This is a genomic window from Benzoatithermus flavus (assembly GCF_037908215.1).
Classification (GTDB): domain Bacteria; phylum Pseudomonadota; class Alphaproteobacteria; order Geminicoccales; family Geminicoccaceae; genus Benzoatithermus; species Benzoatithermus flavus.
On the sequence record NZ_JBBLZC010000012.1, the window covers coordinates 110,139 to 157,901 of the forward strand.

Annotated in this window: 39 protein-coding genes, 1 tRNA gene and 2 pseudogenes (1 of these 42 cut by a window edge); 21 read left to right on the forward strand and 21 right to left on the reverse strand. The window is 69.0% G+C overall.

Annotation, left to right across the window (positions count from 1 at the left end; all coding sequences use genetic code 11):
- The 6 genes from U1T56_RS13400 to U1T56_RS13425 form a co-directional block, all read left to right on the forward strand.
- Positions 1-76, forward strand: partial view of a carnitinyl-CoA dehydratase gene (locus tag U1T56_RS13400; protein WP_418159989.1) — the end only. The gene continues 713 nt to the left of window position 1, outside the view; 76 of the gene's 789 nt are visible here — the last part of the coding sequence; its start codon lies off the left edge, out of view; its stop codon occupies positions 74-76.
- Between the two features lie 4 nt (positions 77-80).
- The gene (locus tag U1T56_RS13405) at positions 81-2,093 is read left to right on the forward strand and encodes a CocE/NonD family hydrolase (RefSeq protein WP_418159990.1); all 2,013 of its coding nucleotides are present in this window, start codon (positions 81-83) and stop codon (positions 2,091-2,093) included.
- Between the two features lie 23 nt (positions 2,094-2,116).
- On the forward strand, positions 2,117-2,950 hold the full coding sequence (locus U1T56_RS13410) for an alkaline phosphatase family protein (RefSeq protein ID WP_418159991.1): 834 nt from the start codon (positions 2,117-2,119) through the stop codon (positions 2,948-2,950).
- A 48-nt stretch (positions 2,951-2,998) separates the two neighbouring features.
- Positions 2,999-4,588 carry an ABC transporter substrate-binding protein gene (locus U1T56_RS13415; protein WP_418159992.1) on the forward strand — a complete coding sequence of 530 codons (1,590 nt, stop codon included), beginning with the start codon at positions 2,999-3,001 and terminating at the stop codon, positions 4,586-4,588.
- A gap of 13 nt (positions 4,589-4,601) precedes the next feature.
- Complete coding sequence (locus U1T56_RS13420) at positions 4,602-5,567, forward strand: alpha/beta hydrolase fold domain-containing protein (protein WP_418159993.1); 966 nt, start codon at positions 4,602-4,604, stop codon at positions 5,565-5,567.
- An 88-nt stretch (positions 5,568-5,655) separates the two neighbouring features.
- Positions 5,656-6,294 (forward strand): outer membrane protein, encoded by a 639-nt coding sequence (locus U1T56_RS13425; protein WP_418159994.1) that lies wholly within the window; start codon positions 5,656-5,658, stop codon positions 6,292-6,294.
- A gap of 104 nt (positions 6,295-6,398) precedes the next feature.
- Here U1T56_RS13425 and U1T56_RS13430 read toward each other — a convergent pair whose 3' ends face one another.
- From U1T56_RS13430 to U1T56_RS13455, 6 genes are all read right to left on the reverse strand, one after another.
- The gene (locus tag U1T56_RS13430) at positions 6,399-7,652 is read right to left on the reverse strand and encodes a phenylacetate--CoA ligase family protein (protein WP_418159995.1); all 1,254 of its coding nucleotides are present in this window, start codon (positions 7,650-7,652) and stop codon (positions 6,399-6,401) included.
- A gap of 283 nt (positions 7,653-7,935) precedes the next feature.
- Positions 7,936-8,790, reverse strand: coding sequence for a glycine betaine ABC transporter substrate-binding protein (locus tag U1T56_RS13435; RefSeq protein WP_418159996.1), 855 nt, complete (start codon positions 8,788-8,790; stop codon positions 7,936-7,938).
- A gap of 48 nt (positions 8,791-8,838) precedes the next feature.
- A complete protein-coding gene (locus U1T56_RS13440) occupies positions 8,839-9,681 on the reverse strand; it encodes an ABC transporter permease (protein WP_418159997.1) in 843 nt (280 codons plus the stop codon).
- Positions 9,618-10,922 carry a quaternary amine ABC transporter ATP-binding protein gene (locus U1T56_RS13445; RefSeq protein WP_418159998.1) on the reverse strand — a complete coding sequence of 435 codons (1,305 nt, stop codon included), beginning with the start codon at positions 10,920-10,922 and terminating at the stop codon, positions 9,618-9,620. Before U1T56_RS13445 ends, U1T56_RS13440 begins: the two co-directional genes overlap by 64 nt.
- A gap of 56 nt (positions 10,923-10,978) precedes the next feature.
- A complete protein-coding gene (locus U1T56_RS13450; protein WP_418159999.1) occupies positions 10,979-12,262 on the reverse strand; it encodes an aromatic ring-hydroxylating oxygenase subunit alpha in 1,284 nt (427 codons plus the stop codon).
- A gap of 517 nt (positions 12,263-12,779) precedes the next feature.
- The gene (locus tag U1T56_RS13455) at positions 12,780-13,541 is read right to left on the reverse strand and encodes a class II aldolase/adducin family protein (protein WP_418160000.1); all 762 of its coding nucleotides are present in this window, start codon (positions 13,539-13,541) and stop codon (positions 12,780-12,782) included.
- A gap of 78 nt (positions 13,542-13,619) precedes the next feature.
- Here U1T56_RS13455 and betC point away from each other — a divergent pair, with 78 nt between their 5' ends.
- From betC to U1T56_RS13485, 6 genes are all read left to right on the forward strand, one after another.
- A complete protein-coding gene (betC, locus tag U1T56_RS13460) occupies positions 13,620-15,146 on the forward strand; it encodes a choline-sulfatase (RefSeq protein WP_418160001.1) in 1,527 nt (508 codons plus the stop codon).
- Positions 15,143-16,855, forward strand: coding sequence for a glycosyltransferase family 4 protein (locus U1T56_RS13465; RefSeq protein WP_418160002.1), 1,713 nt, complete (start codon positions 15,143-15,145; stop codon positions 16,853-16,855). Before betC ends, U1T56_RS13465 begins: the two co-directional genes overlap by 4 nt.
- Before the next feature lie 26 nt (positions 16,856-16,881).
- Complete coding sequence (locus tag U1T56_RS13470; protein ID WP_418160003.1) at positions 16,882-17,916, forward strand: NAD-dependent epimerase/dehydratase family protein; 1,035 nt, start codon at positions 16,882-16,884, stop codon at positions 17,914-17,916.
- Positions 17,917-17,961: 45 nt separating this feature from the next.
- Positions 17,962-21,276, forward strand: coding sequence for an ATP-binding protein (locus tag U1T56_RS13475; RefSeq protein ID WP_418160004.1), 3,315 nt, complete (start codon positions 17,962-17,964; stop codon positions 21,274-21,276).
- 97 nt (positions 21,277-21,373) lie between these two features.
- Positions 21,374-22,369, forward strand: a complete 996-nt coding sequence (locus U1T56_RS13480; protein WP_418160005.1) for an alpha/beta fold hydrolase — start codon at positions 21,374-21,376, stop codon at positions 22,367-22,369.
- 64 nt (positions 22,370-22,433) lie between these two features.
- On the forward strand, positions 22,434-22,613 hold the full coding sequence (locus tag U1T56_RS13485; protein ID WP_418160006.1) for a hypothetical protein: 180 nt from the start codon (positions 22,434-22,436) through the stop codon (positions 22,611-22,613).
- Positions 22,614-22,631: 18 nt separating this feature from the next.
- Here the strand turns inward: U1T56_RS13485 and U1T56_RS13490 are convergent, their stop codons facing one another.
- The 4 genes from U1T56_RS13490 to U1T56_RS13505 are packed head-to-tail and all read right to left on the reverse strand — an operon-like array spanning position 22,632 to position 27,618.
- A complete protein-coding gene (locus tag U1T56_RS13490; RefSeq protein WP_418160007.1) occupies positions 22,632-24,281 on the reverse strand; it encodes an ABC transporter ATP-binding protein in 1,650 nt (549 codons plus the stop codon).
- 4 nt (positions 24,282-24,285) lie between these two features.
- Positions 24,286-25,107 carry an ABC transporter permease gene (locus tag U1T56_RS13495; protein ID WP_418160008.1) on the reverse strand — a complete coding sequence of 274 codons (822 nt, stop codon included), beginning with the start codon at positions 25,105-25,107 and terminating at the stop codon, positions 24,286-24,288.
- Positions 25,104-26,066 carry an ABC transporter permease gene (locus U1T56_RS13500; RefSeq protein WP_418160009.1) on the reverse strand — a complete coding sequence of 321 codons (963 nt, stop codon included), beginning with the start codon at positions 26,064-26,066 and terminating at the stop codon, positions 25,104-25,106. Before U1T56_RS13500 ends, U1T56_RS13495 begins: the two co-directional genes overlap by 4 nt.
- Positions 26,067-26,070: 4 nt before the next feature.
- Entirely contained in the window at positions 26,071-27,618 is a 1,548-nt protein-coding gene (locus U1T56_RS13505) for an ABC transporter substrate-binding protein (RefSeq protein ID WP_418160010.1), read from the reverse strand.
- Between the two features lie 266 nt (positions 27,619-27,884).
- Between U1T56_RS13505 and U1T56_RS13510 the strand changes: the two genes are divergently transcribed.
- The gene (locus U1T56_RS13510; RefSeq protein WP_418160011.1) at positions 27,885-28,646 is read left to right on the forward strand and encodes an SDR family oxidoreductase; all 762 of its coding nucleotides are present in this window, start codon (positions 27,885-27,887) and stop codon (positions 28,644-28,646) included.
- A 63-nt stretch (positions 28,647-28,709) separates the two neighbouring features.
- On the opposite strand, the gene U1T56_RS13515 is transcribed toward U1T56_RS13510, so the two are convergent.
- The 6 genes from U1T56_RS13515 to U1T56_RS13540 all read right to left on the reverse strand — a co-directional run bounded on the left by U1T56_RS13515 (position 28,710) and on the right by U1T56_RS13540 (position 34,637).
- Entirely contained in the window at positions 28,710-29,282 is a 573-nt protein-coding gene (locus U1T56_RS13515) for a peroxidase-related enzyme (protein WP_418160012.1), read from the reverse strand.
- 137 nt (positions 29,283-29,419) lie between these two features.
- Positions 29,420-29,755, reverse strand: a complete 336-nt coding sequence (locus U1T56_RS13520; protein ID WP_418160013.1) for a c-type cytochrome — start codon at positions 29,753-29,755, stop codon at positions 29,420-29,422.
- A gap of 83 nt (positions 29,756-29,838) precedes the next feature.
- Complete coding sequence (locus U1T56_RS13525) at positions 29,839-31,821, reverse strand: CHASE2 domain-containing protein (RefSeq protein WP_418160014.1); 1,983 nt, start codon at positions 31,819-31,821, stop codon at positions 29,839-29,841.
- A 40-nt stretch (positions 31,822-31,861) separates the two neighbouring features.
- Positions 31,862-32,485: a FecR family protein gene (locus U1T56_RS13530; RefSeq protein ID WP_418160015.1), complete on the reverse strand. Its 624-nt coding sequence runs from the start codon at positions 32,483-32,485 to the stop codon at positions 31,862-31,864.
- Between the two features lie 433 nt (positions 32,486-32,918).
- The gene (locus U1T56_RS13535; RefSeq protein WP_418160016.1) at positions 32,919-33,668 is read right to left on the reverse strand and encodes a response regulator transcription factor; all 750 of its coding nucleotides are present in this window, start codon (positions 33,666-33,668) and stop codon (positions 32,919-32,921) included.
- Positions 33,669-33,902: 234 nt separating this feature from the next.
- Complete coding sequence (locus U1T56_RS13540; RefSeq protein WP_418160017.1) at positions 33,903-34,637, reverse strand: LuxR C-terminal-related transcriptional regulator; 735 nt, start codon at positions 34,635-34,637, stop codon at positions 33,903-33,905.
- An 844-nt stretch (positions 34,638-35,481) separates the two neighbouring features.
- Between U1T56_RS13540 and U1T56_RS13545 the strand changes: the two are divergent.
- From U1T56_RS13545 to U1T56_RS13555, 3 genes and pseudogenes are all read left to right on the forward strand, one after another.
- Positions 35,482-35,568: pseudogene (locus U1T56_RS13545) on the forward strand (hypothetical protein); the annotation flags it as partial.
- Positions 35,569-35,589: 21 nt separating this feature from the next.
- Positions 35,590-35,870: pseudogene (locus U1T56_RS13550) on the forward strand (methionine adenosyltransferase domain-containing protein); the annotation flags it as partial.
- 32 nt (positions 35,871-35,902) lie between these two features.
- Positions 35,903-36,343 (forward strand): hypothetical protein, encoded by a 441-nt coding sequence (locus U1T56_RS13555; RefSeq protein WP_418160018.1) that lies wholly within the window; start codon positions 35,903-35,905, stop codon positions 36,341-36,343.
- Positions 36,344-36,517: 174 nt separating this feature from the next.
- Here U1T56_RS13555 and U1T56_RS13560 read toward each other — a convergent pair.
- The 4 genes from U1T56_RS13560 to U1T56_RS13575 all read right to left on the reverse strand — a co-directional run bounded on the left by U1T56_RS13560 (position 36,518) and on the right by U1T56_RS13575 (position 39,490).
- Positions 36,518-36,604, reverse strand: a tRNA-Leu gene (locus tag U1T56_RS13560).
- A gap of 47 nt (positions 36,605-36,651) precedes the next feature.
- Positions 36,652-37,401, reverse strand: coding sequence for a competence/damage-inducible protein A (locus tag U1T56_RS13565; RefSeq protein ID WP_418160019.1), 750 nt, complete (start codon positions 37,399-37,401; stop codon positions 36,652-36,654).
- A 70-nt stretch (positions 37,402-37,471) separates the two neighbouring features.
- Entirely contained in the window at positions 37,472-38,425 is a 954-nt protein-coding gene (locus tag U1T56_RS13570) for an SH3 domain-containing protein (protein ID WP_418160020.1), read from the reverse strand.
- Positions 38,426-39,490 (reverse strand): TAXI family TRAP transporter solute-binding subunit, encoded by a 1,065-nt coding sequence (locus tag U1T56_RS13575; RefSeq protein ID WP_418160021.1) that lies wholly within the window; start codon positions 39,488-39,490, stop codon positions 38,426-38,428.
- Positions 39,491-39,829: 339 nt separating this feature from the next.
- On the opposite strand from U1T56_RS13575, the gene U1T56_RS13580 reads away from it, so the two are divergent.
- Positions 39,830-40,135: a tRNA-specific adenosine deaminase gene (locus tag U1T56_RS13580; protein ID WP_418160022.1), complete on the forward strand. Its 306-nt coding sequence runs from the start codon at positions 39,830-39,832 to the stop codon at positions 40,133-40,135.
- A 184-nt stretch (positions 40,136-40,319) separates the two neighbouring features.
- On the opposite strand, the gene U1T56_RS13585 is transcribed toward U1T56_RS13580, so the two are convergent.
- Positions 40,320-40,571, reverse strand: a complete 252-nt coding sequence (locus U1T56_RS13585; protein WP_418160023.1) for a hypothetical protein — start codon at positions 40,569-40,571, stop codon at positions 40,320-40,322.
- Between the two features lie 308 nt (positions 40,572-40,879).
- Between U1T56_RS13585 and U1T56_RS13590 the strand changes: the two genes are divergently transcribed.
- From U1T56_RS13590 to U1T56_RS13605, 4 genes are all read left to right on the forward strand, one after another.
- Positions 40,880-42,193 (forward strand): hypothetical protein, encoded by a 1,314-nt coding sequence (locus U1T56_RS13590; protein ID WP_418160024.1) that lies wholly within the window; start codon positions 40,880-40,882, stop codon positions 42,191-42,193.
- A 389-nt stretch (positions 42,194-42,582) separates the two neighbouring features.
- Positions 42,583-43,839, forward strand: a complete 1,257-nt coding sequence (clpX, locus tag U1T56_RS13595) for an ATP-dependent Clp protease ATP-binding subunit ClpX (RefSeq protein WP_418160025.1) — start codon at positions 42,583-42,585, stop codon at positions 43,837-43,839.
- Between the two features lie 154 nt (positions 43,840-43,993).
- The gene (gene lon / locus U1T56_RS13600; RefSeq protein WP_418160026.1) at positions 43,994-46,402 is read left to right on the forward strand and encodes an endopeptidase La; all 2,409 of its coding nucleotides are present in this window, start codon (positions 43,994-43,996) and stop codon (positions 46,400-46,402) included.
- A 206-nt stretch (positions 46,403-46,608) separates the two neighbouring features.
- Positions 46,609-47,685, forward strand: a complete 1,077-nt coding sequence (locus tag U1T56_RS13605) for an IS5 family transposase (RefSeq protein ID WP_418160027.1) — start codon at positions 46,609-46,611, stop codon at positions 47,683-47,685.
- Positions 47,686-47,763: the final 78 nt, after the last annotated feature.

Sequence of the window (47,763 nt, forward strand, 5' to 3'; positions counted from 1 at the left end):
CTACGAGAGCGAGGACCAGCTCGAAGGGGCACGCGCCTTTGCCGAGAAGAGGAAGCCCGTCTGGAAGGGCCGCTGAACGCATGCGCACCGTCGAGAAGTTTCCCCGCTCCGTCCGCGAGCTCGAGAACGTCTGGATCGAGCTGAGCGACGGCTGCCGCCTCGCCGCCCGGATCTGGCTGCCCGAGGATGCCGAGACGAGCCCGGTGCCGGCGATCCTGGAATATCTCCCCTACCGCAAGCGCGACGGGACGGCGGCGCGCGATGCGCTCACCCACCCTTATCTCGCCGGCCACGGCTATGCCTGTGTCCGTGTCGACATGCGCGGCAACGGCGAGAGCGACGGGCTCATGGAGGACGAGTACCTGCCGCAGGAGCAGGACGACGCCCTTCAGGTCATCGCCTGGCTCGCGGCCCAACCCTGGTGCAGCGGGGCCGTCGGCATGATGGGGATCTCCTGGGGCGGCTTCAACGCGCTCCAGGTGGCGGCACGCCGGCCACCGGCCTTGAAGGCGATCGTCACCGTCTGTTCGACCGTCGACCGCTACGCCGACGACATTCATTACAAGGGTGGCTGCCTCCTGGGCGAGAACCTGGGCTGGGCCGCCACCATGCTGGCCTATTCCTCGCGGCCGCCCGATCCTCTCCTCGTCGGCGAGCGCTGGCGCGAGATGTGGCTGCACCGCCTCGAGAACGAGCCCGTCCTGATCGACACCTGGCTCCGCCATCAGACCCGCGACGCCTACTGGCGCCACGGCTCGGTGTGCGAGGACTACGGCGCGATCCAGGCGGCGACGCTCGCCGTCGGCGGCTGGAACGATTCCTACAAGAACGCCGTGCCGCAGCTCGTCCAGCACCTGCGCGTACCGGTGAAGGGGATCGTCGGCCCCTGGATCCACAAATACCCGCACTTTGCCGTGCCGGGGCCGCGAATCGGCTTCCTGCAGGAGATGCTGCGCTGGTGGGATCGCTGGCTGAAAGGAAGCGACACCGGTGTGGAGCGCGACCCGGCCTACCGCATCTATCTCATGGCGAGCGAGCTGCCGCAGGCCGAGCTCGCGTTCCGGCAGGGACGCTGGATCGGCGAGCCGGCCTGGCCGTCGCCCAACGTGTCGCTGCAGCGGCTCTGGCTCAACGACGATGGTCTCTGCCGAAAGCCCGGCGCGCTCGTGCCGCGCGCGGTCTGCTCGCCGCAGGATCTGGGTCTGACCGGCGGCGAGTTCTGCGCCATCTGGACCGGTCCGGAGCTGCCGCTCGACCAGCGTGCCGACGACGGCGGCTCCTTGTGCTTCGACAGCCGCCCGCTCCAGGAATCGGTTGCCATCGTGGGCGCACCCGTCGTCGAGCTCGAGATCGCGGCCGACCGGCGGGTGGCGTTCGTCGTCGTGCGCCTGTGCGACGTCTTCCCGGACGGAACCTCGGCCCGGATCACCTACGGTGTCCTCAATCTCTGCCAGCGGGAGAGCCGCGAGCGGCCGAGCCCGCTCGAGCCCGGTCGACGCTACCGGGTACGGGTCGAGCTCGACCACATCGCCTACGAGCTGCCGGCGGGCCATCGGCTGCGGGTCGCGATCTCCTCGACCTACTGGCCGCTCCTCTGGCCTTCGCCCGAGCCCGTGACGCTCACCGTCACGGCCGGTACCTCGCACCTCGAGCTGCCGGTGCGAAAAGCGCCCGGGAGCGAGCCCGAGGTCGTGTTCGCCGGACCCGAGGCCGCCCCGCCGCGGGCGGTGGAGCAGATCCGGCCACCCAGCCACGACCGGCGGGTCGAGCGCGATCTCGGCACCGGCGAGACCCGGCTCGTCGTCGACGACGACTTCGGCCTCGTGAAGGATCTCGGCCACGGCCTCGTCACCGGCGAGATCGCGCGCGAGACCTGGACGATCCGCGACGGCGATCCGCTCTCGGCCAGGGCCGAGATCCACTGGACCGAGACGCTCGAGCGCGACGGGTGGTCGGTGCGGACGGAGACCTTCTCGAGCCTGAGCTGCGACGAGACGAGCTTTCTCGTCAGGGCACGGATCGAGGCCTACGAGGGCGAGCGGCTGATCCATGCGCGCGACCACGAGGCCAGGATTCCGCGGGTGATGATCTGAGAACGGCGAGCAGGGGAAGCGGGATGCCGGAGAAGGTGGTGTTCGTCATCGTGGACGGGATGCGTCACGACACGGCGCTCTCGGTCTGCGGCTTCCTGGAAGGGCTCGTCGCCGGCGGCAAGGCGCGGCGCTTCACGCTGCGGGCGGCTCTGCCCAGCATCTCGCTCCCGCTCTACGAGACCCTGCACACCGGGCTGCCACCGGTCGAGCACGGCTTCACCAGCAACGAGCTCCTCGCTCCCTCGCGCTCGCCCAACGTCTTCGGCATCGCAAGAGAGCACGGGCTCAAGACGGCGGCCTGCGCGCACTACTACTTCTCGGTGCTCTACAACGGCGAACGCTACGATCCCTTGCGCGATCTCGAGTACGAGGACCCCGCGCGCCCGATTCCGATCGGCCGGTTCCATTCCGAGCGCGGCAAGACCCGCTTCAACATCGCCTATCCCGGCGACGGCGATCTCCTGACCCAGGCTGGCATCGTGCTGAAGAAGCACGCGCCCGACTATCTCCTGGTCCATAGCTGCACGGTCGATGCGATCGGTCACGCCTTCGGCGCCACATCGGCGGAGTACCGGCAGCAATGCGCCGTGATCGACAACGAGCTGGCGCAGAACGTCCCGCTGTGGCAGGCGCTGGGCTACCGGGTGATCGTCACCGCTGACCACGGCCAGACCGACGATGGCTGGCATGGCGGCCCGAGCGACGCCGAGACGCTCGTTCCTTGGTACGATATCGGCCATCCCGAGCCCGGCATCGCGCCCGGAATCGAGAATCAGCTCCGGGCGGCGCCCACTCTCCTGAGCTTGCTGGGCCTGCCGATCCCGCGCAGCATGCGGGAGCCGCCGCTGCCGGTGTGAGGAAGGCAACGATGGCCGACGATCACGATAAAAACGGGCGGTGAGAACATGACGAACGAGCTCGATGATCTGGCACGCCGAGCGATTCTGGGACACTTGAGCCGGCGCGACTTCATGGGCCGGGCCGCGGCGCTCGGCATCGCTGCTCCGGCGGCGATGTCGCTCCTCAGCCGGGCGGCTGCAGCGGCCGGGCCGCAGAAAGGCGGGCAGCTCAAGATCGGCATGGTAGGCGGGGCCGCCACCGACAGTCTCGACCCTGCCACTTTCTCCTCCCAAGTGCCCTACACCTTCGGCCGCTACTGGGGCGAGACGCTGACCGAGACCTCGCCCGTCGATGGCTCGGCCGTGCCGGTGCTGGCCGAATCCTGGTCGTCCTCGGACGACGCCAGGACCTGGCGGTTCAGGATCAGGAAGGGGGTCGCCTTTCACGACGGCCGGGCGATGACCGTGGACGACGTGGTGGCGACACTCGTCCGCCACAGCGGCGAGAAGGCCAAATCCGGCGCCTTGGGCATGATGCGCGGTATCGAGCGGATCGAGGCCTCGGGCGAGGAGGTCGTGATCCGGCTCAAGGAGGCCAATGTCGACCTGCCGCTGCTCTTGAGCGACTATCACCTGATCATCCAGCCGAACGGCGGCATCGACAAGCCCGATGCCGGCATCGGCACCGGTCCTTACAAGGTCGAGACCGCGCAGCACGGCGTGCGCTATCTCGCGAGCCGGGTGAAGGATCACTGGCGCGAGAATGTGGGCCACGTCGATTCGATCGAGCTCCTGGTCATCAACGATCTCACCGCCCGCACCTCGGCGCTGATGTCGGGCCAGGTTCATCTCATCAACCGGGTGGACCCCAAGACGGTGGACCTCCTGAAGCGCAGCCCCAATGTCGCGATCGAGAACGTCTCGGGGAAAGGTCATTACGTCTTCCTGATGCACTGCGACAAGGAACCGTTCTCGAACCCCGACCTCCGGCTCGCCATGAAGCTCGCCATGGATCGCGAGACCATGCTGAAGCAGGTCCTGCGCGGCTACGGCAAGATCGGCAACGATTTTCCGATCAACGAGGCCTACGAGCTCTTCCCCGACGACATCCCGCAGCGCCCCTACGATCCCGATCAGGCCAGGCATCACTATCAGAAGTCCGGCCACTCGGGTCCGATCCTGCTCCGCACCTCGGACGTGGCCTTTCCCGGCGCCAACGATGCCGCCGTCCTCTTCCAGCAGGCCTGCGCCAAGGCCGGCATCCCGGTCGAGATCAAACGCGAGCCCGGCGACGGCTACTGGTCCGAGGTCTGGAACAGGCAGCCCTTCTGTACCTCGTACTGGGGCGGACGTCCGACCCAGGACCAGATGTATGCGACGGCTTACGTCTCGACCGCCGACTGGAACGACACCAAGTGGTTCCGGCCCGCGTTCGACCGGCTCCTGGTCCAGGCGAGAGGCGAGCTCGACAAGGGCAAGCGCAAGGACATGTACCGGCAGCTCGCCCTCATGGTGCGCGACGATGGCGGGCTGATCCTGCCGATGTTCAACGACTATATCGACGCCCGCAGCGCGAAGGTGCAGGGCTTCGTCAAGGACCCGGCCGGCGAGCTGTCGAACGGCTTCGCCGGAATCAGGGTCTGGCTCACGGCCTGAGGAGGCGGCGTGCATGAAGCTCGACGTCCGCGGGCGGCTCGATCCCGAGATGGCGGCGGCGCTGGAGGCGAGCGCTGCCCACAGCCTGCCGCCCCAGATGCTGCCTGCGGACCCGATCACCGCCATGCGCGCGGCCTATGCTTACGAGCGGCGCTACTGGAACGAGGTGCCGGTCGAGCTCGCCTCGGTCGAGAATGGCGCCATCAAGGCCGCGGGCCTCGTCACGCCGCTTCGCCGCTATTGCCCCGAGGCAGCGGTAGCGGGCGGGCCCGTGCTGGTTTATCTCCACGGCGGCGGCTGGGTCGTGGGCTCGCTCGACACGCACGACCGGATCATGCGCCTGCTCGCCGCCCATGCCGGGCTCGCCGTCCTGGGCGTCGATTACGCGCTGGCACCCGAGCACAAGTTCCCGACCCAGCTCGATCAGGTCGATGCGGTCCTCGACCGGCTGCCGGAGGTCGTGGGCACGGAGCGTTTCGCGCTCGCCGGCGATTCGGCCGGTGCCCATCTCTCGCTGGCGCTCGCCATGCGCCGCCGCGACCGGAGCCGGCCGCTGCCCGGGGCGCTTCTCCTCTATTACGGCGCCTTCGGCCTTGCGGATTCACCCTCGCGCCGGCTCTGGGGCGGCGAGATCGACGGGCTCGACGAGGAGAGCTTGCGCTTTTATCGCGAGGCTTTCCTGCGCACGGCGGAGGACGCGCGCGATCCCTATTACGACCTCCTTTCCGGCGACATGCACGGGCTGCCGCCGGCCTTTCTCGTCGCCGTGACGCTCGATCCCCTGCACGACGACACGATGGCACTCGCCGTGATGCTGCAGGCGGCGGGGGTGCCCGTGGAGTTCGCGGCCTATGACGGCGTGCTCCATGGCTTCCTGCATCTGAGCCGCATGGTGCCGAAAGCGACGGATGCCTTGTGCCGAGGAGCCGCGTTCGTGCGCACACGGCTTACGACGGCTGCTGCGCTGCCGCCGGATTGACCGTGCGCCGGAGCTAACCTATGCACGTCGATCTCGGTTGCCTCGTCCGTCGGCCGATGGCGACGCGGATCTGTGCGAGGAGCGGTTGTTGAGATACGTCCTTCCGGCTGCGGCCGTCGTCCTGCTGCTTTCCGCCCCGGCCTGGGCCGAGGTGAACACCGGGGTCTATGTCGAGGGCCAGGTCGGCTACTCGTTCCCGGAATCGGTTGATGCCGGCGTCGGCGGGATCGACGGCGACATCGACCTCGAGGAGGCGCCCGTCTTCGGTGGCGCCATCGGCTATCGATTCACGTATGCCCGCCTCGAGCTCAACGGCTCGTATCGCAAGTACGACGTGGACAAGGTCCACGCCGAGGGCCTGAGGAGCGGTGGCGACGGTGAGGCCACCTCGGTCGTGGGCCTCGTCAATCTGTTCATCGATCCCGACCTCGGCCTGCCGGTGCATCCGTTCGTGGGCGGCGGCGTCGGTGCGGCCTATGTGGAGGTGGATACCGGCAACGATTCCCCGCTCGAGGTCGACGACGAGGCCGGTGCCTTCGCCTGGAACCTCTCGGCCGGCCTCACCTGGGACATCACCCCGAGCGTGGCGCTGAGTGCCAGCTACCGCTATCTCCGCCTCGCCGGCACCGACTTCTCGGCCGACCTAGCGGGTATCGACATCGGCGACGTCGATGTCGACGACGTGGTCTCGCACGAGGTGCTCCTCGGTCTGCGTTATACGTTCTGACGTCGCAGCAGGACCGCAACGCGCTTCCCGACGACCTCGTCGTCCACGTGGGCCAGGTGATCAACCTCCGGCCGCCGAGCAGGCGCGTGAGGCGCCGCAGCGCCCTAAGCAGGCAGCCGGCACTCGACCGTGCGGAACTTGCGACCGGGTGGCGGGTCCAGGCTGGGCTCGCGCCTGGGCTCGATCACCGCATCGCTGCCCACGATCGAGGCCAGCACCGTGCGGATGTCGCGCGCCACCTCCGCCTCGCGCTCCGGCGGGCTCTCGAAGCGCACGGTGAAGGTGGAGAGGTCGTGCTGGATCACCTGATAGCGCTGGAAGCCGGGTATCCGGCCGAGTGATACCGTGATGCGATAGGGCGAGACGGTCTGACCGTCGCGTAAGCGCACGGCATCGACGGCCCGGCCTTCCACCGCCTCGAGCCGTGCGAGACGCCGGCCGCAAGCACAGCGCCCTTCGGGGCCGCGCCGGGCCAGGTCGCCGGTGCGGTAGCGGATCAGCGGCATGCCGTAGAGCTCGAGGTTCGTGATCACGAGGCTGTGGCTGTCGCCGTGCCCGGTCGGCACGAGCTCGATCACGGCCGTGTCCTCGCTCAGGTGATAGCCGGCATGGTGCGGGCACTCCCACGCCATCGGTCCCATCTCGGTGAGCCCGTAGATGTCGAACACCGGCGCCTGGAACGCCTCGCCCAGGAGGCGTCGCGTGCCCGGATCGAGCGATTCGGCGGTGGTGATCACGGCATCGAGCCGCGGCAGCGTGGCTCCTTCGGCGCGTGCCGCCAGCACCATCTGCCGGAGCGGCGTCACGAGGCCGTAGAGCACGTGCGGGCGGAACGCGCGGAACTCGGCCAGCATCCGCTCCGGTGTCTCCTCGTCCGAGACGTAGCGCCAGCGCAGGAGCGGCCGCGAGCGCTTCGCGCGCTCGTCCGTGATCAGCATCATCCGGTGCCGGCCGAGCCGGTAGCCCGCCACCGTCAGCGCGCGCAGGAACAGGGCGTTGCGGATTTGCAGGAAACGCGCGTCGTAATAGGTCGTCATCGGGCGCCCGGTGGAACCCGTGGTGCGCGCGGCCGTGAGTTCCTCGAGGCGATAGGCGCTGCTGACGATCGTGCCCGGCTCCGCGGTCTGCAGGTCGGGCTTGGCCGTGATCGGCACGCGCGTCAGGTCCTCGAGCGTGCGGATCCGGCTCGGATCGATGCCGGCTTCGTCGAACAGACGGCGATAATGGGGCACGGTGGCATAAGCATGCGGGATCAGCCGACGCAGCTTCTCCTCCTGCAGTGCTCGCAGCCGGTCGCGGTCGAGCCATTGCGAGGCCAGGAGCGAGCGATAGGCCTGAAGCATGCGCAAGGGTTGCATCAGGCGGCCCCTCGCGCCATGGCGCGGCTCTCGGTCCTGCGATGCATCTCGGGCAAGGCTCGTCGGTTCATGCGGGGCTCACATCGTCGTCGTCCCATCTCGGCGCTCTACGTTTAGCCTGTCCGGGGGTCAAGCCAGGAGAAGCGAAGATCCGCCCGGCGCAGTGAGGTACTGCCGGCCGCCGGCATCCTGCATCATCGGCCGCACAGGAAACGGAGGCAAAGAAAAGGCCGGCGCGCTGCCGCACGCCGGCCCGGTCATGGAGAAGGTCGGCAGACCGCGCTCAGGGGCGCCAGGCTGCAACCTTCTCGGGGTTGGCGGCGATCCAGCGCTTCGCGGTCTCGGCCGGGTTGGCGCCGGGCTCCTCGTTCTCCACCATCATCGCCTGCTCGTCCTCGAGCGAGATCTTGAACTTGTCGAGGATCGCGTAGGCCTCGGGCATGTCCTTGTCGAGGCCCTTGCGCACGATCGTGTGCACGGCCTCCTCGCCGCCGAAGGTGCCTTTGGGGTCGGCCAGGTATTTCAGGTTGAACTTCGCGAACATCCAGTGCGGCGTCCAGCCGGTGACGACGATCTGCTCCTTGCGGGCGATCGCGTCCTTCAAGGCGCCCACCATGGTGGCGTCGCTGCCCTCGATCAGCTTGATCTTCTTGAGGCCGTAGTCCTTGAGCGCCTTGTCGGAGGCGCGCATCAGGCCCGCACCGGGATCGATGCCGATCACCTTGTTGCCGACGATGTCCCCCTTGGTTTTCAGATCCTCGATCGAGTTCAGCGGCGAATCGGCCGGCACCACCCAGCCGATCTTGGCCCCTTCGGCATTAGGGCCGAGATCGACCACGCTGTCCTTGAGCTTGGCATAGTAGGCGCCGTGGGTTGCCGGCAGCCAGCCCGCCACCATGGCATCGGCCTCGCCGGTCGCCACCGCCTGCCACATGGCAGCCGCCGCCAGCGGGGTCGTGGTCACCTCGTAGCCGGCATCCTCGAGCACCGCCTTGACGAGGTTGGTCGCGACCACGGTGTCGGACCACTCGACATAGGCGAGCTTGATCTTGCCCTTGGAGGCGGCATCGGCCTGAGCGGTCGCGAGCCCGGTCGCGAGCAGCGCCACCGCTGCCATCTTCATCAGCTTGGAGAGCATGCAGACTCCTTGATCTACCGTGTGCGAGGGGAAGGGGGGAGGCCGCGCCTACTCCGCCTGCAGCCGGCGCGACATGTTGTGGGTGATGCGATCGAGGATGATCGCGAGGATCACGATGGCGATGCCGGCCTCGAAGCCCTGGCCCGCCTCCAGCCGCTGGATCGCGCGCCAGACCTCGCCACCGAGCCCGCCCGCGCCGATCATGGCGGCGATCACCACCATCGACAGCGCCAGCATGATGGTCTGGTTGATGCCGGCCATGATCGTGGGCGCTGCCAGCGGGAGCTGAACCTTGGCCAGCTTCTGCCAGGGACTCGCCCCGAACGCGTCCGCGGCCTCGACCAGCTCGCCCGACACCTGCAGGATGCCCAAGGCCGTGAGCCGGATCGTGGGCGGCATCGCGAACACGATCGTGGCGAAGCAGGCCGAGACGGCGCCCAGGCCGAAGAACGGGATCGCCGGGATCAGGTACACGAAGGACGGCATGGTCTGCATCATGTCGAGGAAGGGCCGCAGCACCTTCCACAAGCGCGGGCTCAAGGCCGCCATGACACCGATCGGGATGCCGATCAGCAGCGCCAGCAGGGTCGAGACCGCGACCAGCACGACCGACTGCACGGTCGCATCCCACAGCTCGAGATTCCACAGGAAGCCCAGGCCCAGGGCGGTCAGGAGCGCCACCTGCCGGCTGGCGAGCCGCCAGGCGAGCAGTGTCAGCACCGCGATCGTCGCCCAGGGCGGCACGTTGGTCAGGAAGCTGGTGGAAGCTTCGATCCCGCCTGCCACCACATGGCTGAGACCCCGGGTCACCCCGGAGATCTCGACGGTCAGCCACGCGAGGGCGCGGTCGCAGATCTCGGCGAGAGGGAACTTGGGAACGGTCCAGTCCATGCGGCCTCTTTCCGATCGGCCGCACCGGCATCCGCGCCGGGCGGCGTTTGCTGATGGGCCAGGGCGGCGACCACGGCCCTGGCGGTGAGCACACCGAGAAGGACACGGTTGTCGTCGACGACCGGCACGGGCTCGCGACATCCCGCCAGTACCGTCAGCGCGGCCTGCAGGGATGCATCGCCGCGCACGACCGGCCCGTTGCGGACAGCGAGGTCGCCCAGCGTCGTGCGGTCCGGGTGCACGACCGCGTCCAGAAGGTCGCCCGCCACCGTCCCGACCAGGCGCCCGGCCTCGTCGACGACGCACAGCGTCTCGGCTGCGGCCGCAGGAAGCCGTGCCGGCAGATCGGCGATCCGCAAGCCCTCCCGGAAGGTCGGAGGCGCGGACTCGGCGATGCGCCCGGCGGTGAGCACGGAGAGGACGTTGATGTGCTCGACGAAGTCGGCGACGTAGTCGTTGGCAGGGGCCGCGAGGATCTCCTCGGCCGTGCCGATCTGGACGATCTCGCCGTCCTTCATGAGGACGATCCGGCCACCCAGGGCAATGGCCTCGTCGAGATCGTGGCTCACGAAGACGATCGTTTTCCTGAGCTGGTTCTGGAGCTGGACGAGCTCCTTTTGCATCTCGCGCCGGATCAGGGGATCGAGCGCGGAGAAGGCCTCGTCCATGAGGAGGATGGGAGCGTCGGTCGCGAGTGCTCGGGCGAGGCCCGCGCGCTGGCGCATGCCGCCGGAGAGCTGCGAGGGCAGGGCCTTCTCCCAGCCCTTCAGGCCCACCTGCTGGATCGCCTGCATGGCCCGGTCGCGGCGCTTGATGGGCTCCACACCCTGGATCTCGAGGCCGAACTCGACGTTCTCCTGGATGGTGCGGTGCGGGAACAGCGCGAAATGCTGGAACACCATGCCGAAGGTCTTGCGGCGGAACGCGCGCAGCTCGACCGGCTTCAGCGTGGTGACGTCGACGCCATCCACGAGCACGCGGCCGCGGGTCGGCTCGATCAGGCGGTTGAGGCAGCGCAGCATGGTGGACTTGCCGCTGCCGGAGAGACCCATGACGACCAGGATCTCGCCCTCGGCCACGTCGAAGCTGACGTCGCGCAGACCCAGCACGCAGCCCGTGGCGCGGTTGATGGCCTCGCGCGGCTCGCCGCGGTCGAGACGGTCGAGCACGGCCTGGGTCACGTTGCCGAACAGCTTGGTGACGCCCTCGACCTTGATCCGCTGCCGACGCTCGCCGCTCATGCCTGCGTTTCCTCCCTGAGGTTCATCGATTCCTCGACGGTTCTGCCGGCGATCGGTCACGCTGCGCGGCACCCCGGCTCGTCCGCGATGCCGAGATGCGCCGACAGCCGGCGCACGTACCAAGTGGTGAAGGCGTCGACCAGACTCTCGGTGAAGGGGGAGTACGGGCCCGGCCGATAGGCCTTGGAGCGCACGCCCGCCTGGGTGTAGCCGACGAGCTCACCGTCCTGCGCGTTGGTCGCGATCCAGACCTCGGTGAGCCGCTCGAGGTCGTAGTCGACACCCTCCACCGCGTCCCGGTGCACGAGCCACCAGGTCCGTACCAGCGTGCGTTCGGGCGAGAGCGGGATGGCGGAGAAGTGGACCGTGTGGTCGCTCATGAAGTGATGCCAGCTATTGGGCTGCGTCCAGAAATGGAGCCCGCCCAGCTTGGGCTCGGTGAACGAGCCCAGAAGCTTCCGGCACGCGATCTTCGTGCTCATGGTCTGCGATTCGCCGGCCCCCGACAGCACGAGGCGCTCGGTGCGGAACCCGGTCGGCCGGGTCACGAGGTCCTCGATCGGGCCCACGGGCAGGCCGCAGGCCGCCCAGCGGGCACGGAAGCTCTCCTTGGCCGCTTCGTAGGCAGCGATCTCGGCTGCCTGCTCGGGGCTGATATCCGCAGGATCGAAGCCGAAGCTCGGCGGAAAGAAGGAGAGGCCGAGCTCGGGGTGGTTGCTGCAATGGTAGCACTCACGATTGTTCTCCATCGTGAGCTTCCAGTTGCCCTCCTCGATCAGGTCCATCCTGTGCGCGACCTTGCAGTGCCGCAGATCGTGGGGAGCGATAAAGGGCGCCATGGTCGCGGCCATGGCGTCGAAGTCGGCGGGCGGCTCGTCGGCGAGGCAGACGAACAGGAGCCCTTCGAGGTTCCGGAGATGGACCGGGACGAGCCCGTGGCAGGACCGATCGAAGCTCTCGCCCATGTGCTCGGCGTGGAGCAAAGCACCGGTCAGGTCGTAGGCCCAGTGATGATAGCGGCAGACGATGTTGCCGACCGAGCCACGCTCCTCGTGCAGGAGCCGGGCGCCGCGGTGCCGGCAGAGATTGTGGAAGGCGCGCACCTCGTTGTCGTCGTCGCGGACGATGACGATCGACTGGCGGCCGATCCCCACGGTGACATAGTCGCCGGGCTCCGGCACGTCCGGCTCGACGCCCACGAAGATCCAGTGCCGATCGAAGATCGCCTCGAGGTCGAGATCGAAGACCGCCTGACTCGTGTAGAAGGGTGCTTCCAGGCTGTAGCCGGGACGGCGGCGGCGCACGAGATCGCGAATGTCCGGCAGGCTGACGTCGAGCATCGGCACGCTCCCAAGGGGCAGGTGGCCGGTGCCGGTCGAAGGCGACCCGCACTCGGGAAGACCTTCACGAGCATTGGATGAAGAGGTCAGCCGACGAGATAAAGAGATGACGTTATCGCCTGCCTGTCTTCGCAATCATCGACATCAACCATCGATGTCGGGCGACAATCGACGTTGGGATGTCCATTGCCCGTGGAGCGCCGGATGCCATCCGTGAAGCAGATTGCACCGGATTGGGGGAAGGCCGATGACGACTGTTGCTTCGGATCGACGGCCCCGGCCGCTCGGGGGCAGACTATGCATTCGTGATCGGGGTATTTGCGTATAATGGACGTCTATATGCGTGAATCGGACATCATGCATCCGCGAATGACGGCAGCGGTAGGTGCAGCGCTTTGACCGTTTGGCCGAGGCCCCGCCATCGTCGACCCTCAGCGCCTCCTCTGGCTGCGCCGCCGAAGGAAGAACCCGTGACGGTCAGGAGAGGAGGACCGTGCCCGTCCTCTCCTGCGCTGCATCAGGTCGCGTAGCTCGGGTCCTCGTTGTCGAGAATCGCCTTCAGCTCGTTGAAATGGGCCTCGGCGAAGCCTTCGTACTCGTCCCATTCGCGCGCCATCGCAGCTGCCATGTTGTCGGAGACGGGATGGAGCTTCCGGCCGGTAGAGTAGGCGAGGACGAGGTGCTGACAGGCCTTCTCGAGATAGTAGAGCTCGTCGAAGGCGTGCGCGACCGAGCGGCCGGTGACGATGACGCCATGGTTCTTCAGGAACGCGATCGGCTTGTCGCCGAGCGCTTTCGCGATCCGCTCCCCCTCGTCCTGGGTCAGGGCGAAGCCGCCATAGGCGTCGTCGTAGGCGATGCGGCCGAAGAAGCGCATCGAGTTCTGGTCGATCGGCAGGAGCCGGCTGTCCTCGAGGCTGGTCAGCGTCGTGGCGTAAGGCATGTGCGTGTGCAGCACGCAGCGGATCTCGGGCCGCAGCCGGTGGAGGGCGCTGTGGATGCACCAGGCCGTGGGGTCGGGCGCGTCGGGGCGCTGCATGACCCTGGGGTCGTCCACGTCGAGGAGGAGGAGGTCGCTCGCCTTGATGCGGGCGAAGTGGCGCCAGCGCGGGTTGATGAGGATGCGTTTGCCTTCGGGGTCGAGGGCGAGGCTGAAATGGTTCGCCACCGCCTCGTGCCAGCCGAATCTGGCCGTCAGGCGGAACGCGGCCGCGAGATCGATGCGCGCCTGCCGTTCGATGGTGTCGATGTCAAGCCTCGTGACCGTGGCCGCCGCCATTCTCGCCTCCTCTTTCGTCGTGTCGTCGGCCCGTGCAGGATAGGGCGGCAGCGAGCAAGAAGCAAAAGAGGACGACGCATGCGGCAACAGCCGGATATCGTGATGATCATGGCGGACCAGCTCACGGCGCTGGCCTTGCGCGCCTATGGCCACCCCATCGTCCGCTCGCCGCACATCGACCGCCTTGCGGCCGAGGGCGTCGTCTTCGAGAACGCCTACTGCAATTTCCCTTTATGCGCGCCGTCGCGCGCGGCGCTCATGAGCGGCCGGCTCGCGACCCGGATCGGGGCTTTCGACAATGCGGCCGAGTTCGCGGCCTCGATACCGACCTTCGCCCACGGACTCCGGGCCCTGGGCTATCGCACCTGCCTCTCGGGCAAGATGCACTTCGTGGGCCCGGATCAGCTCCACGGCTTCGAGGAGCGGCTCACCACCGACATCTACCCCGCCGACTTCGGCTGGACGCCGCACTGGGACGCGCCCGAGGAGCGGATTGACTGGTGGTATCACAACATGATGTCGGTGAAGCAGGCCGGCATCGCCGAGGCCACGAACCAGCTCGATTTCGACGACGAGGTGGGCTTCCAGGCCGAGCGCTGGCTGTCGGAGCGGGCGCGCGAGGGTGAAGGGCGGCGCCCCTTCTTTTTATGCGTCTCGTTCACCCACCCGCACGATCCTTACGCCATCCGCGAGGAATATTGGAACCGCTACCGCGAGAGCGAGATCGATCTGCCGCGGGTGCCGCCGCTGCCTTGGGAGACCATGGACCCGCACAGCCGGCGGCTGACCCAGGTCTCGGACATGGGTGCCGTGACGATCACCGAGGAGGACGTGCGCCGCGCCCGGCACGCCTATTACGGCGAGATCTCTTATGTCGACGATCACGTCGGCCGGCTGATGGCGGCGTTGCGGCGCTTCGGGCTCGCAAGGGACACGATCGTCCTCTTCACGGCCGACCACGGCGAGATGCTGGGCGAGCGGGGCTTATGGTACAAGATGCACTTCTTCGAGTGGGCGCTCCGGGTGCCGCTGATCGTGACCGCACCCGGCCGCTTCGCGCCCTCCAGGGTGGCGAGTCCGGTCTCGCTCGTGGACGTGATGCCGACCCTGCTCGATCTCGGAGGCGGGACGCCCGATCCCGTGCTCGCGGGCGACGGGGCGAGCCTGGTACCCTGGCTCGAGGGCAGACCCGTGGCGGACCGGCCGGTGCTCGCCGAGTACACGGCGGAAGGGGCGCTCGCCCCCATCCTCATGGTACGCGACGGCAAGCTGAAGCTGATCTGGAGCGAGGCCGACCCGCCGCTCCTCTTCGACCTCGCGCGCGATCCGCACGAGCTCACGAATCTCGCCGTCGATCCGGCGCACGCGGACGAGCTGGCGCGGCTGACGGCACTCGTCCACCGTCACTGGGAGCCGAAGGCGCTTCACGAGCAGGTGCTGCAGAGCCAGCGCACCCGGCGCTTCGCCTGGTCGGCCGTGATGACGGGCCAGTACACGAGCTGGGATTACCAACCCCATACCGACGCGAGCCGACAATACATGCGCAACCATCTCGACCTCAACGAGGTCGAGGCCGGGCGACGCTTCCCGCCGCCGCGACCGTGACGGCGCTCGGCAACGCCGCCCTCTACTTCCATCCCGGCGCCTACCTCACCGAGCGGGAGGACCTGAAGGGGCGGCACGCGGCCGGGGAAGGTTTCTTACGCGGCTTCTTGAGCTTTGCCGCGATCGACCGCGTCCATGCCTATGCGGACACGCCCGAGCACGGGCGGCTGTTCGCGACGATCGCGGCCGACCCGGCGCTCCCGCACCACGATCTGCCGCGGACCGTGCTCGGGCCCGGTTCGTGGTCTCGGCTCGGGGAAGCGGGAGCCGTGCACGTGCCGAGCCCCGAGCTCGACCGGTTCGCGTGGCTGCGGCGCCGCGGCGACCAGCGGGCGTTCTCGATCACCGGTGTGACCCACACCACGGCCTCCCGCGAGGCGATGCGGCTGATCGGCTCGCTCCTGACCTGGCCCGTGCAGAGCTGGGACGCGCTGGTGTGCACCTCGACCTGCGTGCGCCGGACCGTCGAGGATCTCCTGGCCGGACACGAGGCATACCTGCGCGAGCGGGTGGGCGCCGCCGCCGGCATCGTACGGCCGCAGCTTCCGGTGATCCCGCTGGGCGTGGACATGGCGCGCCTGGCGCCGCCGCCCGAGGAGGCAGCCCGGCTGCGCCGCGAATGGGGCATCCGGCTCGGCATTGCAGATGCCGACCTGGTCGTCCTGTTCGTCGGCCGGCTCAGCTTCCATGCCAAAGCCCATCCGCTGCCGATGCTCGTGGGCCTCGAGGAGGCGGTCCGTGCGCTGCGGCCCGAGGGCACGGTGCATCTGGTCCAGGCCGGCTACTTCGCGAACGAGGGGATCGAGCGGCGCTTTCTGGAGGCCGAGACGGCGCTGGCACCCACCGTCCGGCACCACCACGTGGACGGACGGACGGTCGAGGCGCGGCGCGGGATCTGGCACGTCGCCGACATCTTCTGTTCGCTTTCGGACAATATCCAGGAGACCTTCGGGCTCACCCCCGCCGAAGCGATGGCGGCAGGCCTGCCGGTGATCGCCTCGGATTGGGACGGCTATCGCGACACGGTCGTGCACGGGCAGACCGGCTTTCTGATCCCCACCACGCTGGTGCCGGCCGAGGCGGGGACGGCGGTGGCCGAGCTCCATGCCGACGGACGGCTGAGCTACGATCGCTATCTGCTCGAGACCTGCATGCTGGCTGCGGTCGACCCGGTCGCGACCAGAGAGGTGTTCGAGGCGCTGCTCGGCAGCCCGGAACGTCGGGCGGCGATGGGAGCGGCCGGGCGGCGGCGTGCGGCCGAGCGCTACGACTGGCGGGTGGTGATCCGTCAGTACCAGGAGCTGTGGGGGGAGCTCGCGGCCCGACGCGAGCACGAGACCGAGACCGCGCCGCGTCGAACGAACCCCGACGGGCGGACCGCACCCGCCGATCCGTGGCACCCGAATCCGCTCGAGCTGTTCTCGTGCTATGCCAGCTACCAGCTCGGGCCGGCCAGCCGCCTGCGGCGTTCGCGCCTGCGGCGCGAAGCAGTGCGAGAGGCCGCCCGGCTCGGGATGGTGAACGTCGAGGGTGCGTTGACCAGGGGCTCGCCGCTCGCCAGCGAAATCCTGTCCCGGATAGCAGCGGTCGAGCACGGGCTCACGCTGGATGCGGTGCTCGCGAGCCTGCCGACGGAGCGGCGGGTGGCGGCGCTCCGCGCGATCGGCTGGCTGCTCAAGATCGGCGCGCTCGAAGCCCGGCCGGGCTGAGACGGCCACAGGGAAGGAACGGCGGCATGGATCTGCGCGAGCTCGACGGTCGGCGTGTGCTCGTGACCGGCGGGACGGGCTTCGTCGGGCGGCATCTCGTGCGTACCCTGGCCGAAGGCAGCGACGCCGCGATCCGGCTCCTCGTGCGCTCGGCCATGACCCCGGAAGATCTGCCGGCGGCGGTCCGGGGCAGGGCCGGGCTCGTGCGGAGCGATCTCGGCGAGCCCGAAGGCCTGGCCGCGGCCTGCACAGGGGCCGACATCGTGCTCCACGCCGCCGCCGTCATGCCCGGCCAGCCGGGCGCCAGGCTGTCGCTCGAGGATTATCGCCGGGTGAACGTCACAGGGACGCTGACCTTGGCCTTGCTGGCGGCGGAGGCCGGAGCGAGGCGGTTCGTGTTCGTCTCGAGCACGGCCGCCATGGGCGCCCCGCCGGTGCCCGAGGTGGACGAGACGACGCCGTGCCGGCCGACCAGCCCTTACGAGGTGACCAAGCGCGCAGCGGAGGAAGGGCTGCTCGAGCTGGGCCAGCGCACCGGCCTCGAGGTCGTGATCGTGCGACCCTGCCTGATCGCGGGCGAGGGGCAGCGCGGCGGCGTACTCCTGAAGCTGTTCCGCCTGTGCAGGAAGGGCATGTTCCCGGTGTTCGGCGGCCGGCTCGACGTGCAGAAGCCGCTCGTCGACGTCGAGGACGTCGCACAGGCGCTGCTGCTCGCTGCGATCCGCGGCAGGGCGGGCGAGATTTACCTCGTCACCTCCGGTGTGCGGCATACTTTACGCGAGATGCTGGAGATCGCCGGCAGCCTCGTCGGCAACCCGCGGCCCTGGCGCGACATCCCCCTGCCGCTGGCCCGCGCGGCGGCGTTCCTCACCACACCGGTCGCGAAGGCGGTCGGCATCGAGCCGCCGCTCTCGCCCGAACGGCTCGATCTCTTCATGGCCGACCGGGCGATCGATATCGGCAAGGCGCGGCGCGAGCTCGGCTACGCGCCGCACTACCGCGATCTGCGCTCGATGCTGGCGCGCACCTATGCCTGGTACGGGATGAGCGGTCAGCTCTGAGATCGGGTAGAATGGGCGCTCCAACCACCGGGCGGGCAGGAGGTGATGGTGGACGTCGCGGCATGGCTGCGCGGGCTCGGGCTCGGGATTTACGAGGAGGCCTTCCGTGCGCAGGCGATCGATGCCGACGTGCTGCCGCTGCTGACGGCCGAGGACCTGAAAGAGATCGGTGTCGGCCCCGTCGGCCACCGCCGCAAGCTGCTCGCCGCGATCGCCGCTCTGCGGGACGGGACGACGCCGGCTTCCGATGCCGCGGCCGAGGCCGAACGGCGGCAGGTCACGGTCCTGTTCTGCGACCTCGTGGGCTCCACCCCGCTCGCCGCAGCGCTTGATCCCGAGGATCTGCGCGAGGTGATGAGCGCCTACCACGCGGCCGCCGTCGAGGCGGTCACGCCGCTCGGTGGGCACATCGCCAAGTTCCTGGGTGACGGGATCCTGGCCTATTGGGGCTGGCCGCGAGCGCTGGAGGATGCCGGCGAGCGCGCAGTCCGCGCCGGACTGGCCCTGGTCGAGGCCGTGGGTCGGCTGTGCGCCGGCAGCGGTCCGCCGCTGCAGGCGCGGGTCGGGATCGCGACCGGGCTGGTCGTCGCCGGCGACCTGATCGGCAGAAGCGCTGCACGCGCGGAGATCGTGGGCGAGACGCCGAACCTGGCGGCGAGGCTCCAGGCACTGGCCCTGCCCGGTGCGGTGGTGGTGGCGGAATCCACCCGGCGGCTGATCGGCGAGGGCTTCGCTTGCGAAGATCTGGGGGAACGGCGGCTCAAGGGCTTCCCTGCTCCGGTCCGGGCCTGGCGGGTGATCGGGGCTGTGGCGGAGCCGGGCACGGCCGAGAGCGCGACACCGCTCGTCGGTCGCGAGCGGGAGATGATGTGGCTGCTCGAGCGCTGGAGGCAGGCGCGAGGAGGGACGGGGCAGGCGGTCCTGCTCGTGGGCGAGGCCGGGATCGGCAAATCCCGCATCGCCGACGCGCTACAGGAGCGGATCGAGGGCGAAGCCTGCCTCGTGCGGCGCTACGCCTGCTCGCCCTTGCGCGAGACCAGTACGCTCCATCCGGTGCTGCCGGAGCTCGAGCGGGAAGCCGGCTTCGCCCGTTCGGACCCGCCGGAGGCACGGCTGCGGAAGCTCGCGGCCGCGCTCGGTCTCGAAGGCGCCGATCTCTCCGCCGTCACGGAGCTCCTGGGCATCGCAGCCGGCGCGGAGCTGCCCGACGAGACCGGGGCGGCACGACGCAAGGCGCGGGCGCTCGAGCTCCTGGCGAGCCATCTCCTGCGCGGCTCGCATGTCCGCCCGCTGCTGCTCGTGTTCGAGGACGTCTACTGGGCCGACCCGACCTCGCAGGCGCTCCTCGCACGGCTGGTACAGCGGGCCGTATCCTCGTCGGTCCTCCTGCTCGTGACCTCGCGGTCCGGGCGCGTGCCCGGCTGGAACGATCTCCCGCACGTGTCGATCCTGCCCCTGGACCGACTCGGCCGCGAGGATGGCGCGGCGCTGGCCGCCGTAATCGCGGACGGCAGGGAGCTGCCGCCCCTGGTGCTCGAGCGGATTCTGGACCGTGCCGACGGCGTGCCGCTGTTCATCGAGGAGCTGACGCGGGCCGTGGTCGAGATCGGTCCGGTGGAGATGGACGGTGCCGCCGGCTCGATGCCGGCGCCCGCCATTCCGGAGACGCTGCAGGACAGCCTGATGGCCCGGCTCGACCGGCTGGGACCGGCGAAGCAGGTGGCGCCGATGGCGGCGGTCATCGGGCAGAGCTTCCCGCTCGAGCTCCTGCGTGCGGTTCTGCCCTGGTCCCCGCACCGGCTGCAGGAGGCCCTGGCCGCTCTCGTCGCCGCCGGCCTCGTGCGCCGGCTCCCGGAAGAGGACCAGCCGGTCTATGCCTTCCGGCACGCTCTGATCCGCGAGGTCGCCTACGAGACGCTGCTCCGCGAGCGTCGGCGCCAGCTCCATGCGCGCGTCGCCGAGGCGCTGCGGCAGCGCTTCCCCGGAACCCCACCCGAGCTCCTCGCCCAGCATCTGGCTCGCGCCGGGGCGGTCCGCGAGGCGGCCTGGCAGTGGCTCGAGGCCGGCGAGCTGGCCTTGCGCCAGGCCGCGACGTCCGAGGCGATGGCCCGGCTCGAAGCCGGGCTCGACCTCGCCGCCGCCCTGCCGCCGGACGACCCCGACCGACGGCGGCTCGAGGCGCGGCTGCAGCTCGCCATCGGACAGGTGCTGAGCCTCGCTCGCGGTCGGGCGGCGCCCGAGGTCGGCCGTGCCTTCGAGCGGGCCTACGAGCTGTCGTGGCAAGAGGACGAGGCGGCTCCCGTCCCGACCGCAGCACTGCTCGGGCTCTATGGCTTCCATTTCCTCCGCGCCGAGCTCAACGAGGCCCGGATCGCGGCCGACGAGCTCCTGCGGCGGGCGGAGTGGCAGGGCGATGCCGAGCTTCTGGTCGCGGCGCGCGCCATCGGCGGCTCGATCACCTTCTTTCTGGGCCGGCTCGCGGAAGCCGAAGCTTCGCTCGGCGCGGCGCTCGCGGACGAGGCGGCCATGCGGCGCTCCGCCTTCGATACGGCCTACGGCTTCCAGATAAGGCTCTCGAGCCTCGCCTATCGCTGCTCGGCCCTTCTCGTTCTGGGCCATCCGGATCAGGCGAGGGCGCGAAGCCGTGCGATGCTGTGCGAGACGGCGATCCCGGACCGCGAGCCCGGTGCCCTCGCTGTCGTACTCTTCTCCGACGGCATGATGAGCCAGCTCCTCCGCGATTCCGAGGCGGTCCGGGATCGGGCGGAAGCGCTCCTCGCGCTGGCCCGCGAGCACGATCTCTCCTTGTGGCGCGCGGGCGCTGCGATCCTGCACGGCCGGTCGCTCGCGGATCGGGGCGAGCTCGCGGCCGGCATCCGCTCGATGCGCCAGGGCATCGCGGCCTGGCGGGCGACCGGGGCGGAGCATCTCGTTCCCTATTTTCAGGCCCTTCTCGCCGAGGCTTGCGCCAGGGCCGGGCGCCCGGCGGAAGGGCTGCGGCTCCTGGAAGACGCGCTCGCCCGGACGGAGCGCACGGGCGAACGCTGGTGCGAGGCGGAGCTCTTGCGTCTCAGGGGCGAGCTGCTCCTGCTGCGCGCACCCCGCCATCGTGCGGCAGCCGAGGCGAGCCTGCATCGCGCCCGCGCCATCGCCGCGCGGCAGCACGCGCGCTGGTGGGAGCTGCGGGCAGCCGTGAGCCTCGCCCGCCTCGTCGCCGGTCACGATGGGGTGAAAGCGCGGCGCCTGCTCGCCCCCGTCTTCGATCGCTTCACCGAAGGCTTCGCCACACCCGACCTGCGCGAGGCGAAGGCGATTCTGGAGCAGCCAGACCCGGCCGCGGTGCAACCGCGCCGCCACTGACCGTCCGTGCGGCGGAACAAAACGGCCATGCACCCCGTTGTGAGCCCCGCTGCTGCAACGCAGCAGGATCTTGCCCGCCGTTGTTCAGGAGACGACCATGGTCGCCCACGACTTCTCCAGCCAAGCCCGTTCGTACAAGGGGGTCTTGCTCGGCGCCGCCGCGGCCCTGGGTGCCGCCGCGCTCTGGAATTATGCCGGAGCGCGCAAGGCGGAGCGCCGGCACCCGCCGCGCGGCCGCTTCGTCGAGATCGACGGCGTGCGGCTGCACTATCTCGAGCGCGGGCGCGGCCGGCCGGTGGTGCTGCTGCACGGCAATCTGACCATGGCCGAGGAGATGGCGGCGAGCGGACTCTTCGACCGCGCCGCCGAGCGCTACCGCGTCGTCGCCTTCGACCGGCCGGGCTACGGCTACAGCGACCGCACCCGCGACCGGGTCTGGACGCCGGCGGCGCAGGCCGACCTGCTGCACGAGGCCTTCCGCCGGCTGGGGCTGGAGCGACCGATCGTGGTCGGCCATTCCTTCGGCACGATCGTCGCCTTCGAGCTGGCCCTGCGTCATCCGGAGGCCGTGAGCGCCCTGGTCCTGCTCTCGGGCTACTACTTCCCCACTGTGCGCGCCGAGGTTCCGCTGCTGGCACCTCCGGCGATTCCGGTCGTGGGCGATGTCATGCGCTACACGGTCTCGCCGCTCCTCGGCCGGCTGGCGTGGCCCGGCATCTTGCGCCTCCTGTTCGGGCCGGCTCCGGCCACACCGGGCTTCGAGGCGCTGGAAGGCATGATGCTGCGCCCGTCGCAGATCCGGGCGAGCGCTTCGGAGAGCGCTGCTCTGGTGCCCGCAGTGGCAGGGCTCCAGCACCACTATCGCGAGCTGCGCGTGCCGGTCGTGATCGCTGCCGGCGCCGACGATCACTTCGTCGGCACGGAGGACCAGTCGGTGCGGCTGCACCGGCTCCTGCCGCAGAGCGAGCTGCGCGTCGTTCCCGGCGCCGGTCACATGGTCCACCATACGGCACCCGAGGCGGTGCTGGCCGCGATCGATCTCGCGGCGGAGCGGGTCGGGGCGGCTGCCCGGCTGCGCATGGCGGCCGAGTAGCGGAACAAGGTCCGTGGCGGGCGCGTGGACCTGATCCCTGTCCGAAAGCTCGGAGGATTTCCCGATGGCGAACGACACGGAGCATCAGCGCAACAAGGCTGCGAGCGGCAGCAAGCAGAGCACCCCCTCCGGGGGCGGCGATGCGGTCCAGAGCGCGCAGGAATGGGGCGGCGGCTCGAAAGGGTCGAAGGGCCCGGTGACACAGGACGACGAGAGCAACCCGAGCTCGCGCGCCAGGAGCTGAAGCCTGGAGGCGTCGGCCTCAACGGTCGGCGCTCTCCATGACCCGCTCGCCGCGCGCTTTCCTGGCTTCGCGCTCGGCCAGCGTGCGGTCGAGCCAGCCCAGCTCCATCTCGGGCACGGAGGAGAGGAGGAGGTCGGTATAGGGATGGTGCGGCGGGGTGAGGACCTCCTCCTTCCGGCCCTGCTGCACGATCTTCCCCTGGTACATGACGACGATGTCGTCGGCGATCGCCTTCACGGTCGCGAGGTCGTGGGTGATGAAGAGGTAGGAGAGGCCGGTCTCGGCCTGAAGCCGCAGAAGGAGGCGCAGGACGCCATCGGCGACCTGGGCGTCGAGCGCGCTCGTCACCTCGTCGCAGATCATCACCTCGGGCTCGGCGGCGAGCGCCCGGGCGATGCACACGCGCTGTTTCTGGCCGCCGGAGAGCTCGGCGGGGTAACGGCCGGCGAAGCCGGCGGGCAGCTCCACCTCCTCGAGCAGCCGCAGGACCCGGCGTCTGCGCTCGGCACCGCGATGGCCGAAATAGAAGGTGAGGGGTCGGCCGATGATCTCTTCGATGGTCTGGCGCGGGTTCAGGGCCACATCCGGCATCTGGTAGACGAGCTGGATGCGGCGGAGCTGGTCCTTGCTGCGCTGGGCCAAAGCCCCCGGCAGCCGCTCGCCCGCGAGCCAGATCTCGCCCTTGAGCGGTGGCAGGAGGCCGGTGACGACGCGGGCGAGGGTCGATTTGCCCGAGCCCGATTCGCCGACGATGGCGACCGTGCGCCCGTGGTCGAGGCGCAGCGTGACGTCGTGCAGAACCCGGAGCAGGCCGTAGGCGGCATCGATGCCGCGCACCTCGAGCGAGGGGATCTTCCCGGAGGGCGGCTTCATCACACCCCCGACCCGGTGCACGTTCACCAGAGCCTTGGTGTAGGCCGCGCGGGGCGCGTGCAGGATCTGGGCGGTCGGCCCCTCCTCGACCAGCTTGCCGTCCTTCAGGACCATGATCCGGTCCGCGATCTGGGCCACGAGCGCCAGATCGTGGGTGATGTAGAGGGCGGCCATGCCCTCGCAGCGGATCGCATCCTTGATCGCGGCCAGCACCTCGATCTGGGTGGTGACGTCCAAGGCCGTGGTCGGCTCGTCGAAGACGATGATGTCGGGCTTCGGCACCATCGCCATCACGGTCATGGCGCGCTGGAGCTGGCCGCCCGAGACCTGGTGCGGGTAGCGCTGGCCGAAGCGCTCGGGGGCGGGCAGGCGCAGCTTGGCATAGAGCCGGCGCGCTTCGGCTCTGGCCTCGGCGATGCTGTAGCCGCCGTGCTGGACGGCGGCCTCGACGATCTGGTCTTCCAGCCGGTGCGCCGGGTTGAAGGCGGCGGCGGCGGACTGGGCGACGTAGGCGACGTTGACGCCGCGGATGGTGCGAAGAAGGCCGGGCGGCGCGCCCAGGAGCTCCTTGCCGCCGAGGCGGATCGAGCCGTGCACGAGCCGGCAGCCGTGACGGGCGTAACCCAGGCTCGCGAGGCCCAGGGTCGACTTGCCGGCACCGGACTCGCCGATCAGGCCCAGGACCTCGCCGCGCTTCAGGCGCAGCGAGATGCCCTTGACGATCTCGAACGGCTCGCCGCTCTCGCCCTGGCCGGTGATGTGGAGATCGTCGATCTCGAGCAGGTTGGTGGTCATGAGGTCAGGCCCTTCGCCGCACGGTCGAGGAGCGCTCGAGCTGCCAATCGACGACGAGATTGACGCCGATCGTGAGGATGGCGATCGCGGCCGCCGGGATCAGGGGCACGATCAGGCCGAAGCTGATGGCGTTCGCGTTGTCCCGCACCATGCCGCCCCAGTCGGCGGCAGGCGGCTGGATGCCGAGGCCCAGGAACGAAAGCGAGCTCAGGAACAGGAAGGCGAAGCAGAAGCGCAGGCCGAACTCGGCGATCAGAGGCGGCAACGTGTTGGGCAGGACCTCGCGGAAGATGATCCAGGGCAGCCGCTCGCCCCGAAGCCGCGCCACCTCGACATAGTCCATGACCGCGACGTCCATGGCGACCGCCCGGCTGAGCCGGAAGACGCGGGTGGAATCGAGGACGGCGATGACGAGGATGAGGGTGAGCAGGGAGGGCGGCAGCACGGCCAGGACCACGAGGGCGAAGATCAGGGTCGGGATCGCCATGATCGTGTCGATCAGGCGCGAGAGCACGAGATCGACCCAGCCACCAACCACGGCCGCGACGTAGCCCAGCGTCATGCCGAGCGCGAAGGAGAGAAGGGTGGCGGCGAGCGCCACGCCGATCGTGTTGCGCGCGGCCCAGAGCATCCGGCTCAGGATATCGCGGCCCAGGCTGTCGGTGCCGAGCGGGAAGGTGGTGGAGAACGGCTCCCACACGTCGCCCACGATCTCGGCCTCGCCGTGCGGGGCGAGCCAGGGGCCGAAGATGGCGGCGAACGCGAAGACGAGCACGATGAGAAGGCCCGCCTTGGCGGAAAGCGGCATGCGCGCGAACGTCTTCACTTCGGGTGCCGCAGGCGGGGGTTGGCGAGGATGGAGAGGATGTCGGCCGTCATGTTCAGGAGGATGTAGGTGGCGGCGAAGATCATCCCGCAGGTCTGGACCACCGGCACGTCGCGCTTGGCGACGTGGTCCACCATGAGCTGGCCCATGCCGGGATAGACGAACACGACCTCGACCACGACCACGCCCACGACGAGATAGGCGAGGTTGAGGACGACCACGTTGATGATGGGCGAGAGCGCGTTCGGAAGCGCATGGCGCACGGTGATGCGCCAGCGGGAAAGGCCCTTGAGCTCGGCCATCTCGATGTAGGGGCTTGCCATGACGTTGACGATCGCGGCCCGGGTCATGCGCATCATGTGCGCGATGACGACGAGCGAGAGGGTTGCCACCGGCAGGGCCACCGCGCCCAGCTTCTCCGGGAGCGCCATGCCGGGATAGATACTGGCGAGCGAGGGGGCCACAAGGAGCTTCACGGCGAAGATGTAGATCAGAAGATAGCCGATGAAGAACTCGGGCATCGAGATCGCGGCCAGTGTCACGATCGAGATCGTCTTGTCGATCCAGGTCTCGCGGAAGCGCGCAGCAAGGATGCCGAGGCTCACGGCCACCGGCACGGCGACGAACGCTGCGACCCCGGCGAGGAACAGCGTGTTCGTGAGCCTTCCTGCGATCATTTCGGCGATCGGCTGCTTGTTGGCGAGCGACATGCCGAAGTCACCGCGCAAGAATCCGAACAGCCAGTCGAGGTAGCGGATATGGGCCGGGCGATCGAGGCCGAGCTCCGCCCGGATGTTGGCGACGGCCTCGGGCGTGGCCGACTGGCCCAGGATCGCCTGGGCCAGATCGCCGGGCAGGAGCTGGGTGCCGATGAAGATCAGCACCGAGACCACGAGGAGCGTGCCCAGGCCCAGCGCCAGGCGCTGGGCCACGAGCTTCAGGAGCGGATGAGCACGCACGGCTTCAGGTGAAGTAAAGCTGCTCGCCGCAACGCAGGCCCGCCAGCACCGGGGTCTGGACCAATCCCGCCACGTCCTTTCGGGCGCCGAACAGCATATTGTTGAACATCGGGATCACTTCACCGCCGTCCTCGTGCACCATCATCTGGAGGTCGTGGTACATCTGCTTGCGCTTGGCGGTGTCGAGCTCGCCGCGCGCCTGGAGCAGGAGCTGGTCGAATTTGGGTCGCTTCCAGAACGACTCGTTCCAGGCCGCATCCGACTTGTAGGCCACTGAGAGCATGAGATCGGCCGTCGGCCGGCCGCCCCAGTAGGAGGCGCAGAACGGCTTCACCATCCAGACGTTGGACCAGTAGCCGTCGGCGGGCTCGCGCACGAGGTCGAGCGTGATCCCGCACTTCGCGAGATGTTCCTTATAGAGCGTCGCCGCGTCCACGGCCCCCGTGAAGGCTGCATCCGACACGCTGAGCCGGATCGGCCCCGAGACGCCCGCCTTCTTGAAGTGGAACTTCGCCTTGTCCGGGTCGTAGGCGCGCTGCGGGATGTCGGCGGCGTGGAACGGGTCGAAGGACGGCACGGGGTGATCGTTGCCGACCTGGCCGTAGCCGCGCAGGATCTTCTTGACGACGTCTTCGCGATCGATGCCGTACTTCAGCGCCAGGCGCAGGTCGTTGTTCGTGAACGGGTCCGTGTCGCAGCGCATCGGGAAGCAGTAATGCCCGGCACTCGGCATGTTGTAGACCTGCATGCCGGGTGCGCGCTCGAGCAGGCCCACAGTCTTGGGATCGAGCCGGTTGATGAAATGGACCGAGCCGGTCTGGAGCGCGCTCGTGCGCGCGGTGAGATCGTTGAGCGCCAGGGTTTCGATCGAATCGGCCCAGGCGCGGCCCTCCTTCCAGTAGTTGGGGTTGCGCTTCGCGAGCGTGCGCACGCCGGGCTCGAAGGTCTCGACGATGTAGCCGCCCGTGCCCACGGGCTTCGTCCAGTCCGCTCCCTCGGGTACGATCAGGAGGTGATAGTCCGCGAGCACGTAAGGCAGGTCGGCATAGGAGCTGTCCAGCACGAACGTGACCTCGTTGGGCCCCGTCGCCTTCACGTCCTTGATGACGGTGAGATAGCCCGTGGCCCCCGACTTCGAGCCTTCGCCGCGGTGATGATTGATCGAGTAGACCACATCGGCGGCGGTGAGCTCCTTGCCGTTGTGGAAGGTGACACCCTTCCGGAGCTTGAACACCCACCGCGTTGCATCGGCGTTGGGCTCCCAGCTCTCCGCGAGCTCGGGCACCGGCCGGACCTTCTCGTCGAGCTCGACCAGGCAGTTGCCCCACTGGAAGCCCACGATCTGCATGTACCACGCCGTGTAGGTCGCGGGATCCAGGCTGTCCGTAGCGCCGGCGCTGTCGATGCCGAGCTTCAGATGCCCACCCTTCTTGGGCGTGGCCGCCCGCAAGCTTCCCGGCATGCTGCCGGCGAGGCCCGCCCCTAGGAGGAGCGCTCCGGCGCCCTGCACGAACCCACGCCGGTCGGCGGATGGACCACCTTGCTGCCTCATGTCCCTCACCCCCTGCTGATCGCGTTTTTGTTGCGTGGTCGCAGTCTGGCGGACCGCGCGGGAGGGATCAATCGTGCTGTGAGGCTTCGGCGCGCAGCCGGCGACGACCGGATCCCGCCCTGCTTCCGGGACGGCTGGCTCGCCGAGTGCCATGCCGACCGGCTCGAGATCAAGACTGGCGCGACCGGGTCCGGAAGCTCTAGACCTCACGGGCGAGCCCGGGGCAGGCGCTCCGGCTCGTCCGAACGAGGAGAAAGGGGGAGGACATGACAGCAGGTGCAGGCAAGGTGGCGCTGGTCACGGGTGCCGGCAGCGGCATCGGCCGGGCGGTGACGCTGGCGATGATGGCGGAAGGCTATGCGGTGACGCTGGTCGGCCGCCGCAAGGAGCAGCTCGAGGCCACGGCGAAGGCCGGCGAGGCCACAGGAGCGCGCACGCTCGTGGCCCCCGCCGACATCGCCGATCCGGCGCAGGTGCGGGCGGTGTTCGCGAAGGTCGAGGAGACGTTCGGTCGGCTCGACGTGCTGTTCAACAATGCCGGCATCAGCGCTATCTCCGCTCCCGTCGACGAGGTGCCGTTCGAGCAGTGGCAGGCCGTCGTGGACGTCAACCTCACCGGCGCCTTTCTGTGCGCCCAAGAAGCGTTCCGGCTGATGAAGCGCCAGAGCCCGCGCGGCGGGCGGATCATCAACAACGGCTCGATCTCGGCGCACGCGCCGCGGCCGAATTCCGCCCCCTACACCGCGACGAAGCACGCCATCACCGGCCTCACCAAGTCGATCTCGCTCGACGGCCGCAACTTCGACATCGCCTGCGGTCAGATCGACATCGGCAACGCCGCCACCGAGATGACCGCGCGCATGACCGAAGGCGTGCCGCAGGCCGACGGGCGGATCGCACCCGAGCCACGCATGGACGTCGAGCACGTGGCGAAGGCGGTCCTGTTCATGGCGAGCCTGCCGCTCGAATCGAACGTGCAGTTCATGACGGTGATGGCGACGAAGATGCCGTTCATCGGGCGGGGCTGAGAAGCGCAGGGGCGGCACGGAAGCGGAGCGGCTCCCGCCGCCCGATACCGCGCGAGGAGGCGTTCAGCCGCGCCCCAAGCCGTAGAACGCGCCGTTCGGGCGCAGGTCGATGGCGTTGGCGAGGCGATTGGACATGGCGAAGAAGGCCGCGATGGCGGCGATGTCCCAGACATCTTCCCGGCCGAAGCCGTGCGCCTCGAGCGCTCGGACGTCCTCCTCCTCGATCGTGTGGGAATGGAGCGCTACCTTCATCGCGAAATCCAGCATCGCCCGCTGGCGCGGCGTGATGTCGGCCTTGCGGTAGTTGATCGCGATCTGATCGGCGAGGAAAGGATTCTTGGCGCGGATGCGCAGGATCGCGCCGTGGGCCACGACGCAGTACTGGCACTGGTTGGCGCTGCTGGTCGCGACCACGATCATCTCGCGCTCGGCCTTGCTGAGGCCGCCCGGCTTCTCCATGAGCGCGTCGTGATAGGCGAAGAAGGCCCGGAACTCGTCCGGCCGGCGTGCCAGCGCCAGGAACACGTTCGGGACGAAACCCGATTTCTCCTGCACCGCCAGGATGCGCTCGCGGATGTCGCCGGGCAGCTCCGAAAGCGTCGGCACGGGAAAGCGGCTGATCCGGGATGGTTCCATGGGGGTCTCCGAGCGTTCCGGGGTGGAAGCCAGCTTAGCACCCGTATCCGCCGCTGAGGATGGCGCTCGCTGGTTCCGCCGGCCATCGCCGGATCGCTGCCGAGCCGGACGCGGCTTTCTTGCCCGAGCCGTCGGGCTCAGCCATCGGGTCGCCCCTTGAGGCTCAGAATGTAGGCGATCAGGTCCGCCTTGTCCTCGGCGCTCGGCTGCAGGTTCGGCATGTCGCGATGCGGCGTCTGGAAGAAGGCGCGCAGCGCCAGCTCCGTCACGGCGGGATCGTCGGCCACGGCCTGGAAGGTGGGCGCATCGACCGTGGACGGCTCGCGCACGCCGCGGTCGATCTCGTGGCAGGCGATGCACCAGCGCACGGCGATGGCCCGTCCCCGCTCCGGATCGCCCGGCAGGTCCTGTGCCGGGGTCGCTGTCGATCCCAGCATCGCGAGGCCGAGCGCAAGGCCGATGGTCCGGCTCATTCCTCGATCCTCCCCCGCTGCGCCGTTCCCGGCCCTCATCCTAGGCTGCGCATGGGCAGGTGGGAATGACCGAGAGAAGGCGTTCAGCGGACGAGTCGCCAGCCGTCGACGATGCCTTCGCGGCCCTTGAGCCGCAGGCTGGGCAGCGGCTCGAGGCGGGCGAGAAGGCTCGGCTCGAGATGGGATCGTGCAGCCTCGAGCGCGGCGTTCGAGACGATCAGCGCCGTCTCCGCCTGCCGGGTGAGCGCCTCGAGACGGCTCGCCACGTTGACCGTGTCGCCCACCACCGTGAACTGGAACTGGGTGGCGCCACCGATGTCGCCCATCAGTACCGGGCCGTGATGAATGCCGATGGCGGCCGTGAGCCGGACCTCGCCGGCGTCGGCCGCGACCGGCACGGCCAGGGCATCGAGGAGGGCGAAGGCGGCGAGGAGCGCGTCGGCTGCTGCCGTGGGTGCCGGGTCGGGCACGCCGAAACAGGCGAGCGCACCGTCGCCGATGAACTTGTCGACCATGCCGCGATGCGCGAACACCGCCTCCTCCACCTTGGTGTGGAACGCGCGCAGGAGATTCATGGCCGTGGCCGGGCTCATGGCTTCGGCCAGCCGGGTGAAACCCACGAGGTCCACGAACATGACGGCGGCCTCCTGCGTGCGGTCGAGTGCTGCCGGCGCATCGCTCGCCGCAAGGCGCTCCACCACCGGAGGCGCGAAGTAGCGGGCGAGATTCGCCCGTTGCCGTTCCAGGCGGCGCCGGCGTCGACGCTCCTCGGCCAGCCGGATCGCCTCCACACCCGCGCCGGAGGCGAGCGCTGCGGCACTCGGGGTCAGGGCCGCGAGCCACAGCTCGGCACTCACGAACGCGCCCTGGAGTATGACCCACCAGCTCAGGAGCACGAGGAGGATCGCCCCCAGCGAGACCAGGGGCGACCGACGGCCGGCGAGGAAGGCGGCAGCGAGCGAGAGGCCCGCGATGGCGGCCGTGTCGAGGCCGCGGACGGCCTCGGTCCGGAGCAGCGCCCGTCCGTGCAGGATGTCGTCGATGGCGACGGCGAGGAACTCCGCACCCGGCAGGCGCGCCGTGAAGGGCGTGGCGAAGCGGTCGCCGGCACCGGCGGCCGAGGCGCCGAGGACGACGATGCGATCCGCGAGCGCTTCTCGCGCCACCCGTCCTTCCAGGAGGTCGACGAGCGAATAGGTCGGGATCGTACCTTGCGGCCCCAGATGGTCGACGAGATGCCGCCAGCTCTCGTCGAGCGGCAGATGCCATTCGCCGATGCGTACGCCGTGCTCGGCATCGAGCGCCACCTGCTCGCGGCCGAGGCCGAGAAAGGTCCGCACCGCCTCGACCGGCAGCGAGGGGTAGAGCTCGCTGCCATAGGCCACGGCGGGGAGCTCCGCCCTGAGCGAGCCATCGCTGTCGAGCACCAGGCTGACATGGCCGCTCGATGCCGCGGCCACGGCGAGCACCGGTGCCGGCACGAGCAGTCCTGCCGGAGCCAGCGCCGCCGGCTCGTCGCCGCCGGGCCCGATCGTCGTGCGGACGCGATAGGCGGTCGCCTCCATCCAAGGCGGGACAGCGATCAGGTTGGCCTGTCGCGGATCGGTGACGAAGGCATAGGGCATGATCACCCGGCCGGCGGCGGCGATGGCGGCCGCGAGCTCGCGATCGGGGCCGCCGTCGGCGAGCAGCGCCTCGATCCGCCGGCGCACGTCCGCCACCTCCGGCGGCAGAGCCGCGAGCGCCGCCTCGAGCAGCGGCCGCAACGTCGTCGGAAGCGGTTCCTGCGGTTCCGCGAACAAGAGGTCGAGGACGATGACCCGCGCCCCTGCCTCGGCGAGGCGCCGGACGGCGGCGGCGATGGCCCGGCGCGGCGCCGGCCACGCGCCGAGACGCGCCACGCTGGCATCGTCGATCATCACGAGCACGGTCTCGCCGCCGGGAGGAAGCGGCCCGCGCAGCCGGAAACGCCAGTCGAGTGTCTGCAGCTCGAGCGAGCGCAGCACGTCGGTCTCGGCCAGCCGCACCTCGACGACGGTGAGGAGCGCTGCGACGGCCAGGGCCATCAGCAGCCGCTGCTGCCAGGACGGCGGCTCGCGTCGTCGTTCAGAACGAGGTGCGGGCGATGGCATCCTTCCGCCGTGCCTCACCCCAGCGTGCCGCGGGCTTCGGCGGCGCGTCCGGCGCTACGTCGGTGCCTTCGCCGGGGCGGAGCAGGACCACGCCGCCGGCGAGGCCGCGCACCTCGACCTCGCCCGTGATCGCGAGCACGCCGGTACCCCGCTCGTCGGCCTCGACCAGCCATTCGGTGGAGCGCACCGAGGCCAGTGCCGTTCGGGTATCCACCTCGATCCACCGGCTGGGCAGGGAGCGCTCGCCGAACAGGCGCAGGATGCCGTGCAGAAGGCCCAGCGCCACCTGCAGGCGGCCGGCCGAACGGTCGGCGAGGTAAGCGCGCAGGGCGACCTCGCTGCCGCCTCCGATCGCGATGGCGAGCCCGTCGCGGCAGGTGACGAGCAGACGGGTATCCGGTCCGGTGCGGACGATGTCGTCGACGAGGACCGGATCACCCATGGTCAAGGGCTGGATCCTGTCGTGCCGGATAGCCCAGGCATCGCCACGCTGGGCGGTGACCTCGCCGATCGACGCCCCAGCCGCGCCGACACGGATCGCCCCTGTCAGGAGGGCTATGCCGCAACCGATCGCCTGGCGCCGGATCAGCGAGATCATCCTCCTCCTGCCATGCGGGAATCCCGGCCCGGACCGTCTCACCGTCGCACAGCTCGGCCGGAGCGACAAGCCTCCGGCTTTTATTGCGCAACAGAACCGGATGAACGCAACGTCGGGCAGGAGGACGGCCGCTTGCCCATCCGACCAGGGCAGCGTCAGGGGTGAGCCGATGGCCTGCTGGCCTGTCGGTCCGGCGAGGACCGCCAGAATGCGGGCGACGAAGGAGCACCGAGCGACGCCGACGGCAGCCTGAACGCGCAAGCCTTCCTCCAGTCCACCGAAGCGAGGCAAACCCATTTCGTCGGGCCGACCAGGCGAAGGCTTGAGCGGTGCGCCTGCGGCGACCCCGAGCCCGTCGTCCGGACGGCCGACCCGGATCAGATCATCGAGAAGGGCTGGCGCGGCAATGCCAGCAGGCGTTAGAACAGATCCACTAGCCGTTCGGCAGCTTATCGGCCAGGAGCATCGCCACCTGGGTGCGGTTCGAGGCGTTCAGCTTCTGCATGATCCGCCGCACCTCGGCCTTGACGATGCTTTCCGGGATGACGAGCTCGTTGGCGATCGCCTTGTTGGATCGGCCGGTGCGGAGCAGATCCAGGATCGCGAGCTGGCGCGGGCTCAAGGTGGCCAGCACCGCCGGCTCCCCCTGATCAGCCCGCGCGGCTGCGGGGTCGGCTCCGGCCCGGACCACTGTCGCTTCGCTTTCCTGAGCGTGCATGAATGCCTCGGCCGGCGCGAAAGTGCCGCCGGCGGCAACGAGGCGCAGCGCTTTGATCATCACCGCCGGCTCGAGCCGGATCGGGATGTAGCCGCGAATGCCGTTCTCGATCGCCGTCACGATCTCTGCGGCGATCTCGCGCTCGGCGAGCAACGCTATCGGTGTGGTGGGCAGATGCGCCCGGATCGCGGCCACCGCCTCGGTGACGGCGGCATCCGTCACGTGGGCCCCGGCGATGTTGAGGAGGACGAGCATCGGGTCGGCGTCGCGCGTGATGCCGGCGGCGAGCGCAGGATCGGCGAGCGGCAGGACCCGCAGGTCGCGCGCATGGGCCTCGAGGGCGCAGGCGATGCCTTCGCACCGCAGCGGCAGGGGATCGATGAAGAGGATGACCTTTTTCGGCCGGCGTCGCTGGGGCTTGTGCCGCCCGGCGCTCGGTCGCTCGAGGTCGTCAGGCGCGGGCAAGGCGAGCCGGCCTCTTCAGACGGCCATCGACCCGACCGACGGCGGGCGAGCCGGTGGCATCGCGGTGCCGGGCCGCCCTTTCCCGGACGGCGACACCGTCTCGATCCTCGAGACATGGGTGCGAAGGGTCGTTTTCATCATCGTCTTCCGGAATGGTTTGGCAAAGAACCGGACACGGACGAGCCATCGAGGGAAAGCGCACGGCACCCATCACGGCCGCGTCCGGCGCAGGCGCTAGCTCGCTTTGCGGATCGGCGCCACGGCGACGCTGCTGTGCTCATCCGCCACCGTGTCCTGCTCCTCGCCGCTCTCGTGGACGAAGATGCCGAGCTGACGGGCCCGCAGCGCCGCCTCCGTACGATTGCTCGCCTTCAGCCGGCGCATGATGTGCCAGACGTGCACCTTCACGGTGCTTTCCTCGACGTGCAGCTCGCGGGCGATCTCCTTGTTGGCCTTGCCCTGGGCGAGGAGCTCGAGCACGGCGAGCTGTCGCGGCGGCCACTGCTCGCTGTCCCGGCGCGGCTCGGGCTTATGCCCGCTGACGGCCAGGCGGAGCCGCTCGCGGTACACGCGCAGCAGGGCGGAGGCCGGAAAGAACGTGCCGCCGGCGAGCACGATGCCGATCGCCTCGATCGCGACCTCGGGCTCGAAGCTGGTCGGGATGAAACCCCTGGCGCCGTGGCGGAAGGCGACGACGACCTCCTCGATGTCTTCGCGATCCGACATGACGACCAGGGCCGCATCGGGCAGCGCACGGTGCAGCTGCTCGATCTGCCCGCGGTTCTTGGCTGTGTCGATCGAGCAGCCACCGACGTTGAGGAGCACGCAGGCGAGATCGTGCAGGATCGCGGAGCCGCGGGTCAAGAGGTCGGTGGCGCTGTCGAAAGGGAATGCCGGCTCGCGGCCGCGCTGGCGCAGGAAGTCGAGCGTGCTGCTGCGGCGCAGCGACAGGTCGTCGATGACTGCCACGCCGATACGTGGCCCGCTCGACCGAGGGAATGGTGTCGTGACCTCGACGGCCCGGATGTGGAGATGCGGATTCTGTTCATAGGGTGGTAGAAATGTACTCCGAGGGTCATCTTCCATCCGCTTCAACATGCCAATCTTCTCCACAACTGATCGATGCAAGCACGTCGGGACAGGAGCAGACGCCCGTTCCCAAGAGTTTAATCAATCATGACCCGGCCACACAGGTTTTTTTATCAATCCTGGATCGCGCCAGTGAATGTCATCGGCGCGATTCATAAAAATACTTGGTTGCGAGAAAGTCAAGTTCAATGGGCGCCTTTCTCCTCTAAGAGGAACAACAACTTGAATTGATAAGAATTAGCGAGACTATTTTTAGCCGAGAAGTTGATTGGTCGTTCCGGTCGGCTTCTGGCGGTTGGTCGGGATTATTTTCATGTATCCGCCGACGGCGGCGATGCCGATCACGAACGCGGAAAAGGGTGGTGCCGCGAGGATGCGATGAGCCTGGGCTGGTGATCGCAGGGATGGACTTGCACGGAGCACGCTGCCCCGCAGGATCGGGTCCCAAGCCGTGGTGTAGTTTCAGCGGCGCGACCACCGCAATCTCCGGCTTGGCCGGATCTGGTCAGGCGGCCACGGCGGGCAGGCTGACGAGGGCATCATCGCTGAGCGGGGCGAAGCTTTGGACCAGCCGTTCGGCGCTCTTCTCCATCGGCCCGCGAAAGACGATCATGCCGTCGGTCTTCCTCGGTTCTCCGCTAGCACGAGGAAGGCTGCGCCTCGGCCAGGGCTCGGCCAAGTTACGCGTCGGCCCTCCTCGGTGCCAGCCGAAGAAGGGTTTTTCATGTCCACATCTCCCGCGTACGGCCGCCGGGCCGTGGACGGGCTCGCGACGGCCGAGGCGGTCGCAGACGGCCACCCCGACGAGATCTGCGACCAGATCAGCGACGCCGTCGTCGACACCTACGGCGGCTCCGCCCGGCACGGCGGCGGCGCGTTCTCGGGCGAGGACCCGACCAAGGTCGATCGCTCGGCCGCCTGCGGCGCGCGGCAGCTCGCGCAGCATCTCGTCGCCGCGGGCTGGGCCAGGGCGTGCGCGCGGCGGCGCTGCTGCGGCCTGCCTCGATCATCGAGCGGCTGGGGTTGCGCCGACCGATCTACCGCAAGACGGCCACCTTCGGTCCTTTCGGGCGCGCCGACGTGCCCTGGGAGAACGAGGCGCTGGTAGGCTGACCGACCCTCCGGGCACGAAAGGGAGACGCAACATGGACCTCAAGCGACGCGGGTTCCTGACCGGCATGGGCGGCCTGATCACGAGCGCGTTCGTCGGCCGCGCCAAGGCGCACATCCGCGCCCGACGCGGCCCGCTGCTGGTGGCACCGGCGAAGGCCGAGGAGACGCTGTTCGCCTATCCTCCTGCTCGCGACCTGCACTGCGGGCGGTACACGACGTCCTTGCGTGAGGGTATGATCTCTGCTCGGGTCGAGGTGCTCATGGGAAGGCCAGACAGCTTCCAGCGCAGCGGCGACGTGGTCGGCTACGAGTATACCAACCGGCTGATGTCCGGCTGGGGTTGGGACCGCGCCGACCACTACGCCATCTTCCAGGAGGACCGCCTCGTGCGGTGGGGGCGGGCAGGGTCCGCCCAAGCCAGGGATCAATACCGGCACCCTTCATCGTCGTCCCGCTGCAAGAGGCTAACTTGAATGCTGTCGCCGGTAGGGGCATCGGGCCTCGACTAGGAGCGCCCTTAGCTCGGCGGCTACTGCCTGACGCTGTTCGTGCTCGCGGCCGAGGGTTGAGCGATGCGACATTCGTCGGCATGGTAGCCAAATGATAGCTATGCCGCCCGAGCTTGGCGCAGTCGACCCGCTGAGTGCTGGTGCCCGCTGCCGGACTCGAACCGGCACGCCCTTGCGGGCTACGGATTTTAAGTCCGTTGCGTCTACCTGTTCCGCCAAGCGGGCAGCGGCGGCACTCTAGCCGTCATGGCCATCAAGGCAAGCGCGAGGCGTCAGAACAGCTGCAGGACCTCGATGCGACGCTCGCGGGCGAGGGTGAGGAGCTCTTCGGCTGCGGCCCGGATCGCGGTCTCGTCCGTGCCGCGAAAGACGAGGCTCGTGCCGAAGCGCCCCTGCTGCATGAAAGGGTAGCTGCCGATCTCGATCGAGGGATGGCGGCTCTGGATCTCGCCCAGCGGCTTCGCGATCTCGCCTTCGGGACAGAGCACCGTCACCGTGCGCGAGCGCACCGGCGCGCCGCCTTCGAGCCTGGGCTTGAGGCCCGCGAACATCGCCTGGAGAATCGAGGGCACGCCCGGCAGCACGTAGACGTTCTCGATCCGAAAGCCCGGGGCCACGCTCACGGGATTGTCGATGAGCTCGGCGCCTTCCGGCATGTCGGCCATCTTGAGCCGCGCCTCGTTCAGCTTCTCGGGCGGGTAGTAGGCGCGCAGGCGCCGCTCGGCCTCGGGATGGCGACGATGGGCCCGCTGGAACGCCGTCGCGATCGCGGCCGAGGTGATGTCATCGTGGGTGGGGCCGATGCCGCCGGTCGTGAACACGTGGTCGTAGCGCGCGCGACAGGCGTTGACCGCCTCGACGATGGCGTCCTCCTCGTCGGCCACCACCCGTGCCTCCCTGAGCCGCACCCCGATCTCGCCGAGCTCCTGCGCGAGGAAGGCGAGATTCGCATCCTGGGTGCGGCCCGAGAGGATCTCGTTGCCGATGATGATCACCGCCGCCGTGACCGTCCGCCCGCTCATGTCCGCTCCCGCTTCCTGCTCGCACGCACACCGGATCGATACGCCCTCGGCACGAACGGCGCCAGCAGGCTCAGCGGCTCGCCTCGGCACGGCTCAGAAAGCGGCTGTGGATCCAGCCCGTGAGCCCGCTCTGCTCGCGAACCTCGAGCCACCGGCCGAAGCGGCGGCTCGTGGCCTGCACCGCCGCGCCGGGCTCGACGATGGCCAGCACCTTGCCATCGTTGTCGGGTACTGCGCGCAGCTTGACGTGTTCGGTCACGGTGATGCTGCCATCTCCTGCCGGCAGCCCCGGCTCGGGCGAGCGTGGATCCGAGCCGGCGCCGCTTCCCGTTCGGCCCGGGGACGAGAGCGACTCCATTGCTGGCGGAGTCGGTGCGGCCGCCGTCAGCTCGGCCGGCAGAAGACCGGCAGGCTCGCGATCCGAGAGCATGATGGATCGCGAGCCCGCTGTGGCGGGCAGGGACTTGGCGCCGGGGCGGGTCGGATCGGCGGCTCGGCTCAATTGCTCCTTGATCGAGATCAGCGTGTCGCGCAGCGATGCGCGGAACGCCGCCTGCCCGGGTCCGGACGGTGGAAGATCGGCCGGCGACGGCTCGACGGCAGGCAGGTCCGGGGACGAAGCGAGAGCTGCCGACGGGACGGGCGTGCTCTCGGCCTGCTGCCGCTCGAGCGCAGCCGCTGCTCCCTCGAGCGGCACGGCCGATGCAGTGGCGGGCGAGGGCGGCAGGGGCAGGATCATCTCGGCGGCGCGGCGCTCGGGCAGCAGCGTCGAGAAGACCCCGATACCTGCCGCGAGCCCTGCCACGCCTGCGAGAATGCAGCCGAGCATCATGGTCCGCCGCCAGAGCTGCCGCTCCAGCTCCTCGGTTCGGCCCGCCAGCCATCGGACCTCGTCGCGCTGCCATTCCTGCAGCCAGCGTTCCTCGTCTCCGTCGCTCGGGACCGGCACCGCATCGGGCGCGTCGCGGGCGAATGGAAAGCCGCGCGATCGCTCCTCGTCCACCAGGAGAGGCACGTCCGTCACTCACATCAGCTTCGCATCGGCCGCAGGCGGCATCTGCTGGCGGAGCTGCTGCCGGACGAGGCACAGCTTCTGCCGGATCGGGTTCGGATCGTCGCAAACGGGCCCGGTCTTCGGGAGGGCGGAGATCAGAAAGTCCTCGGGGCCCGTGAGTCCGGCCTCGGCGCATGCCGAGCGCTGCCAGCTCACCGGATGGGCGTCGAGGTCGACCTCCTGCCATTTCGGGTGGCCGCGTCCGGCGCCACGCAGCCAGTCCAGGTTGCTCGCGATCATCCGGGCCACCTTGCCGACCGTGGCGCAGGCCATCCGGTGGTAGGACGTGGGCCGGGCGTAGTCGTAGGTCATGAGGACCGCCCGGACCGCCACGGTCGGCACCTCGGCTTTCTGCCAGGGATAGGTCCCGGCCGGGATCGTCGCGGGCTGGTAGAGGTGCCGCACCTCCGGGTCCGTGATCGGAACCAGATGGAAGCCATCCGCTTCCGTGACATCGCTCGCGAACAGCTTGGCCGGCCGTCCGGCGACGTAGAACATCGCATCGATCCGACCCTCGCGCATGGCGGTGAGCGCCTCGTCCGTGTCGATCCGGACCTCGTCCTCCGCATCCACGCCGGCCGATGCCAGCATGAGCGTCGCGGTGAGCAGGGTGCCGCTGTCGGGAGCGCCCACCGCGACCCGCTTGCCGGTGAGGTCCGCGAGCCGATCGATGCCGGGACGGGCGAGAAGATGCACCTCCTCGGTATAGAGCGGGAAGACCATCCGCATGGCGGCGGCGGTCCGCTTCAGGTCCTTGTCGTCGGCGAAGGTGGCGATGAAGTCGAGCACGTCCGACTGGACGATCGCGAACGGCGTGCTGGGGCGCTTCAGGACGGCCTCGACGTTCTCGAGCGAGCCTGCCGAGGGCTGGACGGCGAGCTTGAGGCCGAAATGCTCCGCTACCCGGGCGATGTCCTGACCGAAGCGGATATAGGTCCCGGTCGGCTTGCCGGTCATGATGGCCGCTTCGGCGGCCAGAACGGGTCCGGCGCCGAGGCTCAGCAGAAACGCGAGAGTCAGCACGAGCTGCCGCATGAGGTCGCCCTCCCACCCCTGGATTCTTCCGTTCTCGTGGCCCGTTTCGTATGCCTCCGTCCGGCCGTCGGGCCGACCGGAACGGTGACCGTGGAGTTTACAACTTATCGGACCGCACGGAAGGGCCAATTTCCCTAGGACGCGAACGATCGTTGGGGGAGCAGTCCTACATCGGGTCCGTCCGGGCAGGGGGTGTACCGGCCTCATCACAGCGGATCGGCTCGCGAGGCCCGGCAAAGGGTCGATGGCTCGATGGATGGGGGTAGGAAGGCCAGGAGAAAGGCATGGCGGGCAACGAGGACTATTTCTGGTGCTCACCGTGCACAACGCCTCCTGCGCATGGCCGTCGATCTGGCCGTCGCGAACGTCCGGGATCATGGCGGGCGGCCATTCGGGGCGGTCGTCGTGAGGGACGGGCGGATCATCGCCATCGGTGTGAACGGAACGAGACCCACGCGACGCAGGACCCGGCTCGATGGCTGCGTGATCCATGCCAGCGGCTGCCCTGCCCGATGTGCCTCGCCGCCAATGTACCTCGCCGGGGTGAGCGAGGCGTGGTTCGTCTGTGCCAGCGAGGATGCCGAGCGCTTCGGCCCGCCGGCGGCGGCAGTCTGTGCCGGGCTCGCCAAGCCGCTCGCGGAGTAGGCGATGCGCATCCGCTACCTGCCGGTGGATCGGCCACGGCCGATCCGTACGAGGCGTGGCGGGAGCGCAAGGGCTCTCGGACCCGTCGGAGTCCCTGCGCCGAGACGGTCGGTGTCGGCGGGGGCCTGGCCGGGCCGAAATGCCGGGCGGTCCTTGTCCCGGCACCTCGGTCCGGGCTCGGTCCTCAGCGGTGATGACGACCGTCGTCCTTCCCGCCGCGGCCTTTGCCGCCTTTTCTGCCCTTGCCGCCGCGATCATCGTGCTTGGCATCGTCGGCGCCCTGGCGGGCGAGAACGATGATGCCGTCGGCGGTCCGGACGGCCTTGCCGATCTGCGCCACGATGGTGGCGTGGGCCGGGGGCACGGACAGGAAGGTGGCCGTGGCGAGAACGACGCCCATGGCGATGAGCGCTGCCTCGAGATTGATGGTTGACATGATCCTCGTCCTCCCGTGACGTGCGATGTGGTACAACGATGTGGCCGCGAGCTTGCAGGGACCGTGCCACGGGCGGGGAACGGCGACGATGCCGGAGATCGGGCGGGCCGGACCTGGCTCCGGAGGAGGGTGCGATATGGCCTGGGGCATCTCACCCTCGTCGCCGCGTGATTTCACCCGGTCGACGACCGCCCTGGGAGGAGGCTGCAGTAGCTGCTGGCCGTGGGACCGGCGAGCGTGCGTGATGGTCCCGGTCTCGACGGTTCTCGTTCGGATGCGGTCGGCTCGTGCCGGTCGGGGGAGCGTGCGTGAGGTCTCGCTGGCTGGCGGCGGTGGCCGCCTTCGCATGGATCGTGCTCGTCGCGGTGCCGGTGCCGGCCGCCGATGCGGCGCCCACCGCCCGGCGTCAGGTCGGTGCCACGGACGGCCTGTGGTACTGGCAGCTGCCGGACACGCCGAACGGGCTCGTGCCGGTTCAGGCCTGGTCGGGAGCGGGGAGCGCGCCGGATGGCGCCATCTATGTCGCCGGCATGGACCACGTGACCAACGCGGCCCTCTACCGGCTGGGTCCGGAGGGCGGCTCGGCCGGGGCGCCCGGGCTCACGCTCGCCTATGTCGGCGACGCCCGGGCGGCCTCGCAGGCGGTCGGCAATCTGCGACCGGGCGAGGGGATCGAGAAGTTCCACACCCACCCGACCTGGCTGGATGGCCGGGTCTACCTGCCGAACCTCAACCACTCGACGCTCGATGCGGGCTATCTCGAGAAGCGCGGCTTTCACTGGTATGCCTACGACGAGAGCGACCGGCGGCTGCTCGATCTGAGCGCGGATCGGCCGGGCGGCGCGGCCGTGGCTCATGGCGGGCTCGTCAGCATCGCGGTCGACCGGGGGCGCGGCGTCATCTACGGCGCCATGGTACCGACCGGCGACATCTACGCCTACGACGTCCGCCGCAACACGACGCGGCGGCTCGGACGGCCGGACTACCGACGGCCTTACGTCTATGCCGGGCGGGCAATGTGGACCGATGCGCGGGGCCGGCTCTACTTCACGGCCGGCGCTGCCCAACCCTGGAACGGCGCTCCCTACGATCCGGCGATCTTCGACCACGTCCACGCCTATGATCCGGCAGCGGGTCGGTTCGTCGAGCTCACGGATTGGCGGCTGCACGAGCAGCGCGCCATCGACACGGCGCAGTGCTTCCCGGTCGCGGGCGAATGCTACCTCGCCGACGGGGTGGGCCGGATCTACCGCTTCCTCGAGCGCGATCCCGAGACCGGCCGGCCCGGCTGGCAGGAGCTCGGCAAGATCTGGGACCGGCCGGCCGACAAGGTCGAGGCCACCTGGGTGCTCCAGGTCAACCGCGCCCGCACCAAGGCCTATCTCATGAACAAGTCGGGGGCTGTGGTCGAGTTCGACCTCGGCCAGGGGCGGGTGACGCGCCGGGCGAACCTGTTCCGGCTGGAGCCGCGCTTCGCCAATATGTGGCTCTACGGCTACGATGCCTGGGACGCGCACGGGCGGTTCTATTTCGCGGCTTTCGGCAAGCCCGCGGCACCGACCCGGGTGAGCCTGGTCGCGATCGACCCGGAGCGCTTCTTCCGCGCGGCGGCTCGACGCTAGCGCGGCCTCCTGCACGGCTGCCGACCCGACCCGGCGTGTTCGCCGGGAAGTCTGGCGCGGACGAAGCTTCGATCCCATATGGGCGGTTGTTCGGATACGGGCCGGTGATGGTGGCCGATCGGTTGCAGCTGCGCGTAGGATGTCGGCCGTATCCGCCCGTCGCACCCGAAACGGTGCGCTGTCTGCTGGATCGGGTGGCCGGCGCGACCTGTCGTCGCGCGAGCTTACCCGGGAGGTCGCCTGAAGGCGCGCGTGGTTGCGCCCGTCGTCACCGGCCGGATTGGGGAAACGAGAAGGGCACATGCGCGCGGCAGCACGTGAAGGCGGTTGTCTCGCCTTCTGGGCGTCGCTACCATGCCCGCTCAGAGTTGTGTGGGAACCGAGCGTCGATGTCGAAATCCAACGGCGATTCCAAGAACACCCTGTACTGCTCTTTCTGCGGGAAGAGCCAGCACGAGGTCAGGAAGCTGATCGCCGGGCCGACCGTGTTCATCTGCGACGAGTGCGTCGAGCTCTGCATGGATATCATCCGTGAGGAGAACAAGAGCGCCGTCGCCAAGAGCCGCGCCGGTGTCCCGACTCCTGCGGAGATCAAGTCGGTCCTGGACGATTACGTGATCGGCCAGGACCATGCCAAGCGCGTGCTCTCGGTCGCCGTCCACAATCACTACAAGCGGCTCGCTCACGGCGGGAAGGGCGGCGATGTCGAGCTTGCGAAGTCGAACATCCTGCTGATCGGGCCCACGGGCTGCGGCAAGACGCTCCTCGCCCAGACCCTCGCCCGCACCCTCGACGTGCCGTTCACCATGGCGGACGCCACGACGCTCACCGAGGCCGGCTATGTCGGCGAGGACGTCGAGAACATCATCCTGAAGCTGCTCCAGGCTGCCGACTACAACGTCGAGCGGGCGCAGCGCGGCATCGTCTACATCGACGAGGTCGACAAGATCAGCAGGAAGTCCGAGAACCCGTCGATCACGCGCGACGTCTCGGGCGAGGGTGTGCAGCAGGCGCTCTTGAAGATCATCGAGGGCACGGTGGCCTCCGTGCCGCCGCAGGGCGGCAGGAAGCATCCGCAGCAGGAGTTCCTGCAGGTCGACACGACCAACATCCTCTTCATCTGCGGCGGCGCCTTCGCCGGGCTCGAGAAGATCATCGCCCAGCGCGGTCGCCAGCGCTCGATGGGCTTCGGCGCGGAAGTGGCCGGCCCCGACGATCGCAAGACCGGCGAGCTCCTGAAGGAGGTTGAGCCCGACGATCTCCTGAAGTTCGGACTCATTCCCGAGTTCATCGGCCGTCTGCCGGTGATCGCGACCCTGCACGACCTCGACGTGAACGCCCTGGTCAAGATTCTGAAGGAGCCCAAGAACGCCCTGGTCAAGCAGTATCAGAAGCTGTTCGACATGGAGGGCGTCAAGCTCGCCTTCACCGAGGACGCGCTCAGAGGGATCGCCGAGAAGGCGATCAAGCGCAAGACCGGAGCGCGGGGCCTGCGCTCGATCATGGAGAGCATCCTGCTCGACACCATGTTCGAGCTGCCGTCGCTCAACGGGGTCACCGAGTGCGTGATCAACAAGGAGGTGGCGGAAGGCCGGGCGGCGCCGCTCAAGATCTATGCCGACCGCAAGGGGGACGCGGCTTCCTGAGCCGGCCGGAGGCCTCACGGGAAAGGGAGAGATGGTGGCCGTGAAGAGCCGGGCTGTCGCGCTTGAAACCCGGCAGCGTACAGGCCACCTGATGGGGCAAGTATCCGTGGTCCGTGGGGATGTCCCGCACAGCCCCACGGCGTAGCGAGGTTAAATGAGCGATTTCCCGCAGAGCACCGTCTTTCCCGTCCTGCCGCTCCGGGACATCGTCGTCTTTCCGCACATGATCGTGCCCCTCTTCGTCGGGCGTGAAAAATCGATCCACGCTCTCGAGGAGGTGATGAAGGACGACAAGCAGATCCTGCTCGTGGCGCAGAAGAACGCGAGCCAGGACGATCCCGGCCGTGACGACATCTACCGGGTGGGCACGGTCTCGAGCGTTCTCCAGCTCCTGAAGCTGCCCGACGGCACCGTCAAGGTGCTGGTCGAGGGCAACGCGCGTGCCCGCATCAAGGGCTTCGTCGACAACCCGCGCTTCTTTCAGGTCCAGGCCGAGATCCTGCCCGAGACCGAGGGCGAGGCGCGCGAGACCGAGGCCCTGGTCCGCGCCGTGGTGGGCCAGTTCGAGCAGTACGTGAAGCTCAACAAGAAAGTTCCGCCCGAAGTCCTGGTCTCGCTCTCGCAGATCGACGACCCGGCGAAGCTGGCCGATACGGTCGCGGCCCATCTCTCCTTGAAGATCGCCGACAAGCAGGAGCTGCTCGAGACCGGCAGCCTGGCCGAGCGCCTCGAGAAGCTCTACGGCTTCATGGAGGGCGAGATCTCGGTCCTTCAGGTCGAGAAGCGCATCAGGAGCCGCGTGAAGCGTCAGATGGAGAAGACGCAACGCGAATACTACCTGAACGAGCAGATGAAGGCCATCCAGAAGGAGCTCGGCGAGCTCGAGGATGGCAAGGACGAGGCGTCCGAACTCGAAGCGCGGATCAAGAAGACCAAGCTCTCGAAGGAGGCGCGCGAGAAAGCCAAGGCCGAGCTCAAGAAGCTCCGAACCATGAGCCCGATGTCGGCCGAGGCCACGGTCGTGCGCAACTATCTCGACTGGCTCTTGAGCCTGCCGTGGAAGAAGCGGACGAAGGTCAGCAAGGACATCAAGCTCGCCCAGGCGATCCTCGATGCCGACCATTACGGCCTCGAGAAGGTCAAGGAGCGGATCATCGAGTATCTCGCCGTGCAGCAGCGCGTCGAGAAGATGAAGGGGCCGATCCTGTGCCTCGTCGGCCCTCCGGGTGTGGGCAAGACCTCGCTCGGCAAGTCGCTTGCGAAGGCCACGGGTAGGAACTTCATCCGCTTCTCGCTCGGCGGCGTGCGTGACGAGGCCGAGATCCGCGGCCACCGGCGGACCTATATCGGCTCGATGCCGGGCAAGATCATCCAGTCCATGAAGAAGGCGAAGTCGTCGAACCCGCTCTTCATGCTGGACGAGATCGACAAGATGGGCCAGGACTTTCGGGGCGATCCGTCCTCGGCTCTGCTCGAGGTCCTCGATCCCGAGCAGAACCAGAACTTCAACGACCACTATCTCGAGGTCGATTACGACCTCAGCGACGTGATGTTCGTCTGCACGGCCAACACGCTGCGCATGCCGCAGCCTCTGCTCGACCGTATGGAGATCATCCGGCTCGCGGGCTACACGGAGGACGAGAAGGTCGAGATCGCCAAGCGGCACCTGATCCCGAAGCAGAGGAAGGAGCACGGGCTGAAAGAGGCCGAGTGGACGATCGAGGACACGGCGCTGATCGACCTGATCCGTTACTACACGCGCGAGGCCGGTGTGCGCTCGCTCGAGCGCGAGATCGCGAACCTCGCGCGGAAGGCGGTGAAGGAGATCGTCTCCGGCGAGAAGAAGACGGTCACGATCACGCGCGAGAACCTCGACCAGTATGCCGGCGTGCGCAAGTACCGCTTCGGCGAGGCCGAGCTCGAGGACCAGGTCGGTGTGGTCACCGGCCTTGCCTGGACCGAGGTCGGTGGCGAGCTACTCTCGATCGAGGCTGTCACCGTGCCCGGCAAGGGCAAGATGACGATCACCGGCAAGCTCGGCGACGTGATGCAGGAGTCGGTCCAGGCCGCGAGGTCCTATGTGCGCAGCCGGGCGCTGATGCTGGGCATCAAGCCCGAGACCTTCGACAAGCTGGACATCCACATCCACGTGCCGGAAGGCGCCACGCCCAAGGACGGGCCGTCGGCGGGCATCGCCATGGCGACCTCGATCGTCTCGGTGCTGACCAAGATCCCGGTCAAGGCCTCGGTGGCCATGACGGGCGAGGTCACGCTGCGCGGCCGGGTGCTGCCGATCGGCGGGCTCAAGGAGAAGCTGCTCGCGGCTCTGCGGGGCGGTCTCAAGACCGTGATCATTCCCAAGGAGAACGAGAAGGATCTCGCCGACATCCCGGAGAACGTGAAGCAGGGTCTCGAGATCATCCCGGTTACCAACGTGGACGAGGTCCTGAAGATCGCCCTCGACCGGATGCCGGAGCCGCTGTCCGAGGTGGACGAGGACCAGGCCGCTGCCGTGGTCACCCAGCCGCCCGCGACCGCACCCGCGCCCGCGCCGCTGAACTGACGTTCGGCAAAGGATAGTCGCGACGAGGCCCGCCGGAGCGCTCCGGCGGGCCTTTTCGTTGGCGATGGTCCAGTCGCGTGTTCGGCATGTCGCCGACGGGCACGCGGTCCGGGAGGGCCTGTCCGCAAAGCCGGATACCTCCAGAACCCCCTGGTCCTGATGCCGTTCGGCTGCTTCACTGACGCGGACTGGCGTGGGGGATGGCGATGGTGCGGCAGCCTGGGTTCTTCGATGTGGCGGCGCGGCTGCGGGCATTGTCGGCCAAGGGCGATGACCTCGAGCGGATCGCCGCGCTGGTCGATTTTTCCATGTTCCGCGCCGGGTTGGAGAAGGCCGTGCCGCGCGCCGACGGCACGAAGGGCGGCCGGCCCGCCTTCGATCGCGTGCTGATGGTCAAGATCCTGCTGCTGCAGGCGATGCACGGGCTGTCGGACGAGCGCTGCGAGTACCTCATCAAGGACCGCCTGTCGCTCATGCGCGTCCTCGGCCGCGGGCGGGCCGACCCGGTGCCGGATGCCAACACCATCTGGACCTTTCGCGAGGCGCTGGAGCGCGCCGGCGCGGTGGAGCGGCTGTCGGCGCTCTTCGATGCCGCGCTGCGCGCCGCCGGCTACCTGGCGATGGGCGGGCGGATCGTGGACGCGACCCTCGTCGCCGCACCGAAGCAGCGCAACACCGCGGCCGAGCGGGCGGTGATCAAGGCCGGGCAGATCCCCAAGGGCTGGGCGGACAAGCCCGCGAAGCTGCGCCAGAAGGACCGCGACGCGCGCTGGACGGTGAAGTTCTCCAAGGCCAGGCCGCGCGAGGATGGCGCACCGCAGGTCGATCGCGCGGTGCCGGCCTTCGGCTACAAGAACCCCATCTCCATCGATCGCCGGCACGGGCTGATCCGCGGCTGGACCGCGAGCCATGCCGCCGCCCATGACGGGGCGCGGCTGGCGGCGGTGGTCGATGCCGACAACACCGCCGCCGATGTCTGGGCCGACACCGCCTATCGCTCGGCGAAGAACGAGGCGTGGCTGGCCGAGCGCGGCCTGGTCTCGCGCATCCACCGCAAGAAGCCGCCGGGGCGGCCGATGGCGGCACGGACGCACCGGGCCAATGCGCGCAAGTCGGCCGTGCGCTCGGCCGTCGAACACGTCTTTGCCCGACAGAAGGGGCCGATGGCGCTGGTCGGGCGCACCATCGGCATCGCCAGGGCGCGGGTGAAGATCGGCCTCGCCAACCTCGCCTACAACATGGCGCGGTTCGTCCGGCTGAGCGGCAAGGCCGCGCCCGCCTAGGGGACTCCTCGAAAAACCACTGGCGTCGGCGCGGTTTGGGGTGATTCGCTGCCGTCCGCGGCGAAGGGGGGTGGCGAT

Coding starts and splice junctions, on each gene's coding strand:
- U1T56_RS13445 (WP_418159998.1), bottom strand. CDS start 10,922: ATGAGCGGCGAGCGTCGGCAGCGGATCAAGGTCGAGGGCGTCACCAAG.
- U1T56_RS13405 (WP_418159990.1), top strand. CDS start 81: ATGCGCACCGTCGAGAAGTTTCCCCGCTCCGTCCGCGAGCTCGAGAAC.
- U1T56_RS13430 (WP_418159995.1), bottom strand. CDS start 7,652: ATGCAACCCTTGCGCATGCTTCAGGCCTATCGCTCGCTCCTGGCCTCG.
- U1T56_RS13455 (WP_418160000.1), bottom strand. CDS start 13,541: ATGGCGGCGGCCACGGTCACGAGGCTTGACATCGACACCATCGAACGG.
- U1T56_RS13515 (WP_418160012.1), bottom strand. CDS start 29,282: ATGGAACCATCCCGGATCAGCCGCTTTCCCGTGCCGACGCTTTCGGAG.
- U1T56_RS13435 (WP_418159996.1), bottom strand. CDS start 8,790: ATGCTCTCCAAGCTGATGAAGATGGCAGCGGTGGCGCTGCTCGCGACC.
- U1T56_RS13480 (WP_418160005.1), top strand. CDS start 21,374: ATGGTCGCCCACGACTTCTCCAGCCAAGCCCGTTCGTACAAGGGGGTC.
- U1T56_RS13490 (WP_418160007.1), bottom strand. CDS start 24,281: ATGACCACCAACCTGCTCGAGATCGACGATCTCCACATCACCGGCCAG.
- U1T56_RS13605 (WP_418160027.1), top strand. CDS start 46,609: ATGGTGCGGCAGCCTGGGTTCTTCGATGTGGCGGCGCGGCTGCGGGCA.
- U1T56_RS13450 (WP_418159999.1), bottom strand. CDS start 12,262: ATGCTCGACGTCAGCCTGCCGGACATTCGCGATCTCGTGCGCCGCCGC.
- U1T56_RS13510 (WP_418160011.1), top strand. CDS start 27,885: ATGACAGCAGGTGCAGGCAAGGTGGCGCTGGTCACGGGTGCCGGCAGC.
- U1T56_RS13530 (WP_418160015.1), bottom strand. CDS start 32,485: ATGATCTCGCTGATCCGGCGCCAGGCGATCGGTTGCGGCATAGCCCTC.
- lon (WP_418160026.1), top strand. CDS start 43,994: ATGAGCGATTTCCCGCAGAGCACCGTCTTTCCCGTCCTGCCGCTCCGG.
- U1T56_RS13575 (WP_418160021.1), bottom strand. CDS start 39,490: ATGCGGCAGCTCGTGCTGACTCTCGCGTTTCTGCTGAGCCTCGGCGCC.
- U1T56_RS13525 (WP_418160014.1), bottom strand. CDS start 31,821: ATGGCCCTGGCCGTCGCAGCGCTCCTCACCGTCGTCGAGGTGCGGCTG.
- U1T56_RS13485 (WP_418160006.1), top strand. CDS start 22,434: ATGGCGAACGACACGGAGCATCAGCGCAACAAGGCTGCGAGCGGCAGC.
- U1T56_RS13475 (WP_418160004.1), top strand. CDS start 17,962: ATGGTGGACGTCGCGGCATGGCTGCGCGGGCTCGGGCTCGGGATTTAC.
- U1T56_RS13440 (WP_418159997.1), bottom strand. CDS start 9,681: ATGGACTGGACCGTTCCCAAGTTCCCTCTCGCCGAGATCTGCGACCGC.
- U1T56_RS13420 (WP_418159993.1), top strand. CDS start 4,602: ATGAAGCTCGACGTCCGCGGGCGGCTCGATCCCGAGATGGCGGCGGCG.
- U1T56_RS13505 (WP_418160010.1), bottom strand. CDS start 27,618: ATGAGGCAGCAAGGTGGTCCATCCGCCGACCGGCGTGGGTTCGTGCAG.
- clpX (WP_418160025.1), top strand. CDS start 42,583: ATGTCGAAATCCAACGGCGATTCCAAGAACACCCTGTACTGCTCTTTC.
- U1T56_RS13555 (WP_418160018.1), top strand. CDS start 35,903: ATGGACCTCAAGCGACGCGGGTTCCTGACCGGCATGGGCGGCCTGATC.
- U1T56_RS13565 (WP_418160019.1), bottom strand. CDS start 37,401: ATGAGCGGGCGGACGGTCACGGCGGCGGTGATCATCATCGGCAACGAG.
- U1T56_RS13585 (WP_418160023.1), bottom strand. CDS start 40,571: ATGTCAACCATCAATCTCGAGGCAGCGCTCATCGCCATGGGCGTCGTT.
- U1T56_RS13415 (WP_418159992.1), top strand. CDS start 2,999: ATGACGAACGAGCTCGATGATCTGGCACGCCGAGCGATTCTGGGACAC.
- U1T56_RS13580 (WP_418160022.1), top strand. CDS start 39,830: ATGGCCGTCGATCTGGCCGTCGCGAACGTCCGGGATCATGGCGGGCGG.
- U1T56_RS13470 (WP_418160003.1), top strand. CDS start 16,882: ATGGATCTGCGCGAGCTCGACGGTCGGCGTGTGCTCGTGACCGGCGGG.
- U1T56_RS13410 (WP_418159991.1), top strand. CDS start 2,117: ATGCCGGAGAAGGTGGTGTTCGTCATCGTGGACGGGATGCGTCACGAC.
- U1T56_RS13520 (WP_418160013.1), bottom strand. CDS start 29,755: ATGAGCCGGACCATCGGCCTTGCGCTCGGCCTCGCGATGCTGGGATCG.
- betC (WP_418160001.1), top strand. CDS start 13,620: ATGCGGCAACAGCCGGATATCGTGATGATCATGGCGGACCAGCTCACG.